This window comes from Streptomyces sp. NPDC054765 (assembly GCF_053612065.1).
Genome location: NZ_JBSHBP010000044.1, coordinates 1 through 57,016, shown reverse-complemented (window position 1 = coordinate 57,016; position 57,016 = coordinate 1). Strand labels below are relative to the sequence as shown.

The 57,016-nt window shown below is 69.7% G+C and carries 48 protein-coding genes and 4 pseudogenes (1 of these 52 cut by a window edge); 30 read left to right on the top strand and 22 right to left on the bottom strand.

The genetic code is table 11. From position 1 onward, the window contains the following. The 3 genes in view from ACWGJY_RS25480 to ACWGJY_RS25470 are tightly spaced (at most 33 nt apart) and all read left to right on the top strand, a layout consistent with a single transcriptional unit that may run on beyond the window. A protein-coding gene (locus ACWGJY_RS25480; RefSeq protein ID WP_453263163.1) for a hypothetical protein crosses the window boundary here: on the top strand, positions 1-91 show its 3' portion. The gene continues 437 nt to the left of window position 1, outside the view; 91 of the gene's 528 nt are visible here — the last part of the coding sequence; its start codon lies beyond the left edge, outside the window; it ends in the stop codon at positions 89-91. Then, on the top strand, positions 88-858 hold the full coding sequence (locus tag ACWGJY_RS25475) for a sulfite exporter TauE/SafE family protein (RefSeq protein ID WP_453263162.1): 771 nt from the start codon (positions 88-90) through the stop codon (positions 856-858). Before ACWGJY_RS25480 ends, ACWGJY_RS25475 begins: the two co-directional genes overlap by 4 nt. A 33-nt stretch (positions 859-891) precedes the next feature. Beyond that, the gene (locus ACWGJY_RS25470; RefSeq protein ID WP_453263161.1) at positions 892-1,476 is read left to right on the top strand and encodes an O-methyltransferase; all 585 of its coding nucleotides are present in this window, start codon (positions 892-894) and stop codon (positions 1,474-1,476) included. Between the two features lie 119 nt (positions 1,477-1,595). On the opposite strand, the gene ACWGJY_RS25465 is transcribed toward ACWGJY_RS25470, so the two are convergent. Then, positions 1,596-2,153, bottom strand: coding sequence for an N-acetyltransferase family protein (locus tag ACWGJY_RS25465; protein WP_453263160.1), 558 nt, complete (start codon positions 2,151-2,153; stop codon positions 1,596-1,598). 104 nt (positions 2,154-2,257) lie between these two features. Between ACWGJY_RS25465 and ACWGJY_RS25460 the strand changes: the two genes are divergently transcribed. Continuing rightward, on the top strand, positions 2,258-3,133 hold the full coding sequence (locus ACWGJY_RS25460) for a LysR family transcriptional regulator (protein WP_453263159.1): 876 nt from the start codon (positions 2,258-2,260) through the stop codon (positions 3,131-3,133). A 248-nt stretch (positions 3,134-3,381) separates the two neighbouring features. Here the strand turns inward: ACWGJY_RS25460 and ACWGJY_RS25455 are convergent, their stop codons facing one another. The 4 genes from ACWGJY_RS25455 to ACWGJY_RS25440 form a co-directional block, all read right to left on the bottom strand. Continuing rightward, positions 3,382-3,804, bottom strand: a complete 423-nt coding sequence (locus ACWGJY_RS25455) for a DUF6262 family protein (protein WP_453263158.1) — start codon at positions 3,802-3,804, stop codon at positions 3,382-3,384. Next, positions 3,794-5,575, bottom strand: a complete 1,782-nt coding sequence (locus ACWGJY_RS25450; RefSeq protein ID WP_453263157.1) for a tyrosine-type recombinase/integrase — start codon at positions 5,573-5,575, stop codon at positions 3,794-3,796. The genes ACWGJY_RS25455 and ACWGJY_RS25450 overlap by 11 nt, the downstream gene beginning before the upstream one ends. Positions 5,576-6,120: 545 nt before the next feature. Then, positions 6,121-7,053, bottom strand: a complete 933-nt coding sequence (locus tag ACWGJY_RS25445; RefSeq protein WP_453263156.1) for a tyrosine-type recombinase/integrase — start codon at positions 7,051-7,053, stop codon at positions 6,121-6,123. After that, on the bottom strand, positions 7,050-7,208 hold the full coding sequence (locus ACWGJY_RS25440; protein ID WP_453263155.1) for a hypothetical protein: 159 nt from the start codon (positions 7,206-7,208) through the stop codon (positions 7,050-7,052). The genes ACWGJY_RS25445 and ACWGJY_RS25440 overlap by 4 nt, the downstream gene beginning before the upstream one ends. Positions 7,209-7,329: 121 nt before the next feature. On the opposite strand from ACWGJY_RS25440, the pseudogene ACWGJY_RS25435 reads away from it, so the two are divergent. After that, a pseudogene (locus ACWGJY_RS25435) lies at positions 7,330-9,356 on the top strand (DUF4158 domain-containing protein); the annotation flags it as partial. Positions 9,357-9,805: 449 nt separating this feature from the next. Continuing rightward, positions 9,806-12,655: pseudogene (locus ACWGJY_RS25430) on the top strand (Tn3 family transposase). 161 nt (positions 12,656-12,816) lie between these two features. Here the strand turns inward: ACWGJY_RS25430 and ACWGJY_RS25425 are convergent. The 3 genes from ACWGJY_RS25425 to ACWGJY_RS25415 all read right to left on the bottom strand — a co-directional run bounded on the left by ACWGJY_RS25425 (position 12,817) and on the right by ACWGJY_RS25415 (position 15,370). Then, a complete protein-coding gene (locus ACWGJY_RS25425; protein ID WP_453263154.1) occupies positions 12,817-13,683 on the bottom strand; it encodes an AraC family transcriptional regulator in 867 nt (288 codons plus the stop codon). Positions 13,684-13,742: 59 nt separating this feature from the next. Next, entirely contained in the window at positions 13,743-14,555 is an 813-nt protein-coding gene (locus tag ACWGJY_RS25420) for a phytanoyl-CoA dioxygenase family protein (protein WP_327687492.1), read from the bottom strand. Positions 14,556-14,791: 236 nt separating this feature from the next. Beyond that, complete coding sequence (locus tag ACWGJY_RS25415) at positions 14,792-15,370, bottom strand: recombinase family protein (protein ID WP_453263153.1); 579 nt, start codon at positions 15,368-15,370, stop codon at positions 14,792-14,794. 231 nt (positions 15,371-15,601) lie between these two features. Between ACWGJY_RS25415 and ACWGJY_RS25410 the strand changes: the two genes are divergently transcribed. The 3 genes from ACWGJY_RS25410 to ACWGJY_RS25400 all read left to right on the top strand — a co-directional run bounded on the left by ACWGJY_RS25410 (position 15,602) and on the right by ACWGJY_RS25400 (position 16,882). After that, positions 15,602-15,793, top strand: coding sequence for a hypothetical protein (locus ACWGJY_RS25410; protein ID WP_453263152.1), 192 nt, complete (start codon positions 15,602-15,604; stop codon positions 15,791-15,793). A gap of 295 nt (positions 15,794-16,088) precedes the next feature. Beyond that, a complete protein-coding gene (locus tag ACWGJY_RS25405; RefSeq protein ID WP_453263151.1) occupies positions 16,089-16,280 on the top strand; it encodes a hypothetical protein in 192 nt (63 codons plus the stop codon). Then, entirely contained in the window at positions 16,277-16,882 is a 606-nt protein-coding gene (locus ACWGJY_RS25400; protein WP_453263150.1) for a DUF3159 domain-containing protein, read from the top strand. Before ACWGJY_RS25405 ends, ACWGJY_RS25400 begins: the two co-directional genes overlap by 4 nt. A gap of 743 nt (positions 16,883-17,625) precedes the next feature. Here ACWGJY_RS25400 and ACWGJY_RS25395 read toward each other — a convergent pair. The 7 genes from ACWGJY_RS25395 to ACWGJY_RS25365 form a co-directional block, all read right to left on the bottom strand. Continuing rightward, on the bottom strand, positions 17,626-17,868 hold the full coding sequence (locus tag ACWGJY_RS25395; RefSeq protein WP_453263149.1) for a hypothetical protein: 243 nt from the start codon (positions 17,866-17,868) through the stop codon (positions 17,626-17,628). A gap of 232 nt (positions 17,869-18,100) precedes the next feature. Further along, complete coding sequence (locus ACWGJY_RS25390; RefSeq protein WP_453263148.1) at positions 18,101-18,892, bottom strand: DJ-1/PfpI family protein; 792 nt, start codon at positions 18,890-18,892, stop codon at positions 18,101-18,103. Positions 18,893-19,168: 276 nt separating this feature from the next. After that, complete coding sequence (locus tag ACWGJY_RS25385) at positions 19,169-20,101, bottom strand: L-tyrosine/L-tryptophan isonitrile synthase family protein (protein ID WP_453263147.1); 933 nt, start codon at positions 20,099-20,101, stop codon at positions 19,169-19,171. Positions 20,102-20,273: 172 nt separating this feature from the next. Continuing rightward, positions 20,274-21,545 carry a cytochrome P450 family protein gene (locus tag ACWGJY_RS25380; protein WP_453263146.1) on the bottom strand — a complete coding sequence of 424 codons (1,272 nt, stop codon included), beginning with the start codon at positions 21,543-21,545 and terminating at the stop codon, positions 20,274-20,276. Positions 21,546-21,558: 13 nt separating this feature from the next. Continuing rightward, on the bottom strand, positions 21,559-23,385 hold the full coding sequence (asnB, locus tag ACWGJY_RS25375; protein ID WP_453263145.1) for an asparagine synthase (glutamine-hydrolyzing): 1,827 nt from the start codon (positions 23,383-23,385) through the stop codon (positions 21,559-21,561). A 67-nt stretch (positions 23,386-23,452) separates the two neighbouring features. Then, on the bottom strand, positions 23,453-24,901 hold the full coding sequence (locus ACWGJY_RS25370; RefSeq protein ID WP_453263144.1) for an MFS transporter: 1,449 nt from the start codon (positions 24,899-24,901) through the stop codon (positions 23,453-23,455). A 390-nt stretch (positions 24,902-25,291) separates the two neighbouring features. Further along, a complete protein-coding gene (locus tag ACWGJY_RS25365; protein WP_453263143.1) occupies positions 25,292-26,230 on the bottom strand; it encodes a GlxA family transcriptional regulator in 939 nt (312 codons plus the stop codon). 197 nt (positions 26,231-26,427) lie between these two features. Here ACWGJY_RS25365 and ACWGJY_RS25360 point away from each other — a divergent pair, with 197 nt between their 5' ends. From ACWGJY_RS25360 to ACWGJY_RS25345, 4 genes are all read left to right on the top strand, one after another. Continuing rightward, on the top strand, positions 26,428-27,117 hold the full coding sequence (locus ACWGJY_RS25360; RefSeq protein WP_453263142.1) for a DJ-1/PfpI family protein: 690 nt from the start codon (positions 26,428-26,430) through the stop codon (positions 27,115-27,117). Positions 27,118-27,187: 70 nt separating this feature from the next. Beyond that, the gene (locus ACWGJY_RS25355) at positions 27,188-27,505 is read left to right on the top strand and encodes a hypothetical protein (protein ID WP_453263141.1); all 318 of its coding nucleotides are present in this window, start codon (positions 27,188-27,190) and stop codon (positions 27,503-27,505) included. Then, positions 27,502-27,978, top strand: coding sequence for a DUF2269 family protein (locus ACWGJY_RS25350; protein WP_453263140.1), 477 nt, complete (start codon positions 27,502-27,504; stop codon positions 27,976-27,978). Before ACWGJY_RS25355 ends, ACWGJY_RS25350 begins: the two co-directional genes overlap by 4 nt. Beyond that, positions 27,975-28,295, top strand: a complete 321-nt coding sequence (locus ACWGJY_RS25345) for a DUF3817 domain-containing protein (RefSeq protein ID WP_453263139.1) — start codon at positions 27,975-27,977, stop codon at positions 28,293-28,295. The genes ACWGJY_RS25350 and ACWGJY_RS25345 overlap by 4 nt, the downstream gene beginning before the upstream one ends. A gap of 262 nt (positions 28,296-28,557) precedes the next feature. On the opposite strand, the gene ACWGJY_RS25340 is transcribed toward ACWGJY_RS25345, so the two are convergent. After that, entirely contained in the window at positions 28,558-29,715 is a 1,158-nt protein-coding gene (locus ACWGJY_RS25340) for a magnesium and cobalt transport protein CorA (protein WP_453263138.1), read from the bottom strand. A gap of 220 nt (positions 29,716-29,935) precedes the next feature. Here ACWGJY_RS25340 and ACWGJY_RS25335 point away from each other — a divergent pair, with 220 nt between their 5' ends. The 9 genes and pseudogenes from ACWGJY_RS25335 to ACWGJY_RS25295 form a co-directional block, all read left to right on the top strand. After that, positions 29,936-30,325, top strand: coding sequence for a cell division protein SepF (locus ACWGJY_RS25335; protein WP_453263137.1), 390 nt, complete (start codon positions 29,936-29,938; stop codon positions 30,323-30,325). Between the two features lie 55 nt (positions 30,326-30,380). Then, on the top strand, positions 30,381-31,913 hold the full coding sequence (locus ACWGJY_RS25330; RefSeq protein WP_453263136.1) for a biotin transporter BioY: 1,533 nt from the start codon (positions 30,381-30,383) through the stop codon (positions 31,911-31,913). Further along, positions 31,910-32,269, top strand: a complete 360-nt coding sequence (locus ACWGJY_RS25325) for a nucleotide pyrophosphohydrolase (protein ID WP_453263135.1) — start codon at positions 31,910-31,912, stop codon at positions 32,267-32,269. Before ACWGJY_RS25330 ends, ACWGJY_RS25325 begins: the two co-directional genes overlap by 4 nt. A gap of 636 nt (positions 32,270-32,905) precedes the next feature. Beyond that, positions 32,906-33,361: a DUF6099 family protein gene (locus ACWGJY_RS25320; protein WP_453263134.1), complete on the top strand. Its 456-nt coding sequence runs from the start codon at positions 32,906-32,908 to the stop codon at positions 33,359-33,361. A 515-nt stretch (positions 33,362-33,876) separates the two neighbouring features. Next, positions 33,877-34,800 carry an LLM class F420-dependent oxidoreductase gene (locus ACWGJY_RS25315; protein WP_453263133.1) on the top strand — a complete coding sequence of 308 codons (924 nt, stop codon included), beginning with the start codon at positions 33,877-33,879 and terminating at the stop codon, positions 34,798-34,800. Between the two features lie 64 nt (positions 34,801-34,864). Then, positions 34,865-35,833 (top strand): annotated as a pseudogene (locus tag ACWGJY_RS25310) (hypothetical protein); the annotation flags it as partial. A 310-nt stretch (positions 35,834-36,143) separates the two neighbouring features. Next, positions 36,144-37,379 (top strand): arginine deiminase, encoded by a 1,236-nt coding sequence (locus ACWGJY_RS25305; protein ID WP_453263132.1) that lies wholly within the window; start codon positions 36,144-36,146, stop codon positions 37,377-37,379. 247 nt (positions 37,380-37,626) lie between these two features. Next, on the top strand, positions 37,627-38,631 hold the full coding sequence (gene argF / locus ACWGJY_RS25300) for an ornithine carbamoyltransferase (protein WP_453263131.1): 1,005 nt from the start codon (positions 37,627-37,629) through the stop codon (positions 38,629-38,631). A gap of 264 nt (positions 38,632-38,895) precedes the next feature. Then, a pseudogene (locus ACWGJY_RS25295) lies at positions 38,896-39,231 on the top strand (amino acid permease C-terminal domain-containing protein); the annotation flags it as partial. Here ACWGJY_RS25295 and ACWGJY_RS25290 read toward each other — a convergent pair. Further along, positions 39,194-39,703: an ATP-binding protein gene (locus tag ACWGJY_RS25290; RefSeq protein ID WP_453263130.1), complete on the bottom strand. Its 510-nt coding sequence runs from the start codon at positions 39,701-39,703 to the stop codon at positions 39,194-39,196. The pseudogene ACWGJY_RS25295 and the gene ACWGJY_RS25290 sit on opposite strands and share 38 nt — an antisense overlap. A gap of 385 nt (positions 39,704-40,088) precedes the next feature. On the opposite strand from ACWGJY_RS25290, the gene ACWGJY_RS25285 reads away from it, so the two are divergent. Both ACWGJY_RS25285 and ACWGJY_RS25280 read left to right on the top strand, forming a co-directional pair. After that, complete coding sequence (locus tag ACWGJY_RS25285; RefSeq protein WP_453263129.1) at positions 40,089-40,916, top strand: enoyl-CoA hydratase family protein; 828 nt, start codon at positions 40,089-40,091, stop codon at positions 40,914-40,916. 2 nt (positions 40,917-40,918) lie between these two features. Continuing rightward, entirely contained in the window at positions 40,919-43,252 is a 2,334-nt protein-coding gene (locus ACWGJY_RS25280) for a bifunctional salicylyl-CoA 5-hydroxylase/oxidoreductase (RefSeq protein WP_453263177.1), read from the top strand. Positions 43,253-43,572: 320 nt separating this feature from the next. Here the strand turns inward: ACWGJY_RS25280 and ACWGJY_RS25275 are convergent, their stop codons facing one another. After that, positions 43,573-44,547, bottom strand: coding sequence for a ScbA/BarX family gamma-butyrolactone biosynthesis protein (locus tag ACWGJY_RS25275; RefSeq protein ID WP_453263128.1), 975 nt, complete (start codon positions 44,545-44,547; stop codon positions 43,573-43,575). Between the two features lie 147 nt (positions 44,548-44,694). Beyond that, positions 44,695-45,312: a ScbR family autoregulator-binding transcription factor gene (locus ACWGJY_RS25270; RefSeq protein WP_453263127.1), complete on the bottom strand. Its 618-nt coding sequence runs from the start codon at positions 45,310-45,312 to the stop codon at positions 44,695-44,697. A 205-nt stretch (positions 45,313-45,517) separates the two neighbouring features. Here ACWGJY_RS25270 and ACWGJY_RS25265 point away from each other — a divergent pair, with 205 nt between their 5' ends. After that, positions 45,518-46,546 (top strand): MDR family NADP-dependent oxidoreductase, encoded by a 1,029-nt coding sequence (locus tag ACWGJY_RS25265; protein ID WP_453263126.1) that lies wholly within the window; start codon positions 45,518-45,520, stop codon positions 46,544-46,546. Positions 46,547-46,614: 68 nt separating this feature from the next. On the opposite strand, the gene ACWGJY_RS25260 is transcribed toward ACWGJY_RS25265, so the two are convergent. Then, positions 46,615-47,250 (bottom strand): TetR family transcriptional regulator, encoded by a 636-nt coding sequence (locus ACWGJY_RS25260; RefSeq protein WP_453263125.1) that lies wholly within the window; start codon positions 47,248-47,250, stop codon positions 46,615-46,617. Positions 47,251-47,733: 483 nt separating this feature from the next. On the opposite strand from ACWGJY_RS25260, the gene ACWGJY_RS25255 reads away from it, so the two are divergent. After that, positions 47,734-48,462: an HAD family hydrolase gene (locus ACWGJY_RS25255; protein WP_453263124.1), complete on the top strand. Its 729-nt coding sequence runs from the start codon at positions 47,734-47,736 to the stop codon at positions 48,460-48,462. A gap of 13 nt (positions 48,463-48,475) precedes the next feature. Here ACWGJY_RS25255 and ACWGJY_RS25250 read toward each other — a convergent pair whose 3' ends face one another. Then, positions 48,476-49,324, bottom strand: a complete 849-nt coding sequence (locus ACWGJY_RS25250; RefSeq protein ID WP_453263123.1) for a PaaX family transcriptional regulator — start codon at positions 49,322-49,324, stop codon at positions 48,476-48,478. A 4-nt stretch (positions 49,325-49,328) separates the two neighbouring features. After that, a complete protein-coding gene (locus ACWGJY_RS25245; RefSeq protein WP_453263122.1) occupies positions 49,329-50,936 on the bottom strand; it encodes an AMP-binding protein in 1,608 nt (535 codons plus the stop codon). Positions 50,937-51,195: 259 nt separating this feature from the next. Between ACWGJY_RS25245 and ACWGJY_RS25240 the strand changes: the two genes are divergently transcribed. From ACWGJY_RS25240 to ACWGJY_RS25225, 4 genes are all read left to right on the top strand, one after another. Then, positions 51,196-52,329 carry an acyl-CoA dehydrogenase family protein gene (locus ACWGJY_RS25240; protein ID WP_453263121.1) on the top strand — a complete coding sequence of 378 codons (1,134 nt, stop codon included), beginning with the start codon at positions 51,196-51,198 and terminating at the stop codon, positions 52,327-52,329. A 280-nt stretch (positions 52,330-52,609) separates the two neighbouring features. Then, the gene (locus ACWGJY_RS25235; protein ID WP_453263120.1) at positions 52,610-53,410 is read left to right on the top strand and encodes a VOC family protein; all 801 of its coding nucleotides are present in this window, start codon (positions 52,610-52,612) and stop codon (positions 53,408-53,410) included. Between the two features lie 456 nt (positions 53,411-53,866). Continuing rightward, positions 53,867-54,436, top strand: coding sequence for a GNAT family N-acetyltransferase (locus tag ACWGJY_RS25230; protein ID WP_453263119.1), 570 nt, complete (start codon positions 53,867-53,869; stop codon positions 54,434-54,436). Between the two features lie 278 nt (positions 54,437-54,714). Further along, positions 54,715-56,925 (top strand): ATP-binding protein, encoded by a 2,211-nt coding sequence (locus tag ACWGJY_RS25225; protein ID WP_453263118.1) that lies wholly within the window; start codon positions 54,715-54,717, stop codon positions 56,923-56,925. Positions 56,926-57,016 lie beyond the last annotated feature (91 nt).

The following is a 57,016-nucleotide window of genomic DNA, read 5'->3' as shown; positions in this document are numbered from 1 at the left end:
GGAGGAGCAGGCCGACGTCGTCGCGGCACTGCGGTGCTTCGCTTCCCGTGGGGTGGAGACCGCGCACCCGCGAGGTGGCCGCAACTCTTGACCGACACGCCCCTGATCTCCTTCGACGTGGCCACCGTCACGTTGATCGTCGTGACGTTCTTCGTGGGTGGGTTGGTCAAGGGGCTGACCGGCCTCGGCCTGCCGCCTGTCGTCCTCGGGATTCTCGCTGCGACGGTCGGGATCAACCCCGCGAAGGCGCTGATTCTCATTCCGACGTTCCTGACCAACGTCCTGCAGGCTTCGCAAGGCGGTCACGGCCGGGAAGTCGTTCGGCTCACATGGCCGTTTCTCCTGGCGGCCACGGCCTTCACCGTCTCCGGTGCGTTCACACTGAGCTATTTCCGGGCAGACGTGATGTCGTCCCTGCTCGGCTTGGGGCTCGCGGTGTATGGAACGCTCGGACTGTTCAGGCTCCGGGTGAACATCAGAGCCAGGTGGTGGCACCACCCCGCGGGTGTGCTCTTCGGAGCCACCAACGGCTTCCTCACCGGAATGACCGGCTCGTCAGCCGTCCCAGGAGTCTTCTACCTGCAATCCCTTGGGCTTCTGCGCGATCAACTGGTGCAGAGCATGGGCATCCTCTTCACGCTCTCCACTGTTGGTCTGGCATGGTCGCTGCGGACGCAAGACCTGCTCACCATGAATCTCGGCGTCATGTCAGCCGCCGCCTTGGCCCCGGCGTTTCTCGGGATGTCGCTCGGCAATCGGATCCGCCGGGGGATCTCCGAGGAAAAGTTTCGAACGGTACTGTGTGTCGCCCTGTTGCTTCTCGGCCTGTACATCGCGATACAGAGCCTGACTGGCTGATAAGGCCTCATGATGCAAGGAGAGGAACACATCATGGAACGCGGTCTCGCCGAACTGCTGCGTGAGTTGGAGGAATTCGGAGAGGTCAACGATGCGTCGGCGGACGACCGAAGTCGGAAGATGCTGAACATCACACACGACACCGGCGTATTCCTCGCGTTACTTGTCAAGGCATGCAAGGCCAAGAACGTGCTGGAGATCGGGACGTCGAACGGCTACTCGACGTTGTGGCTCGCAGACGCCGTGGGCGAGGACGGGTCGGTCACCACCATCGAACGGGCACCTCACAAGATCGCGATGGCTGAGCAGAACTTTCGGCGCGCCGGGCTCTGCCCTCGCATTCAGCAGATCGCGGACGACGCCGGCCTCTTCATCGCGTCGTGCGGTGCGGGCGAGTACGACTTCATTTTTCTGGACAGCGATCGCGGACAGTACGCCGACTGGTGGCCCTCGTTGCAGCGGATCCTCGCGGACGGCCGCCTGCTCGTGGTCGACAATGCGACCTCCCACGCCCACCAGATGGAAGACTTCAACCGCCTGGTCGCGGCTTCGGATGGCTACCTCAGTTCCCTTTCCCCGATCGGCAAAGGCGAGTTGGTGATTCTGAAGGACACCTGACAGTCCTGGTGCAAACGCTGCCGCCCGCCCCGGCGGGGCGACGAACGCGCTGCCGCCTGCGGTGACCGCACGCTCTTCCGGGCCCCCGGCCCCCCTACCCGGCCGGCCCTGACACACGATCACGGACGCGGCCTGCTCCGGTCTGCTCCCGAGAGCGGAGCGGACTGCAGGCGTTGCATCCACAAGGAGCTTATGTACTGGCCGTTCTTCACGGCGTACTCGTGGAAGGTCCCGATCTCGGCAAAGCCGAACTTGCGGTGCAAGGCCACCGACGCGTCGTTCGGCAGGGCGATGCCGGCGAGGACGACGTGTACCGGTTCGTCGGCCAGGAGGCCGAAGAGCGCACGGTACAGGGCGGTTCCCAGCCCCTGCCCTCTACTGACCTCACCGAGCCCGACGCTCACCTCGACCGTTTCCCGGAAAGCGTCCTGAGCGCGGTAGCGTTGGCTGCACGCATAACCGAGGACCTGGTTACCGCAGCGGGCGACGAGCATCCGATACGGGCCCGTTTCCGCGAACTGAGCGAACCAGTCGCGCCGCTCCTCCGTAAGCAGCGGCCTGGTGGCGAACCGGGCGTGCGAGGTCGCGGCCGTGTGATTCTGGATGGCGACGATCCCGGGCAGATCACGCGCAGTCGCAGGGGCGAGTTCGACAGCCGTCTCGTGAATCTCGTGCACAGTGCGGCTCCTCAGGCCAAAGGGGACGTCGTACCGGCACGCTATGGGCGCCGCCGGCCACGCAGAACCCCATGATTCAAAGCGGCTGGCCATAGGGTGCGCCTATGGCACTGGAACTCGCAGACCTGCGCGTCTTCGTCACCGCCGCCTCCGCCGGCTCGCTGTCCGCCGCGGCACGTGAACTGCGGGTCGCACAGCCGTCCGTCAGCGAGCGGCTGCGCCGGCTGGAACGGCTCGTCGGCCGGCCGCTGCTCAACCGGTCGAGCCGAGGAGTGTCACTGACGCCCGCGGGAGAACGGCTGCTGCCCCACGCCGAGCGGTGCCTGGATCTGACGGTCCGAGCCCTGGACATCGCCCGGGAGGACGACACCCAGGGCACCCTGCACGTGACCACTCACGCCGGCTACGCACCGTTGGCCGTCCCCTTCGTCATCGGCGCCCTACAGCCGCTCGGATACGCCGTCGTGGTCGACGACCAGCACAGCCCGAGCGCACTGCGACGAGTGGCCGCGGGCACGACCGACATCGCCATCACGCTGCCGGTGCCGCACGCCCACGAGGTACGGCTGCACAAGTTCCGCAGTGAGCCGGTCATCGCGGTCTGCCACCCGGACCACCCGCTCGCGGCACGCCCCTGCGACACCGCCCGGTTGAGCGGTCACCCCCTCGCCGTGAACTTCTGGGGCAGTGGTGCGGACCTCTTCCACGAACAGCTCCTGGACGCCCCCACCCGCGCGCATCAGCTCTACCGCATCAGCTCCGCCGAGACCGCAGCCGATCTCGCGCGCTCCGGGCAGGCCGTCGCCGTCCTGACCCGCGCCACGGTCGAACGCGACCTCGCCACCCGCTCCCTGGTCGAACTCGACGTGAGCGACATGCCCGAATGGCACGTCGACCTCATGGCAGCCCACCACCGCGAACGCGCCGCCGAGCCCGCCATCGCTGCCGTGATCAACGCCCTGGAGCACCTCGGGCCCTGACGCACCGCACCCCACGGACACCGGCCTCGGGGAACATTGGTACAGCGGTTGGCGCTGAGAACGATCATGGTCGGCTAGTACACCGGCTGGAGGCTCCGCTGGGGTTCGCGGAAAGATCGCTGGGCCGGTACCGGTGCTGGCTACGGTCCGTCCGTGCCGGTGGAGTTTCTGACTGATGAGCAGGCTGTTATCTGGACTCTTCGAGATCAACCATCACGCTGAGCTCGGTGTTTGTGTCGCTGACGGTGTCAGCGACGTGAGGTCTCGGCGGTCGTGGGGATGCCTCGGCGGAGGTCTCGGAGTTGCCCGAGTGTGACCGCGAGTTCGTTGCGGAGCCGCTCGTTCTCCTCGTTGAGTCTCTGGTTGACCCCTCGCAGCGCGCGCACGACGGCCTCGTGGGACTTGGTGGTGATGCGCTCTTTGTCGGGCAGGGCGGGACGGCCCGAGGTGGGCTGCCCGCCGGCGAGATTCCGCAGTCTGGTCAGCAGATCCGTCTGGGCGTCGTCATAGAGGAAGGTGCGGGAAACGCCGGCCCGAGAAGCGACCCCGGCGACGGTGACCGGGCCGCCGTCACGCTCCAGGCTGTTCAGGACTGCTTGGACGCGTTCGATGCAGTCCAAGCGACGTTGTTGAGCGGCTTCGGCCAGGTGGGCCGAGTTGTTAGCCCGCATCAGATGCCCTCTCGGTCTCGTGGCGGACGGCTTCGCTGTCCGGTGGCGGGGACAGCTCGTCGTGTTCCTGCTCGGTGATGCTCGCGATGACATGCTCGACGGCGGTGGCCAGCCGCTCGTTGACGGCGGCAGCGCGAGGACGCTCCGCTGCCGTGGCGCTGACCTGCAGTTCGCGTGTGCGGGCGAGGGTGTCGCGGTGGATCGGCAGGAACTGCCGATCGGTTTGGAAGTCTTCGCAGAAGTAGCAGCCGTCGGCGGCGGTCTTGGGGCAGGGACGCGCGATGTGCCGTCCGCACCAGCCGCCGGCCACCGCGTGGAGTCGTCGCCCGATCTTCTCGGCGAGCCACTCGACGCCGGACAGGTCGGCGTCGCGGCGGACCTTGACGGCCTCGCCCTTGAGGTTGAAGCGGACCTCGTACTTCTCCTCGTACTCACGGCGAAGCGTGTCGTCCGCGATGCGTGAGTAGTGCTCCTGCATCTCCCAGGAGGTGTGACCGAGGACTTCGCGGATGGTGCGTCCGGACACGCCCGCGTTCGCCATTCTGGTACCCAGGGTGTGCCGGAACTGGTGCCAGTTGACGACGGCGGCGTCGCCGTTGGAGTCGATGAGCCGGATGCGCTTCAGCCAGGCGTCGAAGCGGGTGTCGGCCGTGCCGTAGGGCATCGGATACTTCCCGTCCGGGTTGCCGCTGACCTTGGGGAACAGCCAGTGGCAGCCGTCGCTGAAGCGTTCCCGGACGCGGCCGTGCTGCCCGCGGATAGCGTCCACGACCACGCGTGAGGCGGGGATTGCGCGGAAACTCTTGTCCTTGCTCTTGTAGTGGACCAGGGCCCAGCGGCCCGACGGGGTCTTCTTCAGGCAGTCGGTCTTCAAAGTGAGTGCCTCGCCGATGCGGAGCCCCTCGTCTCGGCAGATCAGCACCAGCGTGCGGGTCTCGGGGTCGAGCAGGGCCAAGTTCTCCTCGGACTCGATCTGCTCCATCAGGTACTCGTCGATGAAGTTGGCCTTCAGCCCGCGCTGGCGCGGGTACTCGTCCCGGTGGATCCGGGCATCCGGCGGCAGCACGGGCTGCCAGCCGTAGCGGCGCCACGTTTCGAGCATGGTGGAGATCACCGACAGCAGGCGGATGCGGCTGCCGGGGCTCACCGGCTGCCCGTAGTGAGGGCCCTTCTTCTCCACCGTCCTGCGGCCGACCCAGCCGATGTACGACTCCAGCAACGCACGGTCCAGGACTGCCGGGTCGTTCTGCTGGTCGGGGCGGCTTTCGGTGATGAACCGGGAGAAGACAACAACGTCGTGGACATTGCGCGCAACCGAGCGCAGTTCCGTGCGCGCGAGCCGCAGCCGCATGTAGCGCTTGGTCCTCTCCCGTAGCCAGGGCTGGGTGATGCCGGTGAAGTCCAGTGGGGCGACCTGTCGCCGTTCCTCGATGCTGTAGCCGAGGCGTTCCGGACGCCACACGTCCCTGTCCCACTCCTCAGCAGGGCCGTCGAGGTCATCAAGGGCTTCCAGCAGGTCCGTGAAGAGCTGCGGAACGGTGGTGTGGTTGAGCGACAACTGGCGCCAATAGCAGGCATGTTGGTCGCGTACCGAAGTGACGCCCTCAGCGATGACGGTGTTCACCGCGCGGACCCAGGAACTGGGAACCACCTTCGACCGGCGCTGGTCGGTGCGGACCTGGAGCAGGTACTGGAACTCCAACGCCACCAGCGGCGGGAGACCTGCAACGGAGAAGCTCGGGGCGGCGCGGCGCTCCAGTTCTGCGCGCAACTCCGACAGGGGCGGCCGTCCGACCTTCGTCCAGCGGTAGTGGTGTCCGTCGCACAGACCGTGACGGCTGACCTCATAACCACAGCCCGCGAAGCCACACCGTCCGGCAGCCGGACGTGAGAGCACCGCCGCCGCAGCCGCGTACTGACGGACGCCGATGCTCTGGCCGCGCGAGTGCAGGCCGTTACAACCGGAAAGGTGCAGGTCACACAGGCGCGACAGGCCCCCGGAATAGGGGCATCCGACGACCAGACACGAAGCCACCTCCAGGCTCAGCCCTGCTGGCCTGTTCGCCGGGTCCGCGATCCATGCCTCACGTTCGGGGCGCCCGGCCTTGCGCCAGGCCACATCATGATCGGCGCACAAGCCCCGGGAGGCGTTCTTCCTCAAGCACGTGGTGATCACGCACGGGGGCGGAGCCAGGAAGTGTCCGGCCGGAGGGACGAACCGCTCGCCCCGGAACTCTGGCCGCACCACACCCAGAAGGGCAGCGGTTCGCGGATCCCCGGGAAACGGGACAACGGCGGCCATACGGCCGTCGGCGTTCACCGGGCGCCCCGGAAGCCGACACGGTCCAGCTCTTCGGCCAGGTCGTCAGCGTCCAGATGGTTGTAGGTATCTGCCGTGGTGTGGACCGAGCCGTGCGTGAGCAACTCACTCGCCACCTCCAGGCGCACGCCCGCCCGCAAAAGCGCTGTCGCGTGAGTGTGCCGGAAGAGATGTGGATGAAAGTCGACTCCCGCCCGCCGCCGCAGCCGCTTGACCAGGCTCATCGCCGCCCAGTACTTCATCGGTGCACCGACCGTCCCGTTCCACAGGTTCACGAACACGTAGTCGCAGTCCAGCTCGCCGTACTCGGCGAACAGGTAGTCGGTGTAGAGGTCGAGCAACGTCTGCCGGACCGGGATCTCCTTGGGGTCCCGGCTCTTGCCGCGTGCCCTGTTGGCGTTGTTGTCCCGGGGCCGCAACGTCAAGGTCCGCCGGTCCGTATTGATGTCCTCGTGCCGCAGCCCCAGCGCCTGCCCGATCCGGCAGCCGGTCTCGAACATCAAGGCCATCAGCAGGCGGTCCCGCAGTCGCTCACAGGCGTCCAAAATCTGCTGCACCTCGGCATCTGCCAGAGTCCCGGGCCGCCGCTTGATCTGCTTCAACCGAGTCGGCCGTCCGGTGACCTGGCGCTCGGCGATGCCGGCCAGGAAGCCACCGTGGTCTCCGATCGAGGTCGCCCGGCGATGTGTCAGCTGGGCGCCCATACCGACACCGCGGCGGGCGAGGAACTCGTAGAACATGTAGACGCTGTTCAGCGCGCGGTTCACCGTCGACGCCTCGCGGGCCGGCCCGCCATCGGTATCCGCCAGCCGCAGCCGTCCGGGCTGGACCGGGCGCCGCAACCACCCGGCGAACTGGTCCACCTGTTCAGGGGACGCCGCCAGCAGATCGATGCCCAGGAGCTGTAGGAAGTCCAGCCACGCCTTCAAGTCAAAGGCCCGGGCGCGAGCGTGTTCGGTGAGTGCTCCCGGTCGGTACACAGCGCGAGGTAGTCATCCACCGGCTCGACGACCCGTCCCTCATCGTCCACGACGGCGTACGTCTCCTGCCGCACCCCGGACCCCACGACCCGTCGCACGTACATCGCGGCCCCTCCCCACCCAGTTGATCCCTCGGATGGAGCAACGACCGTCGCGGACAACGGTCACGAGAGCATGTCAGCCACAGGGACAGACACCCCGTTGGGCACCGCGTGGCGTACGTCCCTGACACCTTCAGACCAAGTACAGATAAAGGCTGAGGCGTACGGGAAGTTCGCCGAGGAGCCGACCCGCCCAGCTGGAGCGGTTCTTCTTCCTGGACGACGTCGACCGCGATCTGATCGCGCTGCGACGCTCCACGCACCACCAACTGGGCTTCGCGCTCCAGATGTGCACCGTGCGCTACATCGGCCGGTTTCTCCCGGACGACCCGCTCAATGTCCCGTGGCCGGTGGTCGAGCACCTGGCCGGGCAACTCGGGATCGAGGACCCATCGGTGGTGAAGCGGTACACCGAGCGGCCGAAGACGGCGTACGAGCATGCGTGGGAGATCCGGGACACGTACGAGTACCACGAATACGAGGAGCCGGAGTGGTCGCGGCGGTTCCGCACCTTCCTGCACGGGCGGGCGTGGACGCATGCCGAGGGGCCGAAGGCACTGTTCGACCACGCGGTGGGCTGGCTGCGCCGCAACCGAGTGCTGCTGCCCGGGGTGAGCGTGCTGGCCCGGCAGGTGTCGGAGGTCCGCAAGGTTGCGGACAAGAGGCTGCACGCCACCGTGGCGGGGTCCGCTCGCCGTGCGGACCCCGCGCTGCCCGGCGACCTGGTGGCGACGCTGAAGACGCCGGAGGGCTCCCGGTTCTCGGAGCTGGAGCGGCTGCGCCGGCCGCCGACGCGGACGACGGGCCCCGCGTTCGCCCGTGCGCTGGAGCGAGTGGACGAGATCGGCTCGTACCGGCTCGGGCGGTTGAAGCTGTCGCAGATTCCGCCTAACCGGATGGCGGCGCTGGCCCGGTACGCGCTGGGGTCGAAGGCGCCGCTGCTGGAACGTGCGGCCGAGCCCAAGCGCACGGCGATGCTCACCGCGGTGATGCGGCACCTGGAGGCGAAGGCGATCGATGAGGCCCTGGACCTGTTCCAGGTCCTGATGGCCACCCGGCTGCTGAACACGGCGAAGCGGAAGGCAGAGAAGGAGCGACTGTCCACGCTGCCGCAGTTGGAGAAGGCGTCGCGCACGCTCGCGCGTGCAGCGAAGGTGCTGTTCGAGGAGCTGGAGCTGTTCGAGGAGCACGGCGCGGACCTGGACGTGGCCGCACTGTGGGCGGCGCTGGAGGAAGTCGCCCCGCGCGCCGCCGTGATGACCGCCGCGGCCACGGTGGTGTCGCTGGTGCCCGAGGACGAGGGCTCGGCCGAGGTCGCGATGCGGGCCGCGCTCGCGACCCGGTACGCCACGGTGCGTCCGTTCCTGTTCGCTGCTGGGCGAGTCGAAGGCACTGGACGCGGCGAGTGCCGGCAAGCGGGTCCTGGCCGGGGTCCGCGCCCTGCCGGCGCTGGCGCGGCGGAAGGTGGGCGTCAAGCCGCTGCTGCCGCGCGAGGTGGACGACAAGCTCGTGCCCCCGGCGTGGCGCAAAGCGGTGTACGCCAACCCCGAACTTCCGCACGGCGCGGTGGACCGGGACGCGTACGTGGTGTGCGTGCTGGAGCAGATGTACCGGGCCTTGAACAACCGTGACGTCTTCGCCTCGCCCTCGCACCGCTGGTCCGACCCGCGCGGCCGCCTGCTGGACGGCGCCGAGTGGGAGGCCGTCCAGGAGGACGTGCTGGCCGGGCTGAGCCTGGACATGCCCGTCGAGGAGCACCTGGCGGAGCTGGTGCGGGGGCTGGACGCCGGGTGGAAGCAGCTCGCGGAACGTCTGGAGGAGGCGGGGCCGGCGGCGAAGGTCTCCATCGAGGTTCAGGACGACGGGCGGGTGAAGCTGAACGTCGACAAGCTCGGCGCGCTCGGCGAGCCGAAGTCCCTGACCTGGCTGCGCAAGCGGGTCGAGAAGATGCTCCCGAAGATCGACCTGCCGGACCTGCTGTTCGAGGTGAACGCCTGGACCGGTTTCCTCGACGCCTTCGTGCACCTCGGGGACGGCACCACCCGGATGAAGGACTTGTCCACCTCGGTGGTCGCGCTGCTGGTGTCCGAGGCGTGCAACATCGGCCTGGCCCCGGTGGTGAACCCCGGCTACGAGGCGCTGACCCGTGCCACCAGGTGCCGGTCTACGCGGACAACGCCAGGATCGGTGATCAGCCCTTCCGGTACATCGGTGGCGGATACTTCGAGACCAACTGCAAGAACGAGGATGGCTATCCCAGCGGGGGGCACAAGCACCCGTACCGGTGGGAGTACACCACCTATGGGGGTGGTGGTGGCGGGTGGGTCCCCGACAGCGCTGTCGCCGACGACACGGACCCCATCCAGCCGTGCCCACACTGAGCACGTCCTGGTGGCCACTCCTCGTGGCTTGAGCGGCAGCAACCGCATGGCCGGTGGAGGTCGCAGACCACCACTGGCCATGCGGCTCGCTGCTGCGCTCAGAGCGCCCTCGCTCGCCGCCTGGGGGTGCCGACCGCCGCGGTACAAGGCCCTGTCCTCCCGAAGCTGACACCAGACGACAAGTAGCTCTCTGTAGCGGATCAGGGGTGCGCTTGTCAGGTGTTCCGGGTTTCTCGTCCTGGCGGTGGTGATGCTCCGTCACCTTGGTCGCGTCACGACGACCGGGAGGAGACCAGGGTGCGGCAGGACTGGGAGCCGGAGGATCTGATCGAGGTCTGGACGCTGCTGGAGGAGGACCAGGAGCGGTTACGGAACAAGTCGGGTGCGAACCGGCTGGGGTTCGCGTTGTTGTTGAAGTTCTTCGAGGTGGAGGCCCGGTTCCCGGAGGACGTGTCGGAGATACCGGTGGCGGCGGTGTCGTACGTCGCCCAGCAGGTGAAGGTGCCCGCAGAGGAGTTCACCGGGTACGACTGGACGGGGCGGGCGATCAGCCGTCACCGCAGGGAAATCCGGGAGGCGTTCAAGTTCCGTGAGTGCACGGTGGAGGACCAGGCCCAGCTCGCGGAATGGCTGGCCGTGGAGTTGTGCGGGGTGGAGCTGTCGCGTGACCGGCTCGCGGAGGCGGTGGTGGCGCGCTGCCGCAATGACAGGATGGAGCCGCCGGCCCCGGCGCGGGTGACGCGGCTGGTGGGCTCGGCGGTCAACACCTTCGAGGAACGGTTCTGCGCGACGACGGTGGGACGGCTGTCGGCGGCGACACGGTCCCGGCTGGACGACCTGATCTCCGAGGACGATGGCGACGGCGAGGAGAGCAGCGGCGACAGTACGGGCGGTGGTGGGACGTTCTTCACCGAGTTGAAGGCCGACCCGGGAGCGCTCGGGCTGGACAGTCTGCTGGCGGAGGTGAACAAGCTCCAGCGGGTGCGCGGGTTGGAGTTGGCGCCGGAGCTGTTCGGGGACGTGTCGGAGAAGCTGGTGGCCGTGTGGCGGGCGCGGGCGGCGAAGGAGTATCCCTCGGACCTGCGGGCGGCTGCGCCTCCGGTGCGGTACACGCTGCTGTCGACGCTGTGGCGGGTGCGGACCGTGCTGCGTTCGTCGTACTCCAACCACTGGCGCCGGATGCTCTCGCCGCTGCTGGGCGCGTTGGAGCTGAAGTGCAACAACACCGCTTACCGGCCGGTGATGGACGCGATTGACCTGCTCAAGCGGTATCTGGACCAGCCCATCGCCAAGGAGGGCGCGTACTTCGACGAGGCGGAGAAGATCCCGCTGGCGGGGGTGGTGCGGGACGAGTGGCGCAAGGCGGTGGTCGACGACAAGGGCCGGGTCGAGCGCATCCCGTACGAGCTGTGCGTGCTGGTCGCCCTGCGGGACGCGCTGCGGCGGCGGGAGATCTGGGTGGCCGGGGCGAACCGGTGGCGCAACCCCGAGGACGACCTGCCGCCGGACTTCGAGGACAACCGCGATGTCCACTACGACGCGATCCGCCAGCCGCTGGACGCCACCGCGTTCACCGACGCGCTGGAGAAGCGGCTCCGTGATGCGCTGACCCGCTTCGATACGGCGCTGGAGCTGGGCACCACGGGCGGGGTGGAGATCGTGAAGAAGCACGGCGAGCCGTGGATCAAGGTGTCGCCGCAGGGCAAGCAGGAGGAGCCGGAAAACCTCACCGCGCTGAAGGCGGAAATCGAGCGCAGGTGGGGCACCATCGACCTGATCGACATCCTCAAGGAGGCCGAGTTCGCCACCGGCTTCACCTCCGACTTCACCTCGGTCGCCACCCGCGAGGCGGTGCCCAAGGCGGTCCTGCGGCGCCGACTGCTGCTCGTGCTGTTTGCGCTCGGCACCAACATGGGCATCAAGCGGGTCGCGGTCACCAGTAAGCACGGTGAATCGGAGGCTGTACTGCGCCGGGTGCGGCACCTATTCGTCAACCGCACCAACCTGCGCGCCGCGTTGGTGCGCATGGTCAACGCCACCTTCGCGGCCCGTGATGCGGCCTGGTGGGGCGAGGGGACCGCGTGCGCCTCCGACTCCAAGAAGTTCGGCTCCTGGTCGTCGAACTTCATGACCGAGTGGCACCAGCGCTACCGCGGCCCCGGCGTCATGATCTATTGGCATGTCGAGAAGAAGTCGCTGTGCGTCTACAGCCAGCTCAAGAACTGCTCCGCGTCCGAGGTCGCGGCGATGATTGAGGGCGTGCTGCGGCACTGCACCGACGTGGAGATCGACCGGCAGTACACCGACACCCACGGCGCGTCCATCGTCGGGTTCGCCTTCTCCCACATGCTCGGCTTCAACCTGCTGCCCCGGCTGAAGAACGTCGGCTCCGCGCGGCTGTACCGGCCGACGACCGGGGAGGACGCGAAGTGGCCGCACCTGGCGCCGGTGCTCTCCAGCAAGACGATCAACTGAGAGCTGGTCCGCCAGCAGTACGACCAGATCGTCAAGTACACCACCGCGCTCCGCCTCGGGACGGCGGAGGCCGAGCAGGTCCTGCGCCGTTTCACCCGTGGTGGCCCCAAGCACCCCACCTACCAGGCGATCGAGGAACTCGGGCGGGCTGTGCGGACGGCGTTCATCTGCGACTACCTCGCCGACGCCGACCTGCGCCGGGAGATCAACGACGGCTTGCAGGTGGTGGAGAACTGGAATAGCGCCAACCACGACCTGTTCTACGGCAAGGACGGCGACCTGACCGGCTCCGACAAGGAGAGCCAGGAAGTGTCCATGCTCGCCCTGCACCTCCTCCAGTCGGCATTGGTACACGTCAACACTCTTCTGCTCCAGGACATCCTGTCCGAGGAGAAGTGGCAGAAGCGACTTACGGACGCGGACCGGCGGGCGCTGTCCCCGCTGTTCTGGACCCATGTGAACCCGTACGGCAGGTTCGAGCTGGACATGGCCTCGCACCTCGACATCACACTGCCCACCGTGCCCGGCCCCCGCGCCGCGCCGGATGCCCAAGCCGGTGCCGGAGAACCGGCACCGGACCGTACGGAGGCGTGACCTATCGGGTCAGGCGCGGGCGGCACGTTCTTCGGGCACCGACTGAGAACATCCGGTCGTACGGCCGTGAAACCAAAGGTGCGATGCAGGGTCCGCTCCAGCTTCCAAGGCCATGATCGTTCTCATCGATACTGGCTGCTCGGTTGGTCCCGAACCCCGGTTCAGCCGTGCTCGGGCTCCACCGGGAGCCACAGTTCGGCGTCGGCCTCGGTCTTCTCCGGCGACAGGCGGGTGCGCAGGATCTCAGGGCCGGTGCGGGTGCGATACGGGTTCGACGGGAACCACTCGGTGAACACGTCCCGCCACAGCTCCTGGATGGCCCGCGGCACCGGCCCGGAGGTGGTGAAGACCGCCCAGGTGCCGGCTGGGACGGCCAACGTGGTCGTGCCCTCCAGAGCGGCCGCGGAGGTGATCACGCCGTGGTGGTAGTCGAGTTCAGTGCCCTCGGCGCGGCTGGGGTCCATGCCGTCACAGACCGCGACGATGCCGTGCGGCTCCTGGTCCGACAGCTTCTCCAGGCCCTCCAGGGTCCGCGGGTCGATCCCACGGACAAAGTCCATGATCGCCTGGTTCGGCCCGGCATGCACCAGCGGTACCCGGGTCTTGAGCCCGACGACGGTGAAGTCCGCCTTGTCCACGACGCGGTATCGCATACTGCTACTCCCTTCGATGATGAGGCGGAAAGCCATCCGGGACTGGGAGTTGAGCGCTGCGCCGGTACGCCGGGCCTCGCCCGGTCCGATGCCGTGCATGGCACGGAACGCCCGCGCGAACGCCTCGCCGGAGCCGTAGCCATAGCGCACCGCGATCTCCAGCAGCGTCTCACGTCCCGCGAGTACTTCGGCGCCCGCGAGGGTGAGCCGGCGGCGCCGGACGTACTCCGACAGCGGCATGCCCGCGAGCGCGGAGAACATCCGGCGCAGGTGGTACTCAGAGGTGGCCGCGATGCGTGCCACCTCCTCCACGTCGAGGTCCTGGTCGAGATGGCACTCGATGTGCTCCATGGCCTGGTTCAGCTGTTCCAGCATGCCCGGCCTCCTTCCTCTTCCCTCACGGCCACTTTGCCAGCGATGGCCGTGAGGCACGTTTACGCTGCGCTGCGGTCGGTGCCGTCCCCGTCCGGACCGGGGGTGTCCTGTCCCAGGCCCCGGCGGATCGCGATCTCCACGGTTGAGTACGTGCCGTCGGCCCGCTCCAGTTCGTACGGCGCGGCCGGCATCAGCGGCGGCTGGGCCATGAAGCGCGGCCGCACCCCGTGGTGCGGTTGGGCCGCGTGCACCAGGAACGGATGGCACAGGAAGACGTCCCCCGGGGACCCGGTGGCGAGGGCGAGTGGCCGGTGGTCGGACGCCGCCACCAGATCGGGTGCGAGGGTCAGCCCGCTCGCCCCGTCCTCCCCGTACTTCTCCAGCACTTTCGGTACGTCGAGGTGCGAGCCGACCCGGATCCGGGTCGGAGCGTCCTGTTCACCGACCTCGCTGAACAGGAACAGCATCAGCAGCGCCCGGCCCTGGGAGCGCAGATTGGTGAAGTACCAGCTCTCGCCCTCCGGCAGATAGCTCCCCTCGATGTGCCAGCCCGCGTCGTCCGGCTCCTCCTCGTGCGGGAAGCGCAGCGGGAACGTGCCCAGCGAGTAGCGCGGCTCCCAGCGTCCCGCGCCGACGAGCAGGTCGTACGCGCGGTGCAGGGACGGGGAGTTGGGTGCGGCGGCGAACGGCCCCTGCGCCATGCCGCCCACCCAGTGCAGGGGTTGCGTCCACGTCGACGGGTCGTCCGGGTCGCAGCCCGTCTCTCGCCAGAGCAGCCGCGTGCAGTCCGCGGCCACGCGCGGCGCGACGGCGCCCTCCAACTTCACGAAGCCGTCGCGGAGGAAACGGGATACCAAGGTCGTGTCATCCATGCCCCCATCGTGCGGCGACACCGCCCCCGATCACCCGACATTCTCCGCACCGCCTTTGTCGGGTGATCACCGGAGCGCGGTCAGGCGGCGCACCGCCTAGCCGACCATGATCAATCTCAGCGGCACTTCCTGTACCGCAACTACACACCTGCTCTTCCTCGTACCGAACGGGCCCGGCAAGCCGGGCGCGACGCCGAGCTGGGCCGCGCCGCCCTTGGCCCGGTGGAAGGCGCGGATCACTTGCTGCCCTCCAGCTGGCGCGGGACCCGGGAGGTCCGCAACTCCTTGAGGTCCGGGATGTGGTTGTAGAGCGTGCCGACCGAGACGCCGAGGATCTTGGCGATGGTGGTGACGCTGTTCTCGGGGTTGGGCAGCATGTCGCGGGCCGCCCGGATGAGGTCGTCGTTGACGACCGACGGCCGCCCGCCGACCTTGCCCCGGGCGCGGGCGGCGGCCAGGCCCTCGTGGGTGCTGGCCACGATGAGTTCGCGGATGAACTCGGCCAGCGCCGCGAAGACGTGGAAGATCAGGCGCCCGCCCGGGGTCGTGGTGTCGAGCGCCTCATGGAGGGACTGAAAGCCGATCCCGCGCTCGCGGAGTTCGGCGACCATGTTGACGAGGTCCTGGAGCGAGCGGCCGTACCGGTCGAGGCTGGGCACCACGAGCGTGTCGCCGCGGTCGAGGAAGGCGTGGCAGGCCTTCAGCTCCGGGCGCAGGTCGTTCTTGCCCGACTTCTTGTCGGCGAAGATCTTGCGGCAGCCTGCAGCGGTGAGGGCGTCGATCTGGCGGTCGAGCTTCTGCCCACCGGTCGACACCCGGGCGTTAGCTCTGCGGTTTGAGTGTGTCTCGTGAGGGTGAAGTTCACAATCCGTATCGCCTGCTGCATCTGAGCCACACCATGCACGGACACGTCTCATGCCCAGTTATCGGGCGTACCCGATCCGGATGTCGGTGAGGACTGCGGGTGAGGCGACGAGGAGTTCGGAAGGCTCGCTGCTCGCCGTGCTCCCACGGCTTGGAGCGACATCTTTCAACGGCTTGTCGCCATGCTGCCGGTACGCGATGTACTCGCGCTCCCAGGCCAGACGGGCCCGAAAGCGGCCGGCCTGTGCCACGCCACGGACGAGACACTCACCGGCGCCTACGACGCCCCCGGCGTGGTCAGCCGGACCGTGGTCGTCCGCCCCGACGCATTCCATGGAGCGAGTGGGGCGGACGCGGCCGACGAGCGGCCCTGAGCGACGGCGCACGAACCGTGGCGAGATCTCGTTGGAATGTGTCATTCGAGCCTATACCCGCTGCGCGCATCGGCTCCTAGTGTCGAGGTGAAGTCGGTGACAGTCGGCTTCCGATCCAATGAAAGACACTCATATGCACGTCCAGATCGTGTTGTTCGACGGGTTCGATCCCCTTGACGCCATCTGGCGCCCCGACGGCCCGAGCCCGCCGCTTTCCGAGCGCCCCGCACCGCCCCGCACGTCACGAGCAAGGAAGCGCCACTTCATGTCCACTGAAATCGAAGGTGTTGGGGACTTGACCACCGTCACGCCCATCGGACGGGTACGCCCCGTCGTCGAACTGCGCACGGAGGACGGGCTGCTGGTCGGCACCGCCCACCGCGACACGCTCACCGGTACCTCCAAGGCCGGGCGCCTCTCGTCCTCAAAAGTCACCGGCCGACGCCGCTGCGACGATGTCGCCGATGTCGCCGGGCGGGCGCGATGACGACATCACGCGCCGCGTCTGCGGCCACTGCTGCGGCTGCGACAGGGGCACCCGCACTGGTGTTCCTGGCCGCAAACGGGATCGGCGGTCTGCGGCCCGCATCTGCCGCCGCAGCGGTGACCGCCGTGCTCGTCCTCATGTGGCGGCTGCGCGCCCGGCGGCAGGTCCGGCACGCGGTCGTCGGAGCCCTGCTGGCGACAGCCTGCGCGGCCGTGGCCGCCTGGACAGGTCAGGCGCGGGGGTTCTTCCTGCTCCCCATGGTGATCCCGGCCGTGGCGACGGCGGCATGCCTGCTGTCTCTCGCGGCCAACCGCCCCCTGGCCGGTCTCGTCGCGAACAGGATCGTGGGCGGCCCACCCGGGTGGCGCTCGCACCGAGGGCTGCACCGCTTCTATGCGGTATCAACGGTAGTGATCGCGCTCGTAAGTCTCGCCAGCCTGGCCGCGCAGGTGGCACTGTACCGCTGGAGCGAGGTCGCCTGGCTGGGGCTCCTACACGTCCTGATGGGACCGATGTGGGCCGCCATCACAGCTCTGTCGATACTGCTGGCCCGACTGACGGTCACCCGCGAGCGGAACGCCGCTGAGGCCGGCGACTGCTGACGGCCTGCCGGATCAGCTGCCCGCGCCCGCGCCCGCGCCCGCGCCCACGCCCGCGCCCGCCCATCGCTCTGGCCGAGGCGGCTGATACGACACGCTCACGCACCCAGCCTTGGGGCGCATGACAGGCAAACCGGGGGAACGCAGTGGCTGAGCGACGCTGCGGCACGAGCGGGACCGGATGGACGAGCGCATCCGCTGCCTCACCCGCAACCGCGACGCGATCGCCGAATACCTGGACGGGACTTCGAGTTCAACCGTGACACCAACTCGGCTACGTCCAGGGGGATGTGACCGGCCGACGGCCTCCCGAGGGGAATGAGGTGAACACTTCTCCTCGTGGCCCGTGATCGGCTTCCTGCCCTGGTACCGGCGGTTGTGGTCAAAGGGCTGCTCAGGTGGGGGCGCAGTCGGCTCAGGCGGTGGAGCAGGGGGCGCAGACCGAGGCGAGCCTGACCGCCAGGGCCGGTACGGTGCGGCGGATCAGGAGTGCCCAGGACCAGGGAGCGAAGGTCGTATCCCACGAGCGCCGGGCCGGTGAAGCCGCACAGACGTCCCCACACCCGGCCGAGGATCCGCCGGCCCCTCCGAAGTGGCGGGGCCGGCGGCTTTCCCGGCGTGCGCGTTCCGCCGGGAAAGCTGGAAGGCCGGTCCGCGGAGGCGGGTGCGCCGGGGAGCGGCGACCGCCGGGCCTCGCGAAAGGGCCGTCAGCCCCCGTGAAAGAGGGCCGGATGTACGGGAGGGGATCAGTTTGTGTAGAAGGGGGTCAGCAAGTACGTGTTGGGCTGCTCGCCCACCATGCAGGCGTAGCCCTCGATTGTCCCCTGGCTCTTCAGTGCCTCGCCCCAGTTCCGGCAGTCCGACATAGTGCCGTTCCCCGGAAGGTCCTCGCCCTGCCTCGTGTCTGCCTGAGCCGCTCCGGCGGCTATACCGGAGAGCGCCAGGACGCCGGCGCCGACAACTGCGGCCTTCTTGAGGGTCTTGCGCATTCTTCGTTCCTTTTTGTCTGAGGGCACGCACGCAGGAAGGCGCACGGCCGTTGGGTGGAGATGGACGCGGGATACCACGCGATTTCGGTATACCGGTCCAAGGTGAGGATATGGGACCGGGAAGGATGACGTAGGTGATACGTCTCGCACCTGGTACGGCGGTGGATTCCGACCGCATAAAGCACCACAGTCAGTGGATGTTGTCAGGCTTGTGGTGCGGTGACAGGGGCGGTCAGGCGTTGACGATGCCGGCGGCGAGGCCGGCACTCTCCCCTGATGCCGGGTGCGGGCCCGACGCTGCTCGCTGTTCCCTCACCTGGGACACGGCGTTCCGGAGAGTGATGCCGGAGGCGGCCGTGAACTTGTGCAACAGCGCCACCATTTCGGGTCCTGCGCCTTGGGGTGATCCGGCGTTGAACGGTGGCTTCGGGTCGTATTCCATGATGAGCTGTGCGAACTTCGCGGCCTTCTCGCCCAGCGTGTGTGCGATGACCGTGAGCCCGAAATCGATGCCCGCGGTTACACCGCCACCGGAAAACCTGTTCCGGTCGATGCACACACGTTCCGTCGATACCTCGATGCCCAGCTGTGCCAGATGGTCCCGGCCCGCCCAGTGTGTGGCTGAGCGGTAGCCGTCGAGCAGTCCGGCTGCCGCAAGGATGAGCGCGCCGTTGCAGACCGAGGTGATGTAAGAGGCCGTCGCACCACGGTCTGTCAGGAAGGCGATGGTGGCCTGGTCGAGCATCGCCTTCCCCACGAAGCCGCCAGGTACGAACAGGATGTCGAGCCGTTCGGGACAGTCGTCGAAGGTGGCGGTTGGAGCGATGGCCAGTACGCCGTCCTCCGAGAGGACGGGGTCGAGTGTGTTCGACACGAGGTGGATCTTCATGCCCACGGCCGAAAATGCGGTGTACGGACCAACAAAGTCAAGTGTGGTGTGTCCGTTGAAAAGAAGGATGCCGACTTCCAGCGGCCGTGCATCGCCTTCCAGGTGGTCGGGCCAGTTCGCCGTGTGATCCGCCATCTACCGGGACCTCCGAAATCCAGACGCTTGCAGTGTTCCAGCGGTGACGCTAGTCGGAGGTCGCGATCACGAGAAGTGGCATTCCTGCCGTACCTCAACGGATAATTGCCAGCAGCCTCTGGCTCGGATGCAGCCCATCCGGCCGTCAGCCGCGACGAGTTGGCGTGGCGGCCGGGCAGGCCACCAGCCACACGCGGGCGGAAGACCGGCCTTCGACTCGGTGCAGGGAGGACAGCGCGCGCAGCCGGCGCGGCGTCCTGCCGGCCGGGTGAGTGATCACTCCTGTTCGAAGTGACTCGCTCTGCCCTCGATGTGGACGAGTCGGCCGAGGCGTTCGGCTCGGGCGCGGGGCATGAGGGTCCAGGTTCCGTCGGTGCGCTGCAGCGCGGCCGAGTGCCAGGGGGTGGTCCACGCGTCGGGGGCGTCGAGGAGATGGATGCCGAATTTGGGGTTGCCGTGCGGCTGGGGATGGATGGACAGCCGTACAGAGCGGGGATGGTTCTCGGCGATCACCTCGCCCCAGGCACGGCTGCGTTGGATGACGCCGTAGGCGCGCCTGCGGCACTCACGTTGGAGGGCCGAACGGGTGCCGGTGAAATCGGCGGTGTCCTCGACGAGGAATCGCGTGATGCCCCGGTAGAGGGCGAGGGTGTGTTCTCCAGAGCGCACCTGTGCGCGAAGCTCCTCAAGGGAGGGGGCGTACCGCGCATGCACTTGGGTGCGTTTGTTTTCGTATGTCATGTCGCCGAGGACGTCCCGCAAGTCGAAGACGGAGAGACAGCTGCGGCCCAGCTCATTGATCAGCCGACGCAATTCGTGCGCGTAGGCGTCTATGTGGGCGTCGGTCACCCGGATGAGGTCCCCGAAGATGTGTCCGTCGGAGCAGATGACGATGCGGGCCCCGGGGGCGTGCACGCGCGCGATATCGGTGCACAGGCCGTCCAGGAAAGCGAGGGAGAGGCGCTCGCCCTGGTCTGGGAGATGACCGAGGACCTTGGCAGGGTTGGGTGACTTGCAGGGGAAACCGGGCAGGGTGAAGACGACCGGTTCGCCGGCGCGGACGAAGCTGTCGATCCGCTGCAGATGGTGCGGGAACGACTCGACGCGAACAGCCGTGCTGTCCGTCGTGCGGCAGTGCGGCAGAAGGAGCGTGAGGATCTCCGCGCTGGTACGGATCGTGGAAGGGACGGATGCGGTCTGGAGAGGCATGGTGGGGAGTCCTCCGTGGGACATGCGGGCACGCCCGCATGTCGCCTCGGCGTGATGCTGCAGGGTGCCGGCCAGTGATGGGGTGGGCTGCGCGTGATCGGCCGCGGCGACGGCCCGCTATGGCGCTCTTGGCCTTCTGGGAGCGGCCCGTCCAGGTTGATTTGAGGCTCAGTCAGTCACGGCGGTCGTAGGTGACGGGAAGGTGGCTGGTGCCGCGGCCGAGGACGGCCGGGATCCAGTCGAGGTCCCGGTCGTCGATGGCCAGGCGCAGGCCAGGAAGTCTGCTGAGCAGGGTGCCGAGAGCGATCTGCAGTTCGGTACGGGCGAGCGTTGCGCCGGGACAGAAGTGGATGCCGTGGCCGAAGGCGAGATGGGGGTTGGGTGACCGCCCGAGGTCAAGGGTGTCGGCGTCAGGGAAGCGGCGCGGGTCGCGGTTGGCTGCGCAGAGAGAGATGATCACTGAGTCGCCGGCCGGGATCTCGGTGCCGTGCAGGTCGCTGTCCTGGTCGAAGAAGCGCCAGGTCGTCAGCTCGAAGGCGCTGTCGTAGCGCAGCAGTTCATCAACTGCCCGAGGCAGCAGGCTGGTGTCGTCACGCAGCCGGGCGAGGGCGGCCGGGTGGCGGAAGAGGGTGATGAGTGCAGTGGTGATCTGGTTGGTGACCGGCTCCTGCCCGGCAACCAGGAGCTGGAAGATCATGGAGTCCAGCTCCTCCTGCGACAGCTCGTGGCGGTCACGGGCCGCGACGAGCCGGCTGAGAAGGTCGTCCTCGCTGTGGTCGCGCTTGTGGGTGACGACCTCGGCGATGTAGCTCTGCAGGCCGTGCAGGCGGGTCGTGTACAGAGGACGTCCGGGGTCGGCCGGTCCGACCGGTTGGACGACCTTTCTCCAGTCCCGGTCGAAGCGATCCGCCAGTTCCGCCGGGAGCCCGATGGCCTGGGCGAGGACCTGGAAGGGGAAGTGCGCCGCGAATCCCGCCACCAGGTCAGTTGGGCCGGCTTCCGGAAGACGGTCGACGAGTGTGTCGGCCAACTCTTGAAAGTGCGGCCGAAGCTGCGCTATCCGCCGTGGGCTGAAGGCCTCGGTCACGAAGCGCCGCATGCGGGTGTGCTCCGGCGGGTCCTGGTGCAGCAGGTGCACCTGGAGCTGGGAGTGCTGCGGCTCAGGCATGATCGAGGCGCGGGCGCGCCAGCGTTCGTTGCCACGGTCGTGGTGCTTGCCGAGGCGCTCGTCGTTGAGAGCGGCATGAGCGGCCTCATGGCCAGTGACGAGCCATGCCTGTACTCCGCTGGGGAAGAGGACGCGGTGCACCGGACCCGCATCGCGCATCCGTTCGTAGAGGGGGTAGGGGTCGGCCTTGTAGGGGCAGCCCATCAGCGGTACCGGGGCCGGCAGGGGCTCCTTGTGTGCGTCGTTGTCCGCGGCTGACAGTTCATTGAGGGACATCGGGTCAGGCTCCTCAGAGGGCGAGGTCGGGCTGGTAATGGTCGAGCCACAGGGCGAGGTCGACGACGCGTTCCAGGCGGAGCCGGTGACCCCACTGGAGCTGCTCGGGCGCGGCGTCGAGGCAGGGCTTGATCAGAGCCCCGTCGGCGAGGGAGCGCACCTGGTCATTGGCCAGGGCGTCCTGGGCCAGGCGCTGGAGGCCGCGGTTGTAGTCGGGGTGGTGAGTGGCCGGGTAGTGGTTCTTGGGCCGGTACAGCACGGAGTCGGGCGCGAGGCCAGAACCCGCGGCGCGCAGCAGGCTCTTCTCCCGGCGGTCGAAGCTCTTCAGCGCCCATGGTGTGCGGAATGCGTACTCCACCAGCCGGTGGTCGCAGTAGGGGACGCGGACCTCCAGTCCTTGGGCCATGCTGAGTCGGTCCTTGCGGTGCAGGAGTTGGCGCAGCCAGCGGGTGAGCGACAGGTGCTGCATCTCGCGCTGCCGGTGTTCGGTGGGTGTCTCGTCGTCGAGGTGCGGCACGCGGGCCAGGGCGCTGCGGTAGGAGTCGGCACGGAACTCGCCCATGTGCAGGTCGAGTTCGGGGTTGAGCGGCATGGCTGCCTCGTCGCCGGTGACGAGCAGCCAGGGGAAGGTGTCCGCGGCGAGCGTCTCCAGGTTGTGGAACCAGGGGTAGCCGCCGAAAACCTCGTCCGCCGCCTCGCCGGACAGCGCGACGGTGGAGTGCTGTCGTATCCGGCCGAAGAGGAGGTAGAGGGAGGTGTCCATGTCGCCGACGCCGATGGGTGAGTCGCGGGCCACGACGACCGCCCTGCGATGCTCGAGGTCGAGGAGGACACGCGGGTCGAGGACGATCGTCGAGTGGTCCGTGCCGAGGTAGGCACCCGCCTCTGTGGCGAACGGAGTGTCGTGGCCGGTGCGCAGCACGTCACCGGTGAACTGCTCGGCCTGGTCGCTGTAGTCGACGGCGTATGAGCGGATCCGCGCTCGCGGACCTTCGCGCAGCCTCAGTTCGTCGGCCACGAGAGCGGTCAGCACGGTGGAGTCGATGCCGCCCGACATCAGTGAGCACAGAGGTACGTCGGCCTCCAGCTGGCTGCGGGCCGCCGTGCTCAACAGGTCGCGGACGCGGGCGACGGTCGCCTCCTGGTCGTCGGGATGAACATCCGCCCGGAGCTCCCAGTAGCGCCGCTCGTGGACCCCGCTGCGGTCCAGCACCAGGATCCCGCCCGGCTCGACCTCCCGGACTCCGGACCACACCGTCGGGCCTGTGTGGAAAAGCAGGCTGTACGCCTCCCGCAGCCCGTCGGCGTCGACCCGGGGGCGGATCTGAGGGTGGGCGAACAGGGCTTTGGGTTCCGACGCGAACGCCAGTCCTCCGTCGATGGCCGCCCAGAACAGGGGTTTGACGCCCAGCCGGTCCCGGGCCAGGAGCAACCGCTGGGCGCGTTCGTCCCAGATGCCGAAGGCGAACATGCCGTCCAGGTGGTCGACCAGGTGCTCGCCCCACTCCGCGTAGGCCCGCAGTACTACCTCGGTATCGCTCCGTGTGCGGAACACGTGTCCCAGCCCGCGCAGTTGTGAGCGCAGCTCGTGGTGGTTGTAGACCTCCCCGCTGAAGGTGAGGACGCAGGTGGGCGCCTCGGGCCGGTCCGTCATCGGCTGCACGCCGCCGTAGAGATCGATGACGGCCAGCCGGCGATGGCCGATCGCGGCGCGTTCGCCGAGCCAGACGCCGCCGGCGTCGGGGCCGCGAAGGGTAAGAGTGGCCGTCATCGACTCGATGACCGTGGCCTTGGACCGGGCGTCCTCGTGGTAGGACACCCAGCCGGTGATTCCGCACATGGAAAGGGGCTCCTCGGTGGGGCTGGAATCGGTGGGCCTGGAATCGGTGGGGCTGAAGAGAGACGGCTCAGCGGCGCTTGGCGGGAGCCACGTCGCTCAAAGACGGTGCCGATCCCGCGGGAGGGCGGATGCCGAGGCCGAGCAGGGGTACGGCGAGACAGGCGGCGCAGGCGGCGAGCACGAGTCCGGCCCGCACGCCCGTACCGGCACCGGCCGGCCCCCATGCTGCGGTGGCCAGGGCAGGGCCAAAGGTGAAGCCGAGGCTGCGGGCGAGCTGGACGGTCGAACCGACCGTGGCCGCACGACCTGCCGGGGCGGCGCCCATCACCAGGGCTTGGGTGGGGCCGCCGTTGAGGCCCATACCGCAGCCCGCAAGTGCCAGCCGCCAGGCCACATCGGCCGGTGACCAGCCGTTGTCCAGCGGGATGAGCAGCAGTAGGCCGGACGCGGCCAGGGCGGCGCCGGTAACGGCGACAGGCCGGGCACCGAATCGGTCGGCGAGGCGTCCCCCGAGGGGGCCGGTCACCGCCATGCCGAGGGGGAAGGCGAGCACCGTCAGGCCCGTGGTGGTTGCGCTCACACCGTCATCGCGCTGGAGGTGCAGAGCGATCACATAGTGCATGGCGGCAAAGCTGACAGCCAAGGCGAGGACCGCGCCGTGTGTCCGCAGCATCGGCGCCGTACGCACGACAGCGATGACGGGTCGGCCGCCCGGTCTGCGCAGCCACCACCACAGTGGCGGTACGGCGGCGAGGGCAAGGGCGAGCCAGGCGGAGGTACCGGACGTGAGCGTCAGCGAGACCAGGAGAATGGTCAGACCGGCAGCAACGAGTGCTGCGTCGACGAGGGAACGCCGGTCCGGCATACGCAGCGCGCCACCCCGAGGTATCGGGCTCTGCCCTGTAGGTGGCAGTTTGCGCCACAGCGGCAACCCAGTCACCACGAGTAGCGCCAGCAGGCAGAACGGGATCTTGACGAGGAAGATCCACCGCCATCCCAGGTGGTCGAGCAGCAGTCCGCCTACTGCCGGTCCGGTCACCGCACCCAGGGGTCCCAGGGTGGCGGGCACGCTCATCGCCCGGCCGCGCATCGCGGGCCGCACGGATCGCAGCGCCAGAACGGGCATCAGGACGAACAGCACCGCACCGAAGGTGCCTTGGGCGATCCGTGCGGCGATCAGCCAAGCGCCGCAGGGAGCGGCAGCGGCCATCGCACTGCATACCGCGAAGCCGGTCGTCGCGGCCAGGAGCGCTGGGCGGATACCCACGTCGTCGAGCCAACGGCCGGCCGGAAGCAGGAGCGTGACCACCGGAAGTTGATAGCCGAGCACCGCCCACTGGGCGGTCGCTGCGGACACATCGAGGCCTGTCGAGATGTCAGCGAGGGCCACGTTCACGATGTTCATGTCGAGCATCGCCACGAAGGAGAGCACGCCCGCCACCATCACCAGCAACCAATGGTCGCGGCCTGCGGCTGTCTCCTCGGGCCGCTCGGAACCCGAGCGATGATCTGTCACCTGAGCCCTCCTCATTCGCTGTCCGACGTTCGGCAACTCAACTCAGGAGTCGAAGGAGCCGGCGGATAAGTTCCGGGCAGTTGGCGTGGATATCGGGCGAGCTGACGGCACGCCGTGGCTGCTTCACGCCTCCGGCGTCAGGCGCCGCGCCCGCGCCGCGCACGTGAGTCGGTCGCCGACGGAGACGGCGGCGTTGAGGTCGTGCAGGGAGCGACCGAGTGCCGCTTGTACTCCGGGGAGAAACGGCGGCGGGTCGGTCTCGGTGCCGGGTCCGCAGACTCGGCCATCGGGCCGTTCGTGCTGGTCATACGGGGGCCCCGGTCTCGCCCGGGAAGGCAACCCGGCATACCGGGTGTCTCACTGCAGACTGACGGGGAGGGCGCGGTGAGTTCAGCTGAACGTGCGTCGGTAGGTCTGCGGGCTGACGCCGGTCGTGCGTTTGAAGCGGTCGCGGAAGGTGGTGGGGGAGCCGAAGCCGACCTGGCTGCCGATGCGTTCCACGGAGTGCTCCGTGGTTTCGAGCAGGTGCTGTGCCTGGCGGACGCGGGCTCGGTGGAGCCACTGGAGCGGGGTGGTGCCGGTCTGGTCGCGGAACCGCCGGATCAGGGTCCGGGTGCTCGTCCCGGCCCGCTCCGCGATGTCGGCGAGAATGAGGTCGCGGGCCAGATTTTCCCGCAGCCACGTGAGCAACGCCTCCAGCTCGGAGCCCTGCGGTGTGGGCGCGTGGTCGCAGACGATGAACTGCGCCTGCCCGCCCTCCCGTTCGAGAGGCATCACCGACAGCCGGGCGGCGTCGGCGGCGACCGCCGAGCCGTAGTCACGGCGGATCATGTGCAGGCACAGGTCCATGCCCGCGGCCGCGCCGGCCGAGGTGAGGAACTGGCCGTTGTCGACGTAGAGGACGTTCGGGTCGACGTCGATGTCCGGGTAGGTGTCGGCCAGAAGCCCGGCCGCACGCCAGTGGGTCGTGACGCGCAGCCCGTCAAGGAGCCCGGTGGCGGCCAGCGGGAAAGTGCCTACGCAGATGGAGGCGATCCGTGTGCCGTCGGCAGCGGCCGACCGCAGCGCGTCGCCAACGGGGGAGGGGAGCGGGGCGGTGGGATCGCTGACGCCCGGCACGATGATCGTGTCCGCGTCCTGGAGGCCCTCCAGACCCCAGGGGGCGCGCAGGGTGAAGGCTCCGGCGTCGATCTCGTCGCGCTCGGCGCACACCCGGATCTGGTAGCCGGGCCGCCCGTCGGGCAGACGCGTCCGGGAGAAGACCTCGATCGGGGTGGACAGATCGAAGGGGATCACCTGATCCAGCGCGAGAACGGCAACGGTGTGCATGGCCGGAACGTATCTCCTCATCGGCTTGACGACTCCGGACCGATATCCGGGCAGCTCCATGTCACCGCAGTTCTCAGCCTTCCGGAAGCTCTTGGCGTTATCCCGTTGAAACCTGTCACTCGTGCCACTGGGCGATCACGGCGACAGCCGGTTGACTTCGGAACGTCCGAGAGAAATCGACACCCGAAGGAACACTCATGCATGTCCAGGTTGTCCTGTTCGACGGCTTCGACCCGCTCGATGTCATCGCCCCCTTTGAGGTCCTGCACGCCGGTGGCTCGGCGTCGGACGGTGCGGTGACCGTCGAGCTGGTCTCCGCGGAGGGCCCGCGCGAGGTGATCAGCGGCGCCGGAGGGCTGACACTGCGCGCCACCGGCGCCCTCGACCTGGAGCGCGCGGACATGCTCCTGGTGCCCGGCGCCGCCGGCCGAGTCGGCGAACCCGGCGAGGTTCCGGAAGAAGAGGTGGGCGCCGGCGAGTGGAAGCAGGACGAGTTCATCCCGGTGCTGCTGGGCCGCACGCTGACCACCGAGCTGCCCGCACTCCTCAAGCAGGCAATGGACGACCCGGACATCACGGTCGCCACCGTCTGCGGCGGCTCGCTCGTCCTGGCCATGGCCGGTCTGCTGGAGGGACGCCACGCCACCACCCACCACATGGGCCTCGACATGCTGGACGCCACCGGCGCCCACCCGGTCCGCGCCCGCGTCGTGGACGACGGCGACCTGATCACCGGCGCCGGCGTCACCTCCGGGCTCGATCTGGGCCTGTACCTGCTGGAGCGCGAGGTGGGCCCCCGCATCGCGCACGCCGTCGAAGAGCTCTTCTCCCACGAGCGGCGCGGCACCGTCTGGCGCGCCCAGGGTCCGACGCCCGCCACCCTCTGAACACTCGGCCCGCGCCCTTCGCGGGCCAGTCGCTCACCCTCCCCCTTGCACAGTCAGGAAGAACATCAGCATGTCCGTCGAAGGCACCTGGAACCTGTCCATCGCCACCCCCATCGGCAAGATGAAGGCCGTGGTCGAACTCCGTGAGCAGGACGGCGTCCTGACCGGCGTCGCCCACGGAGCCGGCGAGGAAGTACTGCTCAACGACGTCGCCCGCGACGGCGACCGGCTCACCTGGAAGCAGGCCGTCACCAAGCCCATGCGGCTGAACCTGGCGTTCGACGTGACGGTCGACGGCGACACGCTCCAGGGCAGCTCCAAGGCCGGCCGCCTTCCGTCCTCGAAGGTCACCGGTGAGCGCCGGACCGCCCCGGAGCACAAGGCGTGACCAAGCTCCTCCTGTCGCTGCATGTCCTGGCCGCCATCGTCGCCGTCGGCCCGGTCACCGTCGCCGCGAGCATGTTCCCCGCGACGCTGCGCCGCGCCCTCGGCGACTTTGGCGACGGCGACGCCCGGACGACCCTGCGGACGCTGCACCGCATCTGCCGGGTCTACGCGGGCATCGGCATCGCGGTTCCCCTCTTCGGCTTCGCCACGGCCAGCAGTCTCGGTGTCCTCGGCGACGCCTGGCTGATCACCTCGATCCTGCTGACCGCGGCGGCCGCCGGCGTACTGGCCCTGCTGATCCTGCCGGCACAGGACCGTGCTCTGGCCGAGACGACGAGTTCCGCCTCGCCACCGTCGGCGCCGACCCCGTTGATACCGGGTCGTCTCGCCATGCTCACCGGCATCTTCAACCTGCTCTGGGCCACAGTCACCGTACTGATGATCATCCGTCCCGGCTCCACCACGGGAGTGTGACCGTGCACCTGCGGTCTCCGCGCCATCTGCGCATCGCGGCTCATGGCGAGCTGGTCTCGCTGATCGTGATGCTGGCCAACGTGTTCACCGTCCACCTCAAGCCCATCTCGTCCTTGATGGGCCCCACCCACGGCTGCGCCTACCTGTTCGTCGTGATCGCGACCTGCCGCCTCAAGCAGGCCCCGGCCGCCGCCAAGGTCCTGACCGTCGTTCCGGGCGTCGGCGGGCTGCTCGCGCTGCGACAGCTCGACCGCGTCGATGCGGCCCGCGCCCAGACGGAGGAGGCCATCCCGTCATCAACCCTGTGTCGTCGGTGACCGTCGGCATGAGTTACTGCCTGCTGATGTCCGATGGGGGGAGCCGGCGCCGCCTGCCTGAGCGGGGGCGGCTTCGGGCAGTGGGAGCTCCCGTTCGTCGCGCTCATGGGAGAAATCCGGCGACTCCTGGCAGCTGACCGTCCCTCGCCGACACACCTCCGGCGCACCGGCCACGCACTGAGCTGGTCCCGCCGGCGCAGGCGCCACCAGGCCATCACCAAAGGCTGCACTGCATCACGGGGCCTCGTCTCACGACGGATACTCAGAGCCAGTCCCGCCGCTTGAAGATGACGTACAGACTGGTGCATACGATCGCCATCAGCACGATGGCGAAGGGGTAACCGAACACCCAGTGCAACTCCGGCATGCGGTCGAAGTTCATGCCGTAGATGGTGCCGACGAGGGTCGGGGCGAAGAGGATCGCCGCCCAGGAGGAGATCTTCTTGATCTCCTCGTTCTGTTCGAAACCGGCCTCCGCCAGGGCCCGCATTTCGGCGTTCTGCTGTTGGTTCACCAGGGTTGCGTTGACGGTGAGGATGTCCTGCAAAGCCTGCCGGAAGCTGTCCACGCGGTCGGTGGTGTGCAGTACGTGGTCGGCCACATCGCGCAGATAGCGGCGTAGTTCCTCGTCGATGGCGTACTTCTCGAAGCCTGCGGTCAGGCCCTCCAGCATGCCGTTCAGCGGGCGGGTGGCGCGCTGGAACTCCACGACTTCGCGGGAGAGTTCATAGGTGCGGCGGGAGACCCGGGGGTCGCCGCCGAAGACCTCGGTCTCGATTTCGTCGATGTCGTTCTGGACGCCTGCGACAACCGGCTCATAGCCGTCGACGACGGCGTCGAGGATGGCGTAGAGGACGGCTTCGGGGCCGCGCTTGAGGAGTTCGGGGGCCTCCTCCATGCGCATGCGGACGGCGGAGAGATCGGGGGCGCCGCCGTGCCGCACGGTGATCACGAAGTCGCGGCCGATGAAGACGTGCAGCTCGCCGAAGTCGACCTCCTCGGAGTCGTCGAGATAGCGCGCGGCGCGCAGGACGACGAAGAGGGTGCCGCCGTAGCGCTCCAGCTTGGGCCGCTGGTGGGCCTCCAGGGCGTCCTCGACGGCGAGGGGATGGAGGTCGAACTCCGAGGCGAGGGCGAGCAGTTCGTCACGGCTGGGGCGGTGCAGGCCGATCCAGGCGAGGGTGCCGGAGGTGGCACGCTGCTGCCGGAAGGCCTCGGCGAGCGTGTCATGGGTGCTGATGCGGCGTCCGTCGCGGTAGAGGACGGCGTTGATGACGCTGCTGGCCGGTTCGGCCGGAGGCGCCGCCGTATCGGAGTCGGCCGTGGTCTCGGCAGGCGGGGGCCCGGCCGGCCGCTTCTTGGCGGGCTTGCGCAGGCCGCGCAGACCACGCGGCCGACGGCCGGGAGGCTCAGAGCCCACGACAGCACCAACCTCCGTCACAAGGGGGATGAACAGGCACACACAATCTCGACGGAGGATATCTGCCGCGGATGTCGGAACAGGTCAGCGGGCATGGTGCAGGATGGAACGGGGCGTGGTGCGGCGTGTGTCGCGTCCGCCGAGCTTTGTATGTTTATCCCTAGAATTGCGCGATGCAGATATCGCAGACAGTCAGCGCTCTCCCGGGTGAGGTGATTCGGTGAACGGCCCCGATGCCACCGACGAGCAGTGGGAAGGGCTGGCCGAGGTCGTCCCGCTCCGCGGCACCAGCGAATGGCCTTCCTGGCCCGACCACCGCGCCCTCCCCGAGGAGGAGCCGGCGGAGGAGGCGCGGCGGTTCATCGTCATCCGGGTGCAGACCTTCGCGGACGCCCGTGAGGTCGCCGAGTACCTGATGGCGCAGCTTCCGGTGCTGCTGGACCTCAGCAGCGCCGACACGGATGTGGCCAAGCGCATCCTGGACTTCTCCAGCGGAGTCGTCTTCGGGCTCGGCAGCGGAATGCACCGCGTCGACACCAATGTCTTCCTGCTGGCGCCGGCCGGCACCGAGGTCGAGGAAGAGGCGGCCGGATATGTCCCCCGTTCGTAGGAAGAGCTGTTAGGTGTAACGGTTCTCCGGGCAGGGCGCTGCATAGCGTCCCTGCATGAATCCCGACAGTGTGCGGCCGGCGGTCACCGAGTTACGACTGTCCGCCTTCAAGTCCCATCGCGGCGTCACCCTCCCGCTCACCCCGCTCACCCTGCTGTGCGGTGAGAGCGGAAGCGGCAAGTCCAGTGTGCTGCAGGCGTACGAGATCCTTGCCCGGCTCGGCAGCGGGGAGTCACTCGCACGGGCGGTGGGGGCGGTGACGGGCAGTCCGGCCGCATGTGTGCCGGCCGGGGCGCGTCCCGACGAACAGGGGCGGCGCGGGTTCCGTATCGGCTGCACGGTCGACGGCCCGGCCGGCCCCGTCAGCCTCGATCTGGCCGTACAGGCCGAGCCCGAGCTGCGTATTGTCGGCGAGCGGTTGACCGGCGGTGGCGAGACGCTGCTGACCACCGCGCTCACCGACCCCACCCGCCCCGCGGTCCAGGCCGCCTGGCATACCGCGGGTGCTACTCCGGTGACCCGCGCCCCGCTGCCCGACGACCGGCTCGGCACTGCTCTGCTGCCGTTGCGCGTCGCGGGGAAGACGGCGGGGCAGCGGCTGGTGCTGGCCGCTGCGGAACAGGTCGTGGTCGCGTTGCGGTCGGCGTTCGTGTGCGATCCGCGGCCGGAGGTCATGCGGGGAGCGGGGACGGGCGGGACGGGTGAGCCCGGCGAGGGTGGCGGAAGTGGTGCGGACGGTGGGGGTGGTGCGAAGCGTGGTGCCGGGACTCGGGGGAACGGCCGAGGCGGGGGCTCGGGGGCCGGACGCGGGAAACCGGCGGGCGGGCCGGGGAAAACAGGGGGGCTCGGCGCGGCGGGGGCTGCCGGGGGCGCTGCCGGCGTCTGGGGTGCGCGGGGGCGTCAGGGAAGTGGCGGCGCCGGCGGGGCGGGGGCCTGGAGCCGCGATGCCGGGGAGCGGTGTGACGAGGGGCGGCTGCGGTCGGCCTGCGACAATCTGCCCGCGGTGTTGCACCGTACGAGCCGGGAGTGCGCACGGCGGCATGCGGTGCTGGTGGCGGCCGTACGGGAGGCGTGTGCGGGTCCCGTCGAGGGGCTGCGTGCGGTGCCGCGTCAGTCGGGCGAGCCGGAAGCAGGGGCCGCCCTCGCTCCTGCTGTGGTGGGGCGCGGTGGCGCAGCGGCTCCCGGCGCAGCGGCTCCGGCTCCTCGCGTAGCGGTTCCGCAGGCCGGGCAGGCGGCGGACGGTGTGGCGGGCGTGCGAGCCGTCCTCGACCGGGGGGAGCTGGGGGAGCTGCCCGTCGAGCAGCTCGGCGATGGTGAGCTGCGGTTTCTCGCGCTGGCGCTGGTGCTGCTCACCGGGCCGGACGTGCTGGCCATGGACCCGGTGGGGGAGGTCCCGTCGGCCCATCAGCAGATGACGGTGCTGGCGGACGGGATGGATCGCTGTATGGACCGCAGGCAGGCGCGTGAGCTGGTGTCGCTGGCCGTGCGGATGACCGAGCGAGGGCATGTGCGGCTGCTGGGGACGGTGCGGGACGCCTCGGTCGCCGAGGACCTGCCGGGCGTACAGGTGCTACACCTAGAGGCATGAGTGAGGATCTTCATGCGCTGCAGCGACGCCTGGCGGAGTTCGCGGCCGCCCGGGACTGGCAGCAGTACCACACGCCCAAGAACCTGGCCGCGGCGCTCAGCGTCGAGGCCGCTGAACTCGTCGAGATCTTCCAGTGGTTGACGCCGGAGGAGTCGGCGAAGGTGATGTCCGACCCGCGGAGGGCCGGCCGGGTCGAGGACGAGGTCGCGGACGTACTCGCGTATCTGCTGCAGTTCTGCGAGGCGCTGGGGATCGATGCGCTGGCGGCGCTTGCCGCGAAGATCGAGCGCAACGAGTCGCGCTTCCCGGCGGTCCGCTCGGCGCGGCCGGACCGGCCGCGGGAGGGCGAGGAGTAGGGGGTAGGGAGTAGGGAGTAGGGAGTAGGGAGTAGGGAGTAGGGCGAGGGGCAGGGGCGCGGGATGTAGAGCCTGGCGAGGCCGATGGGGCGGGGGCGGGACGCAGGGCCTGGCGAGGTCGATGGGGCGGGGGCGGCGGCTCCCGCCCCGTCGCTGTTCGGGGCGTCCGCCACGATTTCCGGTGCGCGGGTTCGGTGCGGGGTGTGGGGTGTGGGGTGCGGGTGCGGGTGCGGGTGTGGGTTTGGGTTGCGGGTTCGGGCCTCGGACTTCGGCTTCTGCGTCAGCTTCGGCTTGCCGGACTTTGCGCTCGCACGTCCTTCGGCACCTGCTTTCGGCGTTCCGCGTGGTGTGTCCCGCCCGTTGCCCTCCTTCAGCCGCCGGGGTTTCCCGGGTGCCCCCTTCGGGCTTTTCGCGTGACTTGTGCAGGGGGTGTGACGGGAGGGGGTGTCGTGGCCTGAGGGGAGGGAGCGAGGGCACGGCTGGCATTCGTCACTCTATGGAGTCATGGATCTTTCCACATCGCCTTGCTTGTCCACAGATTTGCGAATTCCCCTAGCTTTTTTGGGTGTTCACCCTCACTCTGGGTAGTGAGAAGAGTGCAGGGTGCATGCGAATGAAGAGGGAAGGAGGGAGCGGATGGACGCGGTGCGGATCATTGCGGCCAGTCGGCGCGGTCTGGCGGAGGCGAACACAGCGCAGGGAGTGATCGTCGAAGCATGGCAGGCGCAGGCCTTGGCGGAGGCGGTCGGCAGTCATCTCGCGATATTCGGGCCGTACGAAGTGCGGTCCAGAGCGCGAGGGCTGGGCGACGCGGGCGGGCGGTTCAGCGGGGGACTGCTGTGCCCGGCATCGGTCGCCGGCGGGCTGCGGGCGGCTCAGCTGTCCGAAGTGCGCGACGCCAAAGAGGCCTTGACCGGCCTGTGCCGACTGCTGCGAGAAGTGTGTGAGGCGCTGGTGAGCGTGGTGCTGCTCGCCGACGAGGAGGGGGTGTACTGGACTTGCGTCGAGGCGATGGACACGGTCGATGAAGCGCGGGATCGCGTGGCCGGAATACTGGAGAAGCTGGAGGTGCGCGACCGAAATCCTGCCTGAAGTAAAGACTCCTGAAGTAAAGGCGGCAGAGAGCCGGCCGTGTCCGCGCGGTATTCCTGCCCCGAGCGGTGCCGCACCGACCCCGGGCTGGAGAGGGTTCACGTCCCCAAGCCCACACCCCGTCCCCGCCCCTACGCCTCGGTGCCCAACCCCGCCCGGACTGGAGCCCGCTCGCCCACGCCACCTCGCCCCCCGCCGCCCACACCGTCCATGTCGCTTACGGCGTCCGGCGTCCGGCCTGCGGGCCGCCGCGTCGCCGGCGCCCGCACTGTCCGTGCTGCCCACTCGTTGCCCGCAGCCCACCGTCCCCCGCCGCCCCCTCCCCGCAGCCCACCGTCCCCGCAGTCCACCGTCCTCCCGCCGTCCGGTGCGTCGCCACTGGCTGCACCGGCCACACGGGTCGGGATATGGCCGCCCCGACCTGATAACCCGGCCCAGTCCACCGATATGACCCGACCCAGTACATCGATTTGCCTCTGACGGTTGGTCCGCCGTTCGGAGTGCAGGATGGAGGTATGGAGCTACGTATCTTCACCGAGCCCCAGCAGGGGGCTTCCTACGACACCCTTCTGAAGGTCGCCAAAGCTACTGAGGATCTTGGGTTCGACGCGTTCTTCCGCTCGGATCACTATCTCCGGATGGGCAATGCCGACGGAATGCCCGGCCCGACGGACGCCTGGATCACGCTGGCGGGCCTGGCCCGTGAGACCAAGCGCATCCGGCTCGGGACGCTCATGACGGCGGGTACCTTCCGGCTGCCGGGTGTGCTCGCCATCCAGGTCGCACAGGTCGACCAGATGTCCGGCGGCCGGGTCGAACTCGGCCTCGGCGCGGGCTGGTTCGAGGAGGAGCACAAGGCATACGGCATTCCGTTCCCCAAGGAGAAGTTCGCGCGGCTGGAAGAGCAGCTGGCGATCGTCACCGGCCTGTGGGCCACCGAGCCAGGAAAGGAGTTCACCTACGACGGGACCTACTACCAGCTGGAGCGTTCGCCCGCGCTGCCCAAGCCCGCCCAGGGCAAGGTGCCGGTGCTGATCGGTGGACACGGCGCGACGCGTACGCCGCGGCTGGCGGCCCGGTACGCCGATGAATTCAACATCCCCTTCGCCTCGCTCGAAGACAGTGAGCGCCAGTTCGGACGGGTGCGGGCGGCTGCTGAAGCCGCCGGGCGGAAGGGCGACGAGCTGTTGTACTCCAATGCCCTCGTGGCCTGCGTCGGCAGGGACGACGCCGAGGTGGCGCGGCGGGCCGCGGCCATCGGGCGGAACGTGGACGAACTGAAGGCCAACGGCCTTGCGGGTTCGCCGGCCGAGGTCGTCGACAAGATCGGACGCTATGCAGCCATCGGCGCGTCCCGCATCTACCTGCAGATGCTGGACCTGGATGATCTGGACCACCTCGAACTGATCTCGGCGCAAGTGCAGTCGCAGCTCGGCTGACATCCGGGCCGGCGTCGGGCGGCGCTGCCGGAAAAACCGGTGTGGATCGAGGCGTACCACGGCAATACTCGGACGTGCGTACCTGACGATAACCACCACCGGCAGCGCCGACCGTCCCGCGACCGACCTCGGATTCCTGCTGCACAAGCACCCTGACAAGGCACAGCAGTTCTCGACGTCGCACGGCACCGCATACGTCCTGTATCCCGAGGCTGACGCCCAACGGCGCACGGCCGCACTGCTGTTGGAGATCGACCCCATCGCCCTGGTGCGCCGGAGCCGGGGCAAGGGCCGCGGCGGCGCCCCGGATTCGGCGCTGGGGCAGTAGGTGAACGACCGGCCGTACGCGGCTTCCTCGCTGCTGGCGGTGCGCAAGCTGTTCGAGCCGCTGGGCTGGACGGTGCAGGCCGAATCGCTGCCGCTGGACGAGACGTTCCGGAGTGGGGCGACTCGCGCTACGTACGGCTCGTCCTGGAAGGGGGGTGCAGGATCGCCGAGGCGCTGCGGCATCTGATATGTGCTGCTGCCGGTGCTCGACGACGCCAAGCACTACTGGGTCGCCCCGGATGAGGTCGACAAGCTGCTGCGGGCCGGCGAGGGCCGGCTGGAGGACCTGGCCCTGATCGACCGGCTCATCGCGGCCGAGGACGCGGTGGCGGCCAAGGGCAGCGCGATTGCCGATGGCTCCACGGACCGGCCGGGACTGCTCACCACGACCCGGCGGATCATTGTCGACACCGAGGACGAGGCATCGGTTGCGGCCGGTATCGCCTGGTGGCTGGACCTGACCGCCGACGGGGGAGAGGGCATGGTGGTCAAGCCGGTGCAGGCGCTGGTACGCCGACGGGACGGACAGCTCGTCCAGCCTGGCGTCAAGTGCCGCGGCCGCGAGTACCTGCGGATCATCCACGGGCCGGAGTACACCCGCCCGGAGAACCTCAAACGCCTGCGCATACGTCACCTCGGCCATAAACGCTCGCTGGCCCTTCGTGAGTATGCGCTCGGCCTGGAGGCGCTCGACCGGCTGGCGGACGGCGAGCCGCTGTGGCGGGTGCACGAGGCGGTTTTCGCGGTGCTTGCACTGGAGTCGGACCGGTGGACCCGCGGTTGTAGACGGGGCGCAGGGGCAGGGCAGACGCAGAGGCGAGGCCCGAGAGACCGACTGGCCGAGGGGGAGCGGGGCCGAGGGGGGAGCGGGCCGCCCTGCCCGCCCCACCGCTCCTCGGCACAGGGCCCATTCCGGCCGTCCCCGACCGGCCACTCCTGCCCCGACTGTCCGCCTCGACCGATTCGACATCACCCGACTCCCTCCGCTGAGCCGTCCCAGCGGCCAAGATGGGTGGATGGGATTCCAAGTCGACTCCGAGGCCGGGCGGCTGCGCCGGGTCATCCTGCACCGCCCCGATCTGGAGCTGAAGCGGCTCACGCCCTCGAACAAGGACGCCTTGCTCTTCGACGACGTGCTGTGGGTGCGCCGGGCGCGGGCCGAGCACGACGGGTTCGCGGATGTGCTCCGCGACCGTGGGGTGGAGGTGCACCTCTTCGGGGATCTGCTGGCCGAGAGCCTGCAGATCCCCGAGGCGCGGACGCTGGTTCTCGACCGGGTCTTCGACGAGAAGGAATACGGGCCGCTGGCCACCGGCCATCTGCGGACGGCCTTCGACGAGCTGCCGGTGGCGGAGCTGGTGGAGGCGCTGGTCGGCGGTATGACCAAGCGTGAATTCCTGGAACGTCATGCCGAGCCGACCTCGGTCCGCTTCCATGTGATGGATCTCGACGATTTCCTGCTGGGGCCGCTGCCCAACCACCTCTTCACCCGCGACACCTCCGCCTGGATCTACGACGGGGTTTCGATCAACTCGATGCGCTGGCCGGCCCGGCAGCGCGAGACCGTGCACTACGAGGCGATCTACCGCCACCACCCGCTCTTCCGTGACCAGGACTTCCATGTCTGGTCGGAGGGGCAGGCGGACTTCCCCTCGACGATCGAGGGCGGCGATGTCCTGGTGATGGGCAGTGGCGCGGTGCTGATCGGGATGAGTGAGCGGACCACTCCGCAGGCCGTGGAGCTGCTTGCACGGGGGCTGTTCGCGGCGGGTTCGGCGCGCACGATCGTGGCGCTCGACATGCCCAAGCGCCGGGCGTTCATGCATCTCGATACGGTCATGACCATGATCGACGGGGATACCTTCACCCAGTACGAGGGCCTGGGGATGCTCCGCTCCTACACCATCGAGCCGGGCTCGGGCGACCAGGACCTCAAGGTCACCGACCATCCGCCGGAGCATATGCACCGCGCCATAGCGGCCGCGCTGGGTCTGTCCGACATCCGGGTGCTGACCGCGACCCAGGATGTGCACTCGGCCGAGCGTGAGCAGTGGGACGACGGCTGCAATGTGCTGGCGGTGGAGCCGGGCGTGGTGGTGGCGTACGAGCGCAATGTCACCACGAACACCTTCCTCCGCAAGCGCGGCATCGAGGTCATCACGATTCCCGGGAGTGAGCTGGGGCGCGGACGCGGCGGGCCGCGCTGTATGAGCTGTCCGGTGGCGCGGGACGCGGTGCCCGGGGCAGCCTGAGCGTGACCCCGGAGCTGTGAAGGGGTGCGTGACCCCGTATCCGGTCCAGGGGTGCGTGACCCGTGGGGGATCCGGGGGCGCGTGACCCGTGCCGGATCCGGTCCAAGGAGGGTGTGACCGCGAATCCCGGTCCAAGGAGGAGGCGCCGGCCGTGCGGGGCGGGCGGGTTTCGTATAGGGATACGTTGGTACGTATACACTTCCAGGGTCTGAGTCCGTCCCGACTGCCGCGAACCAGGAGCCCACCCATGGCGATAGACCTCACGGGCCGCCACTTCCTCAAGGAGCTGGACTTCAGTGCCGAGGAATTCCGCCGACTGATCGACCTGGCGGCCGAGCTGAAAGCGGCCAAGCGCGCCGGCACCGAGGTCCCTCGTCTCCAGGGCAGGAACATCGCCCTGATCTTCGAAAAGACCTCGACCCGGACCCGCTGCTCGTTCGAGGTCGCGGCCGCGGACCAGGGCGCCTCGACAACCTACCTGGACCCGTCCGGCTCGCAGATCGGGCACAAGGAGTCGGTGAAGGACACCGCCCGGGTCCTCGGCCGGATGTTCGACGGTATCGAGTTCCGCGGCAGCCGGCAGTCCGACGTCGAGGAGCTGGCGGCCCATGCCGGAGTGCCTGTCTTCAACGGGCTCACCGACGACTGGCACCCGACCCAGATGCTCGCCGACGTGCTGACCATGGTCGAGCACGGTCAGGGCCGCCCCCTGGCCGAGACGGCCTTCGCCTACCTCGGCGACGCCCGCAACAACATGGGCAACTCCTACCTCGTCACGGGCGCCCTGCTCGGCATGGACGTGCGTATCGTCGCGCCCCGGCAGCTCTGGCCCGACGAGGCGGTGATCGCCCAGGCGGAGGCGCTCGCCGAGGCCGGCGGAGCCCGCATCACGCTCACCGAGGACGTCGCCGAGGGCGTGCGGGGTGCGGACTTCGTGATGACCGACGTCTGGGTCTCCATGGGTGAGCCCAAGGAGGTGTGGGACGAGCGGATCGCGCTGCTCGCCCCGTACGCGGTGACGATGGAGGTGCTGCGCGCGACCGGCAAGCCGGACGTGAAGTTCCTGCACTGCCTGCCCGCCTACCACGACCTCGGCACCGCGGTCGGCCGGGAGATCCACGCCCGGCACGGGCTGTCGTCGCTCGAGGTCACCGACGAGGTCTTCGAGTCCGCGCACTCCCTCGTCTTCGACGAGGCGGAGAACCGGATGCACACGATCAAGGCGGTGCTGGTCGCGACGCTCGCCCGGTAGGCGGCCCACGGCCCCCTGAAGTGGCGCAGGGCCCCTGGGTGCCGCAGGGAGCCCGGCGGCGCCCAGGGGCCCTTTCGCGGGCGCACCGTAGGAAACATCACACTGCATAGCCATACGGACATATGGGCGATCATGCAGTAAAGCGCTACCATCGAAACGCTTGCGGGGTTCGGACCCACCGGTCCGGACCCCGCTTCCGTGTGTGGTCCACTCCTGCCACGCGCGTCGCGCCACCAGAGAGAGAACCACCCCATGCGGCTGTCTGTGGCGGTGGTGAACCTGAGCGTGATGGTGCTCCGCCGCACCCGCCCCGGGCTTCCGCGCCGCTTCCGCGTCCCGCTCTTCCCGGTCAGCCCGGTCCTCGGCATCGGATTCTGCCTCTATCTGATCTACGGGACCGGTCCGGCGACCTGGCTCCAGTTCGCCGGATTCCTGGTGGTCGGCGCGCTGGTCTACGCGTGCTACGGGCGTCGCCGCTCGCGCCTCGGGTCGGCTCCGCAGCCGCCCGCGGACGTGGCCGGGGCGGCTGCCGCCGACGTCAACGCCCTTGCCGGTGCCGACGTCAGCGTCGGTGTGGGTGCTGCAGCTCGGGAAGGGTGAACCAGACGGCCTTGCCGCGTGGTATGGGGCGGCAGCCGCAGGCGGAGCTGAGGGACCGGATCAGCAACAGGCCACGGCCGTGGGCACGGTGTTCCTCGCTTCGACGGGCCGGTTTCGTGCCGTCCGGCCCCTGCGTGGGGCCGGACGAGGCTGCCATCACTGCCGGAGTGTCCAGGTCCGCCAAGGGCAGCGGGCTGCCGAGCCCCTGGACGAGCGCCGGATCGCCGTCGTGCACCTCGATCCGGCAGCCCGTCGGGCGCAGCTCCACCACCAGCTCGATGGGGCAGGTGTCGCGGGTGTGCTCGAGGGCGTTGGAGACCAGCTCGGCGGCCAGTAGCTGTGCGGTGGTGCGGTCGGCCGTGGCCCGGAGATCCTGCATGGCCGTCCTGACCATCGCACGGGCGATGGGGACGGCCGTCGCGCTGCGCGGCAGCGTGATGCGCCAGGTCGAGGGGGCGGGCGGTTCCCGCATGCGCTGTGCGTTCCGTTCGCAAAAGGCCAGGTCGGATACCTGAGGCAGGAAGGGATACGCCCACGGTAGGAAGCGCGGGGGCGGACGGACCAGAGGCGAGCGACCGGGAAGGGCATGACCTGGGTCATGGGGCGGCCGGGACCTTCGGCCGGCCCGCGCCCCCGGGTCCCGCGACGCCCGCGCCCCGGGTCCCGCGACGCCCGCACCCCTGACCTTCTCCCTCTCCCTCTCCCTCCCCCTCCGCTCCCGCCCCCTCTCCCCCCACTCCCGCCGCGCCGATATCGCGTCCTCGTGACGACAGTCATGAAGCAGTGATAACTTCGATAAGGCATCCGGAAGAGCAGAGCATCCACCGGCCGGTCGGCCAAAGGGGGCAGGCAGCCCGATGAGCCCGTTCGCAGGATCAGCCCGCAGCACAGACGCCTGGCAACACATCCGCGTGACCAGGAAGGACGGGATCGCCACCGTCACCCTGGCGCGCCCGGACAAGCTCAATGCGCTCACCTTCGAGGCCTACGCCGACCTCCGGGACCTGCTCGCCGAGCTGTCCAGGGAGCGTTCCGTACGCGCCCTGGTGCTGGCGGGGGAGGGGCGCGGGTTCTGCTCCGGCGGCGATGTCGAGGAGATCATCGGCGCCACCCTGGGCATGGACACCGCGCAGCTGCTGGACTTCAACCGGATGACCGGGCAGGTCGTACGGGCGGTGCGGGAGTGCCCGTTCCCGGTGATCGCGGCCGTGCACGGGGTCGCGGCCGGAGCGGGCGCGGTGCTCGCGCTGGCCGCGGACTTCCGCGTCGCCGACCCGTCCGCCCGCTTCGCCTTTCTCTTCACCAAGGTCGGCCTCTCCGGCGGTGACATGGGCGCGGCCTATCTGCTGCCCCGCGTCATCGGCCTCGGCCATGCCACCCGGCTGCTGATGCTCGGCGACGCGGTCCGGGCCCCGGAGGCCGAACGCCTCGGGCTGATCAGCGAATTGGCGGACGAAGGCCGGGCCGACGAGGCGGCCGCTGCGCTCGCCCGACGGCTCGCCGAGGGACCTGCGCTGGCGCACGCCCAGACCAAGGCGCTGCTCACCGCGGAGCTCGACATGCCGCTGGCCGCCGCCGTCGAGATGGACGCCGCGACCCAGGCGCTGCTGATGAACAGCGCCGACTACGCGGAATTCCACGCGTCCTTCACGGAGAAGCGGACGCCCAAGTGGCAGGGGAAATAGCCATGCGGGTCGCCGTCATCGGAGGCGGGCCGGGCGGGCTGTACGCGGCCGTCCTCCTCAAACGCCTCGACCCCACCCGCGAGATCACGGTCTGGGAGCGCAATGCGCCCGACGACACCTTCGGCTTCGGTGTCGTCCTCTCCGACGAGACCCTCGGCGGCATCGAGCACGCCGACCCGGAGGTCTACCGCGCCCTCCAGGCGGAGTTCGTCCGCTGGGACGACATCGACATCGTGCACCGCGGCCGCACCCTGACCTCCGGCGGACACGGCTTCGCGGCCCTCGGGCGGCGCCGGCTGCTGGCCGTACTGCACCAGCGCTGCCGCGACCTCGGCATCGCCCTGCGCTTTTGTACCGAGGCCCCGCCCGCCGCCGAGCTGGCCCGCTCGTACGACCTGGTGATCGCCGCCGACGGGGTGCACAGCGCGACCCGCACCGCACATGCCGACGTCTTCCGCCCGCAGCTGACCACTCACCGCTGCCGCTACATCTGGCTCGCCGCCGACTTCGCCTTCGATGCCTTCCGCTTCGAGATCGCCGAGACCGAGCACGGTGTCGTACAGCTCCACGCCTACCCGTTCGCCGGTCCCGGTCCGTCGCCCGACCGCCACCCCGCGGCACTGTCCTGCGGGCCGGAGAGCAGCCCCGGGGCCAGCACGGTCATCGTCGAGATGCGCGAGGAGGTCTGGCGGGCGGCCGGACTCGACCGCTGTGACGAGCGCGAGTCGGCGGAGTGGTGCGCCAAGGTCTTCACGGACGCACTGCGCGGCCGCTCGCTGCGCTCCAACAACTCCAGCTGGACCGCCTTCCGTACGGTCGTCAACGAGCGCTGGTCAGATGGCAATACGGTGCTGCTCGGCGATGCCGCGCACACCGCGCACTTCTCCATCGGCTCCGGCACCAAGCTCGCCGTCGAGGACGCCCTGGCGCTCGCGGCCTGCCTCCAGGAGCAGCCCGACACCGCCGCCGCCCTGGCTGCGTACGAGGAGGAACGCCGCCCGGTCGTGGCCTCCACCCAGCGCGCCGCCCGCGCCAGCCTCGCCTGGTTCGAGGAACTGGCCACCTATCTCGACCAGCCGCCGCACCAGTTCGCCTTCAATCTCCTCACCCGCAGCCGCCGCGTCACCCACGACAATCTGCGGCTGCGCGACCCCGGATTCGTCGCGGCCGTCGAGCGGGCGGCGGGCACCGAGCCCGCCACGCCCCCCATGTTCACGCCGTTCCGGCTGGGCGGGCTGACACTGCGCAACCGGGTCGTGGTCTCCCCGATGGACATGTACTCCGCCGCGGACGGTGACGGCACCCCCGGCGACTTCCACCTCGTCCACCTCGGCGCCCGCGCGCTGGGTGGTGCCGGGCTGGTGATGACGGAGATGGTGTGCGTCAGCCCCGAGGGCCGGATCACACCGGGCTGCACGGGCCTGTATGCGCCGGAACACGAGACGGCCTGGCGGCGGGTCACCGACTTCGTCCACACCTCCGCACCCGGCACCGCCCTCGGGATCCAGCTCGGCCACTCCGGCCGCAAAGGCTCGACCCGGCTGATGTGGGAGGGCATCGACCAGCCGCTTGCGGAGGGCAACTGGCCGGTCGTGGCGCCCTCCGCACTGCCCTACCGCCCCGGCGTCAACCAGGTCCCGCACGCGCTGACCGAGGACGAACTCGCCGCCGTACGCGAACAGTTCGTCCGCGCCGCGGAGTCCGCCGCGCGAGCCGGCTTCGACCTCCTCGAACTCCACTGCGCGCACGGCTACTTGCTCTCGGGGTTCCTCTCGCCGCTCACCAATCACCGCACCGATGCGTACGGCGGCGACCTCACCGGCAGGATGCGGTTCCCGCTGGAGGTCTTCGACGCGGTCCGCGCCGTCTGGCCGGCCGGGCGCCCGATGACGGTCCGTATCTCCGCGACCGACTGGGCGGACGGCGGTACCACCGCCGACGACGCGGTGGCGATGGCGCGGGCCTTCGCCGCACACGGCGCCGATGCCCTCGATGTCTCCACCGGACAGGTCGTCGCCGACGAACGCCCCGACTTCGGCCGTTCGTACCAGACCCCGTTCGCCGACCGGATCCGCAACACCCTGGGGGTGCCGGTCATCGCGGTCGGCGCCATCTCCTCCTGGGACGACGTCAACTCCCTGGTGCTGGCCGGGCGCGCGGACCTGTGCGCGCTGGCCCGGCCGCATCTGTACGACCCGCACTGGACGCTGCACGCCGCCGCGGAGCAGGGATATGCGGGGCCGGGCGCCCCCTGGCCGCTGCCCTACCAGGCCGGCAGCCGCATCCCGCCGACCGGTCGCACCGACGCGCCGAAGCCCCGCCTCACGCTGCGGTGACGGGGAGGCACGGGCAGCGGGGCGGGGCTGTTCCGGGACCTGACGTGACGTGACGTGACCTGACCTGACCTGAACCGGCCCGGCCCGGCGGGGTGCAGGCCAGGGCGGGATGGGACGGGGCGGGGCGGCCAAGCGGTCGGTCGGTTGAACCTGCGGTCCGATGAGGGGCCGGTCCGGGAGCCACGGCCGGTCGGGAAACCGGGGGCCGGGAGACGCCGGCCGGCCGGTGGACCGACGGTCCGTGGGACGCGGCCGGCCGGCGGACCGAGGGGCCGGGAGCGGCAGCCGTCAGCGCACCGACGGTCCTGCGAGAGGCCCGGTCAGGGCATCGGTACGCAGGCGATCTGCGCCGAGACCACCGGCTGGCCGTGCTGTTCGATGTGGACCTCGACCTGCCGGCGGTCGTCGGTGTGGCCGGTGGTCCGCGCCTGCACCCAGGAAGGGGCGTCGAGTTCGGCGTACCGTTCGAAGGAGCAGTCCATCGACGCCGGGACGGTGAAGCCGGGCGTTGCCGCCTGCGCGGCCTGCCGGGCGGCTTCGATCATCAGCATGCCGGGCGTGTGATCCACGGGGTGGTCGAAGAGCACCGGGTGCGAGGTGTCCACCCGCAGTTGCCAGCGGTCGGGACGGTCGCTGGGGGAGAGCACCACATCGCGGTCGCGTTCCCGGGCGACCAGCGGCGGGGTGACGGCCTGCGGCAGCGGCAGTTTCCGGGAGTTGGCGAGCGCCACATCGCTGTATTCGCCGCGCAGCCTGCGATAGACGGCCGGGCTGTGGCAGGAGAAGACGAGCGTCGCGGAGGCCAGGTCGGCGCCGTCGCACACGATCCGGAACTCCTGGCGGGCGCTGGCCAGCCGTTTGCCTCGGTGGACCATGTCGTGGTCGGTGACGTGCAGCTCGACCTCGGCCGGTGCCTCCGCGGCGCGCAGCGCCTGCGGCGCGAGGTCATAGCGGACCCGCTGCCAGATGATCGGGTGGTCGAGCGGCACCTCGTGCACGACATGACTCAGTAATATCCCGGCCTGCCGCACGGTCTCTATGAGTAACACCGGGTCGTGCAGGCCGTGGACCGGACCGTAGAAGGTATGGGCGCGCGGCCATTGGGCGCTGACCACCCAGCCGTCGTCCTCGCCGCGCCGCCAGTTCGTCAGGAACACCTCGGACAAGGCGGTGCGGTGGACGTATTCCCGCGGCACGGTCGTGGTGAGTTCCGGCGGTCGGTTTCCGTCGGCTGACCGGGCTCCGGTATCGCGGCACTGATCACGCAGGTATGGCGTGAGGATGGCGCTGGTCATGGGGGGTTCCTTTCTGCTGTGCGGCTCACCGCTGCCGGACGGGCCGAGCCTCGGCGGCGGCCATGCGGGAGCCAAGAATACGGACCATGTGGTTTGTTTTCCAGGGTCCTGCCGGGTCATGGTTCCGTCGCGCCGTGGAGAAAGGCGTCAGGCAGGGATCTTCACACAGCGGCCGTGCGGGTCCAGATGACTCAGCGCGCCGGGCGACGCGAGGCCCGGAAGCGTGTGCTTCCACAGCGCCGTGACGCGCTCCGGGAGATCGGCGCGGTTGGTCGCGGCCCGTGAGAACAACTGGACGCCCATATAGGCGGCGACAAAGAACTCGGCCGCCCGGTCGGGGGCCACGCCGGGCAGCAATTCCCCGTTGTCCCGCGCCTCGGTGAACATCGTGGTGATGATGTCGGTCCAGGCCTGGTATGGCACCAGCGGGTTCTCGCTGAAGGTCGTCTCGACCGCGATGCGGGTGCCGGCCTGCAGCAATGGGTCACTGCGCAGAGCCAGTGCCACCTGGTGGGTGAAGTCGATGGCGTCCTGCAGCCGGGACTCGCTGACTTGCGGGAGGAACGGGTCGGTCTGCTCCGTTATGACCGCGCGGGCCAGTGCGTCCTTGGACGTGAAGTGGAAGTACACGGCTCCCTTGGTGACCCCCGCGCGCTGGATGATCTCGGCCATCGTGGCGGCCTGGTACCCGCGGGTGCCGATGACATGAGCCGCTGCTTCGAGGACGGCGCGTCGGGTGCGCACTGCGCGTTCCTGCTTGACCACCGATCATCCTCCGTATGCTCTCTTGGAGTTGTTGTGCCTGGGTGCGACCCGCCGCCTGTGGCCGCGCAGTCTATTTCCGCATCATAAAGAAGCCAACCATGCGGTATTGAATGTGCGGAACACCCGGCGGGATCCCGAGGGGCACGGCCGGGCGCCGCGAACCGGTGCGACGCCGTCGAGTGTCACGAGTGCGAGGAGTTGTCCGATGTCCCCCACCGCCGTCCCCGCCATACCCGCCGTCCACCGCGAGATCCGGCTCGCCGCCCGGGTCGAAGGCGAGCTGACGCCCCGGCATTTCAGGATCGCCGAGGTCCCCGTGCCGGTGCCGGAGCCGGGGCAGGTGCTCGTGCGCACCCGCGTGATGGCGGTGACCGCGGCGATGCGGACGCGGATGGCCGGAATGCGGCTGCCGATGGGCTCATTTGTGACGGGTGAGGCGCTGTGGGGGTCCGCGGTCGGCGAGGTGGTGGCCGCACCGGGCGGCGGCTTCAGGCCCGGCGAACTGGTCCACCACCCATACGGCTGGCGGGAGTTCGCCGCCGTCGAGGAGTCGCGTCTACGACGGCTCGAACCGGATGCGCTGCCGACCCCCGCCGCGCACCTGTCGCAGGGCGCGGCGGCCTGGGGTGCGCTGCGCCGGACCGCCGAGGTGCGGCCGGGGGACACCGTGTTCATCACCGGCGCGGCGGGTGGCGTGGGCAGTCTGGCCGGACAGCTGGCGCGGCGGCTGGGCGCCGGCCGGGTCGTCGGCAGCACCGGCTCGGAGCGCAAGGCCGCGCGACTGCGCGCCGAGTTGGGTTACGACGACACGGTCGTGCGCGGCGCCGGGCCGATCGAACGGCAGCTGCGCCGGGCCGCGCCGGACGGCATCGATGTGCTGCTGGACACCGTGGGCGGCGAACAGCTCACGGCGGCACTGGCGCTGGCCCGCCCCGATGCACGGTTCGCGCTGGTCGGCGCGCTCTCCAGCCAGCTGGGCGGGGACGGCGGCACTGCCGCGCCGGTGGAGCTGGACGCGGCGCTGATCATCACGCGGCGGGTGGCGCTGCGCGGCTTCGGGCTGCATGCGCACCCGGATCTGCCGCAGGAGTGGACCAAGGAGTTCGGCCAGGGCCTGCGGGAGGGCACTCTGGTCTTCCCGCATGCCCTTCTGAAGGGGATCGAGCAGGCGCCGCGGGCGCTGTGCGAACTCATTCAGGGGCGTCATATCGGGTCCGTGCTGGTCGAGTTGTGAGACTCCGGGCACGAGGGGCGGGCCGGGGAGGGCGCGGAGAGCGGGGCCGTACGGGCCGCCGCGCCGGGTCAGCCGGCCGCCGGGAGCTGCGTCGGTGCCGGGACACCGGCGGCCGGGACCCGGCCCGGCGCGGCCGGCAGCAGCGCCCACAGGCCGACCACGGCCTCCCGGTTCCACCATGTACCGTCCTCGCTGCCCAGATGCAGCAGCCCCACCACCAGGGAGGTCAACAGCTGGGCCGTACGCCGTGGTTCGGTGTCCGACGCATGCGGTCCGGCCGGTCCGCCGGTCCCGCAGGTCACCGCCTTGTCGAGGAAGAGCGCGTACCAGCGCTGCTCCAGGGCGTAGATACCGAGCCCCGGCGCGGTCTCCGGCCGAAGCCGCAGTCCGGCGCGCAGCACGGCGTCCGACTCCACCCGGCCGAACAGCTCGACGGTGAAGTCCCGTACGGCGGTGGTCAGCGGCTCGGGGGAGCGGGTGAAGGCGTCCTCGATCTCCTGCAGGGTCGCGAGCGCGGCGTCCCGCACCGCGAGCGTGAGGTCGTCCTTGGAGGTGAAGTGGAAGTAGAGGGCACCTTTGCTCAGCCGGGCCCGCCGGCTGATTTCGACCATGCCCGCTGCAGGTACCCCTTTCTCCAGGAAGGTCTCTGCGGCCGAGCGGATGAGTGCCTGGCGGCTCTGGATGGCGCGATGCTGGGTGGGCACGGTGTCCGTCCCGTCTCTAGTACGGCTGCGAGCTCAATGCAGTCTACATAGAAAACCAACCATGCGGTTCTGTATGCTCCCCACGATTGGCCGGAACTGGCATGCCCCGGCGCAAAGTCGGCGATCGGTCGCCGGTTCGGCCGCTGGCTGATCTTTTGGGGGTGATGTGTCCCCAGTCTCGCCCCCCGGGGGAGCGTTGTCGACCCGTCAGAGGCAGTAAGGGTCCATTGACAAACAGCGCAGGCGGTTTTTAAATCTCCGAAGGCGGTAAACGGGACGATCCCTTCCGTTGCAGCCGCCTCGACGGTCGCGTACCGCCGTTGGACAGCGGTGCGCCACGGCGAGACCGCCTCTGCCTCCACCCGTCCTCGACCGCAGGCCGCCCAACCCGCCGAGCCAGCAACGTCACCCGAGCCCCTGCACCCCCACAGGAATCCGGAAAGGTCTCCAGCCATGCGCGTAGCAACGGAAGTCGAACGTCCCGTGAGAGGTGCACGGAGCGCCGGCGGCGAGACGATCAGGGCCGCCGTCTTCGACCTGGACGGCACCCTCGCCAACACCCTGCCCCCGATCAGCAAGCTGCTGGTCAAGGTGGCCTCGGAGCAGGGGTGTTCGGTGACCGCGCGGCAGGCGGCCGCCGCCATCGGCAAGCCGCCCGGCCCCGCCTTCGGGCGGCTGCTGGGCAAGCCCGAGGACGACGGCCGGGTGCAGGCGGCCATCTCCCGCTACCGTGAACTGTTCGCCTACGAAGTCCTGTGCCAGGGACCGCAGCTGCTCTTCCCCGGAGTCACCGCGGGGCTGTCCGCGCTGCGCGCCCACGGCATCGAGCTGGCCGTCGCCACGTCCAAGACGACCCGCAGCGCCGAGGCGCTCCTCGACGTCATGGGCATCCGCGATCTGGTCGGCCCGGTCATCGGCCAGGACATGGTCCGGCGCGGCAAACCGCACCCGGAGATGGTGCTGCGGGCGGCCGGCCGGCTCGGGGTCGCGGCCTGGCAGAGCGCGTATGTGGGCGACACCGTGGGGGACATGAGGATGGCGGTCACCGCGCGCATGGAACCGGTCGCGGTGACCTATGGCGTCGGCACGTTCGGCGAGCTCGCCGCGGTCGCCGGCACCCGGATGTGCAGTTCTTTCAAGGACGTGGTCTCCGTGATCGCCGCCGCCAGGCCGCGGCCGGGCGTCGCGGTGGGGGCGCAGCGCCGCCGCTGAGGCGGCGGGGCCGCTACGCCCCGTTCGCCGCCTCGTGTGCGTAGTGGGCCCCGGCGGCCTGCAGTTTGGCGTGCAGCCGGCCGAACACTTCCGCCGCGCGGCCCCCCGGCCAGTCCTCCGGCAGGAGGGGAGAGGGCAGTCCGGGATCCGCATAGGGCAGCTGACGCCAGGCGTCCAGGGCCAGCAGATAGTCGCGGTAGGCCGCCTCGGGGGGTACCGAGCGGCGCCGCGACCACCGCTGGAGCACCGGCTCCTGCTCTTCGAGGAAGGCGCGGTGCCGTGCGGCGAGGGCGTCCAGGTCCCACCAACGGGCCACCGCGTCCGCCGTGGGGGCGAACCCGGCGTGGTCGCCGGTGAACAGATCGACGTACCGGGCCAGTTGCAGCCGCTCCAGGGTGTGCCGGGTCTCCTCGTAGAGCTGTGCGGGGGCGATCCACACACCCGGCGCCGCGGTGCCGAAACCGAGCCGCGCCAGCCGGGAGCGCAGCAGATGCCGCTTGTGCCGCTCCTCCTCGGGGACGGAGAAGACGGCCAGCACCCAGCCGTCGGACAGTCGCGCGGCCGGCCGGCCGAAGATCCGGCGGTCGCCGTCCTCCAGCAGCTGGCGGGCCGCGTCGGACAGTCCGTACGCGGCCGCCCCGGTGGCCGTGCGCGAGGGAACCAGCAGCCCGCGCCGCTTGAGCCGGGAGACCGCGGAGCGCACCGACGGCGGATCCACCCCGAGCGCACCGAGCAGCCGGATCAGGGCGGCGACCGGCACCGGAGCGGCCGTGCCGCCCGCGGGCTCGGCCCCGCGCCCGTAGGCGCCGTAGAACGTGACGATCAGGGACCGTGGGGTGCGCTGCGTTTGCTGGTCGTTCACCGGGTCACTCTAGATGGGGTCCCCGCAGCCGGAAGCGCTGGAGCTTACCGGTCGGGGTGCGCGGCAAAGAGGTGTGGAAGACGATCTCACGCGGGCATTTGTAGGGCGCGATCCGGGTCTTGGTGAAAGCACGGAGGGCGGCGACGGTCTCGTCCCCCCGGGGCACGCCGGGCCGCAGCACGACATGGGCGACGACCACCTGCCCGCGGTCCTCGTCGGCCCGCCCGACCACCGCCGCCTCGGTCACATCGGGGTGCCGCAGCAGCGCGTCCTCCACCTCGGGGCCCGCGATGTTGTAGCCCGCCGAGATGATCATGTCGTCCGCGCGGGCCACATAGCGGAAGTAACCGTCCGGCTCGCGGACATAGGTGTCACCGGTGAGGTTCCAGCCGTCCCGTACGTACTCCGTCTGCCGGGGGTCGGCGAGATAGCGGCAGCCGGTCGGCCCGCGCACGGCCAGCAGCCCCGGCTCGCCGTCGGGCAGCGGGGTGCCGTCCGCGTCCACCACCCGCGCCTGGAAACCGGGGACCGGCAGCCCCGTCGTACCGGGCCGGACCGCCTCGTCGGCGGCCGAGATGAAGATGTGCAGCAGCTCCGTGGCGCCGATGCCGTTGATGATCCGCAGACCGGTCGCCTCGCGCCAGGCCTGCCAGGCCGCGGCGGGCAGATTCTCGCCGGCCGACACACACCGGCGCAGCGACGAGACATCGTGCCCGGCGAGCTTGGGCAGCATCGCGCGATAGGCGGTCGGCGCGGTGAACAGCACCGAGATCCGATGGGCCGCGATATCGCCGAGCAGCCGCTCCGGCCCGCCCCAGTCGGCGAGATAGGCGCAGGCACCGGCCCGCAGCGGGAAGATGACCAGCCCGCCGAGCCCGAAGGTGAAACCGAGCGGCGGGCTGCCGGCGAACACATCGTCCGGCTCGGGGCGCAGCACCTGCGCCGAGAAGGTGTCCGCGATGGCGAGCACATCGCGGTGGAAGTGCATACAGCCCTTGGGACGGCCGGTGGTGCCGGAGGTGAAGGCGATCAGCGCGACATCGTCGGCGGAGGTCGCCACGGCCGGGTAGGGCGCGCCGCCGGGCCGGGCGAGCTGCCGCAGATCGTCAGGCCCGTCCCCGCCGAACGTGGTGAGGTGCAGCCCCGGGACCTCGGCCTTGGCCAGATCGTCGACGGAGCGGACGTCGCACAGCGCATACCGCACCTGCGCGAGGTCCGCGATCGTGGCCAGCTCCTCGGGACGCTGCGCGGCCAGTACGGTCACCGCGACCGCGCCCGCCTTCATCACGGCGAGCCAGCAGGCGGCCAGCCACGGCGTGGTGGGCCCGCGCAGCAGAACACGGTTGCCCGGCCGGACCCCCAGCCGGCCGGTGAGCACATGGGCGATCGCGTCGACCTGCGCACGCAGCTGCCCGTACGTCCAGACCGGCCCGCTCGCGTCACGGACCGCGGGCCGGTCGGCGCCGAGCCGCGCGATCGTGGTGTCCAGCAGCTCGGCGCCGCAGTTCAGCCGGTCGGGATAGCCCAGATCGGTGAGGTGCGGCCACTGGTCGCGGGGCGGCAGCCGGTCGCGCGCGAAGGTGTCGGCGTGGGCCGAGGGCCGTAGCTCCATGGCGTATGCCCCCTAGGGCGTGTCTTACGGATCATGGCGGGGCGCGCGGGGCCCCCGGCGCCCGGCTCGCGGTGGCCGGCGGGCGGCCGGGGGAGGGATGAGGGACGGTGGAGGCCGGTGCGGTGGCCGGCCCGGGACTGCGCGGTGGGGCGCACGTTCGCTGCGTCGAGTACTGCCGTTCGGATCCGTCGTCAGCGTAACGTGTTCGTGACGGCAGTCAACAGACCGCGATAGAGGACCGTTACCAGGGAGCCGCCTCGTGACCGTATTCGCGCTGGGACCGGACGAGCAGGAATGGTGCGCCGAGCTGCGCGCGCTGACGGCCGAACGGCTGAGTCCGCTGGCGGAGAAGGGCGAGGAGGGCCGGGTCAACCGCCCGCTGGTCGCCGCCCTCGGCGAACTGGGCCTGCTGCGCCGCCTGTTCCCCGCCCAGGGAGCCCTGCGCGCCCTGGACCTGTGTCTGCTGCGGGAATCCCTGGCCCAGGAGTGCACGGAGGCGGAGACCGCACTCGCGCTCCAAGGCCTGGGGGCCTATCCGGTCGTGCAGTCCGGGACCGAGGCCCAGCGCGCCCGCTGGCTGCCGGAGGTGGCCGCCGGCCGGGCGGTCGCGTCGTTCGCGCTGAGCGAGCCGGGCGCGGGCTCGGACGCCGCCGCGCTGTCCCTGGCCGCCGAGCCGGACGGACCGGACGGCTGGCGGCTCACCGGCGAGAAGTGCTGGATCTCCAACGCCCCCGAGGCCGACTTCACCACCGTCTTCGCCCGTACGGGCGGCGGGCCGGGGGCGCGCGGCGTCACCGCCTTCCTCGTCCCCGCCGGCCGTCCGGGTTTGACCGGCGCGCACCTCGACATGCTCAGCCCGCACCCGATCGGCACACTCGTCTGCGACGGTACGCCCGTGACCAGGGCGGATGTGCTGGGCGAGGTGGACGGCGGGTTCGCCGTCGCCATGGCCACCCTGAACCTCTTCCGGCCGAGCGTAGGCGCCTTCGCGGTCGGCATGGCGCAGGCTGCGCTGGACGCGGCGCTGACGCATGCGGGCGCGCGCACCGCGTTCGGCGGCCCGCTCAAGGATCTGCAGTCCGTCGGCCATCAGCTCGCCGAGATGGCCACCCGGGTCGAGTCCGCCCGCCTCCTGGTCTACGCGGCGGCATCCGCGTACGACACCGGGGCCCCGGACATCGCCCGCCGCTCGGCCATGGCGAAGCTGCTGGCGACCGAGACCGCCCAGTACGTCGTCGACGCCGCCGTACAGATCCACGGCGCCCGCGCGCTACGCCGCGGCCACCTCCTGGAACACCTCTACCGCGAGGTCCGTGCACCCCGGATCTACGAGGGCGCCACGGAGGTGCAGCGCTCGATCATCGCCAAGGAGCTCTACCGGGAGCGCTCCTGAACTCACCCGCGGGGCCGGCCTGTTGCCCGCGTCAGTCATCCGCCTTCCGGGCCTGGACGTGGCGCGGGTTACCCACACCCACACCCACACCCAATGCCACTCCCACTCCCCTACGTGTATCCGGTGGGCGATGCCGCCCGCTGCCGTATTTGACGAGCGCGCGTCAGGCGTCAAGGGCGCATAGAGGCGCCGCGCCCCGGCATACGGGCGGTTGCCGACGGGCGGCTGTCAGTGCCGGATGGCAGGCTGAATTCACAGCGGATCCGCGAAGGGAATCGTCATGATCACTACTGACTTCGTCCCCGGCTCCCCGTGCTGGCTCGATCTCGGTGCCCCCGATGTCGAGGTGGCCGCGGCCTTCTACCGGGCCGTGTTCGGCTGGCGTTCCGAACCCTACGGTGACCAGGACGCGGGCGGATATACACTCTTCCGGCTCGACGGCAAGGCTGTCGGCGCAGTCGGCCCACTCCCCGAGGAGAGCGCACGCTCCGCCTGGACGATCTACTTCCACACCTCCGACGCGGATGCCACGACCGAGGCGGTGGAGCAGGCCGGCGGCTCGGTCCGCTCAGTGCCGGCCCTGGTGGGTGCGGACGACGGCCGCTTCGCCCGGCTCACGGACCCGCAGGGCGCGGAGTTCGCCATTTGGCAGCCGGCCCGATATCCGGGCATCGAAGCCGCTGACGGCCCCGGAACCCTGTGCTGGACGGAGCTGTACACCCCCGATGCGGCCGCCGCCCGGACCTTCTACGAAACGGTCTTCGGCTGGCGCACCCAGGACATGCCGCTCCCCGGAGGGGGTGGTACCTACACCCTCCTCACCCCGGCGGACTCCAGCGAGGACCGGATGCACGGCGGCCTCATGGGCGTGCCCGCCGATCTGCTCGGGCCCAGCGGGAAGCCGTACTGGCACCCGGTGTTCGGATCCAAGGACTGCGATGCCACCGTCGGCCTGGTGACGGGCAACGGCGGCACGCTGTCCATGGGCCCGGAAACAGCCGAGGGCGTCGGCCGCCTCGCCGTCTGCGAGGACCCGTCCGGCGCGGAGTTCGTGGTGCTCACCCCGCAGGGGACGCTCTGACGAGGCGCCCTGACGGGGACGCGGATCCAGGAAGCGATCTTCGGGTACAGGCTTCGCGTCGACCTCAGCCTGTGCGGTCCACGCTGTGGTGCCGCCCCGGGGCGCGGCGAGCAGCTGAGGACCTGGGGCGTGGCGCATGGCCAGGAGGCGGAGGGCGGCGGTTTCATTTCGGCGCGGGCGGGGTCGCCGTAGTGCTTGAGGATGTACAGCCTCGGTCCGTCCACCGACCGGACGCGGTTGGCCTGGCCGGTGGTGATCTCGCGGGCATCGGGTGGGACGCGTCCGTCTATGCCCTTCATGGCGCTGTCATCCAACGTCTCCGAGGCAGCTGTTGGGAGCCTCGGGCGATTCGGGGAGGGAGGCGGTGGGCTGTCGGATCGCGGTCCCGGGCGGCCTGGCTTCCAAGCCGCGCCGAAATCCGATCCAGGCCGGTCGGACCGGTCGTAGGTTCATGCCATGACGACCGTTGACGACATGGACTACGAGTTCCGCGCTGCCCGGCCTGAGGACACTGAGGCCATCGAGGCGCTCGACGGATCCTTCACCACCCGCACTATGTTCCATGTGGCCGTCACCGGGGACGGGTTCGCCCTCCAGGAGATCACGGTGGACCCGCCCATCCGCAAAGTCTTCCCAGCGGAGGACACCGAGGCCGGCGACGGCCCCGCGGCCGCGGAGGATCCGAACAGCCGCACCTTTGTCGCCGTCGGCACTGACGGTTGTCTGGCGGGCTTCGCCACTGTCTCCTACGCTCCGTGGAACCGGCGGCTGACCATCGAGGACATCGAAGTCGCTCCGGCCCATCGGGGCCAGGGCGTCGGCCGTGCCCTGGTGTGCTACGCCGTCGAGTTCGCCCGTGAGCGCGGTGCCGGGCACATCTGGCTGGAAGTCACCAACATCAACGCCCCGGCGATCCATGCCTACCGGCGTATGGGATTCAGCTTCTGCGGACTGGACACGGCGCTCTACGAGGGCACACCCTCAGCCGGCGAGCAAGCCCTTTACATGAGCATGCCTTGTCTCTGAGTCGCCGGCAGGCGGCTGGCAGCGGGAGCCATACGTCGCCGGAGCGACCGCCGCCGGCAGGGAAAACATGACTGCGAGGGTGGGGAATTACCTGACGCCGAACCCGCATGAGGTGGGGAATTCCATGACTGATCGATGCCATCGACAGACTGGGTCCGGAACGCATCGACCCGGGTGACGGGCGGTGTGCCTCCGAGCTGCTCGACTCGGTGCCCGCTGCAGCCGCGGGCAGTGGATCCTCACTTGGCCGGGCCGGTGTGGGGCCACAAGTCGGGGCCATGATGGGCCAGATCGTTTCCCCGCTTCGCTTCGGCTTGGATACAGTCCGGCAGGGGCCACACATCGGTACCAGGGGAGGGGCTGGCGTGTTCGAGATCGTGACGGTGGGGGCGCTCACCGCATTCCTGACTGCGGTGGGCAACGGTGCCGCAGGGGAGATGGGCAAGCAGGTGCTCGTGTCGACGGGCGCGCTGGTCAGGCGGACCCTGGGGAGGGAGACGCCGCTGCCGGCTACTCCGGAGAGCCGGGAGATGCTGGCGCGAGTACTGCATGCGCAGCTGAGTCAGGAGGGGCGGCAGAACGGCGAGTGGGCCCAGCTCTTGCGGAGCACGCCGGAACCGATGCTGCTCCTGCGCCCTGGTGCGGGACTACCGCCTGCCACCAGGAACTTCACCGATCGCCAGCGGGTACTGAGGCAGCTGACGCGAGAGGCTGGGCGACCTGCAGCAGGTCGGCCACGGGTGGCTCTGCTCCATGGGCCGCCGGGAATCGGCACCACTGCGGTGGGGCTGTATTGGGGTGCTGCCCAGATCGCCCAGTACCCCGATGGGCAGTTCTACGTGGACCTCCGTCATGACGCCTCTGAGTCCGGACCGGCCCCGTCAACCGTCTTGTTGCGTCTGTTGCAGAAGATGGGGGTCCAGCCGGAACGGATGCCTCCCACGGAAGCCGGACGCGAAGAGCTGTACCGACAGTTGACGGCCGGTCGCAAGGCGCTGGTGGTGATCGACCACGCCTCACACGTCGCGCAGGTCCGCAACCTCATCCCCGCCACTCCCGAGGTCTTCCTCCTGGTGATCGCATCCGGCCCGGTTTTCGCGCTGGAGGCTGAGCGCATTGCTGTGCCGCAGCTGACGGACCGGGACGCGGTGAAGATGCTGAGGAAGGTTGCCGGCCCGGAAATCGTCGCACGTGCCAAGCCGCAGCTGCCGGCACTGCTGGACCGCTGCGCGGGCAACCCCTTCGCCCTGAAGGCGGCGGCGGTCCGCCTGCTGACCGAGGAACCGCCGCTCCCGGACGCGGTGGACGGGACCACGGGGCACTCTCCGGTGCACCACATGGTCCAGGTCGCGTGTCGCGGGCTCGGCCCGCAGACGGCGCGGCTTTGCCGGCTCGTGGCAGTGGGCGGTTGGCCTGCGTTCGACGCCGGCCTGGCCGCGGCCACTGCGCACGTGGGCGGGCAGGAAGCGGCCAGGATGCTGACCGAAGCAGCGGACGTTCAGTTGATGGAACCGCTGCATGACGGTCGCTTCGGTTTCCGGCCCGAGGTACAGCGCCTCCTGACGGATGCCGCAGGTCCAGAGCACGGAATCTCCGAGTGCGCCGCAGCGGTCTCCCGTGCGCTCGACCACGTGCTCAACCGTGCGCTGCATGCAGCACATGCCGCACTGCCACGAAGCTGGCGAGTCGAGCCCGCCCCGGCGGGGGAGGCGGCCTACCCCGACGAGGCCACGGGCATGGCGGCCTTGCGGGCCGAGGCCGCAAACGTGATGCGGGCGGTCTCCGTGGCCCAGGAATACGGACACCTCGATACAGTGCTGCGCCTGGCCCGTTCCCTGTGGCCACTTCAGCTGAAGGCCGGGTACTGGGACGAGGTACTGCCGGCCCTCCAGATTGCGGTCCGGTGTGCCGACGAGCATCACCCGGATTCCCGCACCGCAGCTGGACTTCACTTCCAGCTCGGCCACTGCCTCGGTGAACTTCAGCGAGGGGACGAGGCCGACCAAGAGACGCACCGTGCCGTCGCATGCGAGCGCGCAGCGGGCCACCTGCTCGGCGAGGCGTCGTCCGTGGAGCTGCTGGGTCTGCTGCAGCTGTACCGGTGGCAGTACACCGCAGCGTACGAGCGGTTTGTCGAGGCAGAGCACCTGTACCGACGCCTCTCGCCCGGCCAGGAAGGTGCGGAGAATCTTCCGCGCGCCCTGGCACTGGCCGAGCGTCACCAGGGGCGGGCCCTGTGCGGCATGGGCCGACTGGCGGAATCCCGCACCCGCCTGGAGAACGCACTCAGCTTCTTCGTGCAACAGGGGGAGGCGTACAACCAGGGACGGGTCCGCACCGACCTCGCGGAGACGCTGCACGCCGGGGGCGACGACACCGCAGCGCTGGTGGAGATCACCGAGGCCGAACGGCTGCTCAGGCCGGAGGGAGCAACCCCGCACCTGGAGTACCTTGCCCGCCTGCGGCAGCGCTGCGAGGCTAACGACTAGGGCCTGTGTGTGGTTGTGATCAACCTTCGGGTTCCGTCCCCGCATGGGGACGGAACCCGGTAGGAAGCTGGGTGTGACGCGCAGGCAACTC

Coding starts and splice junctions, on each gene's coding strand:
- ACWGJY_RS25460 (WP_453263159.1), top strand. CDS start 2,258: ATGGCACTGGAACTCGCAGACCTGCGCGTCTTCGTCACCGCCGCCTCC.
- ACWGJY_RS25390 (WP_453263148.1), bottom strand. CDS start 18,892: ATGGCGGATCACACGGCGAACTGGCCCGACCACCTGGAAGGCGATGCA.
- ACWGJY_RS25380 (WP_453263146.1), bottom strand. CDS start 21,545: ATGTCCCTCAATGAACTGTCAGCCGCGGACAACGACGCACACAAGGAG.
- ACWGJY_RS25275 (WP_453263128.1), bottom strand. CDS start 44,547: ATGACCAGCGCCATCCTCACGCCATACCTGCGTGATCAGTGCCGCGAT.
- ACWGJY_RS25265 (WP_453263126.1), top strand. CDS start 45,518: ATGTCCCCCACCGCCGTCCCCGCCATACCCGCCGTCCACCGCGAGATC.
- ACWGJY_RS25400 (WP_453263150.1), top strand. CDS start 16,277: ATGACGACATCACGCGCCGCGTCTGCGGCCACTGCTGCGGCTGCGACA.
- ACWGJY_RS25385 (WP_453263147.1), bottom strand. CDS start 20,101: ATGCCTCTCCAGACCGCATCCGTCCCTTCCACGATCCGTACCAGCGCG.
- asnB (WP_453263145.1), bottom strand. CDS start 23,385: ATGTGCGGAATCACCGGCTGGGTGTCCTACCACGAGGACGCCCGGTCC.
- argF (WP_453263131.1), top strand. CDS start 37,627: ATGGCGATAGACCTCACGGGCCGCCACTTCCTCAAGGAGCTGGACTTC.
- ACWGJY_RS25290 (WP_453263130.1), bottom strand. CDS start 39,703: ATGCGGGAACCGCCCGCCCCCTCGACCTGGCGCATCACGCTGCCGCGC.
- ACWGJY_RS25420 (WP_327687492.1), bottom strand. CDS start 14,555: ATGGATGACACGACCTTGGTATCCCGTTTCCTCCGCGACGGCTTCGTG.
- ACWGJY_RS25315 (WP_453263133.1), top strand. CDS start 33,877: ATGGAGCTACGTATCTTCACCGAGCCCCAGCAGGGGGCTTCCTACGAC.
- ACWGJY_RS25440 (WP_453263155.1), bottom strand. CDS start 7,208: ATGTACGTGCGACGGGTCGTGGGGTCCGGGGTGCGGCAGGAGACGTAC.
- ACWGJY_RS25280 (WP_453263177.1), top strand. CDS start 40,919: ATGCGGGTCGCCGTCATCGGAGGCGGGCCGGGCGGGCTGTACGCGGCC.
- ACWGJY_RS25225 (WP_453263118.1), top strand. CDS start 54,715: ATGATGGGCCAGATCGTTTCCCCGCTTCGCTTCGGCTTGGATACAGTC.
- ACWGJY_RS25235 (WP_453263120.1), top strand. CDS start 52,610: ATGATCACTACTGACTTCGTCCCCGGCTCCCCGTGCTGGCTCGATCTC.
- ACWGJY_RS25305 (WP_453263132.1), top strand. CDS start 36,144: ATGGGATTCCAAGTCGACTCCGAGGCCGGGCGGCTGCGCCGGGTCATC.
- ACWGJY_RS25410 (WP_453263152.1), top strand. CDS start 15,602: ATGCTGCCGGTACGCGATGTACTCGCGCTCCCAGGCCAGACGGGCCCG.
- ACWGJY_RS25285 (WP_453263129.1), top strand. CDS start 40,089: ATGAGCCCGTTCGCAGGATCAGCCCGCAGCACAGACGCCTGGCAACAC.
- ACWGJY_RS25325 (WP_453263135.1), top strand. CDS start 31,910: ATGAGTGAGGATCTTCATGCGCTGCAGCGACGCCTGGCGGAGTTCGCG.
- ACWGJY_RS25360 (WP_453263142.1), top strand. CDS start 26,428: ATGCATGTCCAGGTTGTCCTGTTCGACGGCTTCGACCCGCTCGATGTC.
- ACWGJY_RS25425 (WP_453263154.1), bottom strand. CDS start 13,683: ATGCTGGAACAGCTGAACCAGGCCATGGAGCACATCGAGTGCCATCTC.
- ACWGJY_RS25320 (WP_453263134.1), top strand. CDS start 32,906: ATGGACGCGGTGCGGATCATTGCGGCCAGTCGGCGCGGTCTGGCGGAG.
- ACWGJY_RS25230 (WP_453263119.1), top strand. CDS start 53,867: ATGACGACCGTTGACGACATGGACTACGAGTTCCGCGCTGCCCGGCCT.
- ACWGJY_RS25455 (WP_453263158.1), bottom strand. CDS start 3,804: ATGCGGGCTAACAACTCGGCCCACCTGGCCGAAGCCGCTCAACAACGT.
- ACWGJY_RS25330 (WP_453263136.1), top strand. CDS start 30,381: ATGAATCCCGACAGTGTGCGGCCGGCGGTCACCGAGTTACGACTGTCC.
- ACWGJY_RS25355 (WP_453263141.1), top strand. CDS start 27,188: ATGTCCGTCGAAGGCACCTGGAACCTGTCCATCGCCACCCCCATCGGC.
- ACWGJY_RS25365 (WP_453263143.1), bottom strand. CDS start 26,230: ATGCACACCGTTGCCGTTCTCGCGCTGGATCAGGTGATCCCCTTCGAT.
- ACWGJY_RS25470 (WP_453263161.1), top strand. CDS start 892: ATGGAACGCGGTCTCGCCGAACTGCTGCGTGAGTTGGAGGAATTCGGA.
- ACWGJY_RS25395 (WP_453263149.1), bottom strand. CDS start 17,868: ATGCGCAAGACCCTCAAGAAGGCCGCAGTTGTCGGCGCCGGCGTCCTG.
- ACWGJY_RS25245 (WP_453263122.1), bottom strand. CDS start 50,936: ATGGAGCTACGGCCCTCGGCCCACGCCGACACCTTCGCGCGCGACCGG.